Raw genomic sequence first — 57,671 nt, forward strand, 5'->3', positions numbered from 1 at the left:
GCGGACCAATCCCATAGCGCGCTGATAGGGCCCTGTAATGTCTTGCCCAATTGCGTGAGGCTATATTCCACCCGTGGGGGGACTTCAGGATAGATAGTGCGTGTCACCAGCCCGTCGCGCTCCAGATTGCGCAGGGTCAGCGTCAACATGCGCTGCGATACGCCGTTGATCATGCGCTTGAGTTCGTTGAACCGCAGAGTGCCATTACGCCCCAGCATGCCGACGACCATGACGCTCCATTTGTCGCCGATGCGATTGAGCACGTCCGACATGGCAGAGCAATTTGAGTGCAGCGATGTGTCTGTGAGCGACATGGGACACCTATATAAGAACTAAGGCACAGAATATATGCGAGGTTACTACTTGTGACTAGCCCCCGTCGCAGATGCGCGCGGTTGGTCAAACTCTCGCCGTTTCCTTGAGATTGCTGCTCCTGCCTGATAGTAGGTGTGCTTCCTAATATCGTGCCGTCGGAGTGTTCCTGACTTGTCTTTCGCTCAGCGCATAGCTTTGATCTTTTTCATGATTGCAGCCAGTATCTTGCCTGTTCAGGCAACACCGCTGTTGGTTGTCGATCGATCCAATTTGTCAGTGCTGTATGCGCAAGATGCCGGTCAGCCTTGGCATCCGGCTTCGCTCACCAAACTCATGACGGCCTACGTGGTTTTCGAAGAGCTGGCGCTTGGAACAATTACTCTTGATACCCCTGTCCGGATATCAAAAGGGGCGGTTGCGCTCGCGCCGAGCAAGTCAGGCCTGGCTGTCGATAGTTCAGTGACGATGCGAGACGCGCTCTACCTGCTGATCGTCCGCTCTGCCAATGACGTTGCCTATTCCATCGCGGAAACAATTGCGGGCACAGAAGCCAATTTCGCGGTCAAAATGAATGACGTTGCACGTCGCATGGGGATGACGGGGACCAATTTCATCAATTCCCACGGTCTGCATGTTGTCGGCCAGGTTTCCACGGCGCGCGACCTAGCAATTCTTTCACTTTACATCGAGCAAGCCTATCCCCAGTACATGCCCATATTCCAGACTGGCACTGTGCGATTGAACAAGGCAGTGTATGAGGCCAACAACGCGCTTCTGAAGGGGTTTTCCGGCACCAACGGCATGAAGACAGGGTACACCTGTGCTGCGGGACTGAACGTCGTTGCGACGGTCGATCGTAATGGTCGCCGCCTCTTAGCTGTTGTTCTCGGTGGTTCTTCAGCACGCGAACGCAATGAGCGGGCAGCCGAGCTCTTCACCAATGCCCTGTCGGGTCGTTATCAAGGGAGTGGCCAGTCGCTGCTCAGCCTCGTAAACTCTGGTGGAGCAGCCCAAGACATGCGGCCATTGGTGTGCGGCGCTGGGGCGCCAGAGTATATCAAGGCGCGCGAAGCTGAGTTCCCTATGGGCCTTAAAGGCCAGCCAAGCTATCTCAACGATGAGATTCCATTGCGCGAATATACGGTTGTGGATTTGGGCCGCACACGGGCCGTCGCGTTTCCGCGTCCACGCCCGGCGCATGTTTCTCGGTTCGCGGCGCCAGCAGTTGCCGCAACCTCTACGGCTCCGATTGTAGCGGAACGAGCAGTATCCCTGCCAATACCGCGTCCCGCGGACCTCTAGCCCGCCGAGCCAATCCGGACGGTGAGAGAGATAACCTCTCCGTTCGTTTGCACGTCGCAATGATGTCCATTCTGACGGCAGAACAGCGGGATATCGATTTTCGCCATCGCGTCTGTCGTGAGGATGAGGAGCTGATCGCCCGCATTCGCAGTGGCAGCGGCCTTTTCCAGTTTCAAGACGGGAAGGGGGCATTTCAGCCCCCTTGCATCAATGGTCAGGACGTTAGTTTCCAAGAACAAGCACCCAGTGAATGCCATAGGCGGAGTTCGGGTTGAACGCGACGCCGATACCAGCCTTTGAGGCGTTTGCGGCGAGGGCGACGGCATCCGCAGGGTTGTTGCGCCAGCCTGAGAAGGTCTCAGCGAATGTCGCATAGCCTGCGCTCAGCTTCATTTGGACAAGTCCGCCCGGCATGCTCGGCGCGACGCCGGTCTGAGCGTACTGATTGGCAAGCGCCTGTGCGGAGCCATTGAGGCCAGCATCAGCGACCAGTGGAGGCATGTTTTGGTTGGCGCGATAGGCGTTTACCAGCGCAATGGCCTGCTGTGAGTCGAGGCGTGCATTGGGCACGTCCATCCGTGCGGTCAGAGCAGGTTGGAGGCCTGCGGGAGAAGATCCGCCGCCGCCGCCAAATGAAACGCACCCGGCTACGAGCAACGTCATCGACCCCATGAGTGCAAAGCGGGCCAAACTTCTGTTATTCGACATATCTTTCCTTCTGGCGCGCCGCGGTCCATAAGAGGAGCGAGACTTCGTCCATATATCTATATTAGCTCAGTTGGTTGGCCGTTAAAAACCGGCACTATGACGATTTTCATTAGATATTGGCCACCTTGGTGTTCCTTGTGCACTGAGAGCTGGCAAACAAGGCAGCATTGTGGGGGAGGTTGCACTGACTGTGAGTCTGTCTAAATCCGTACAAGAAGTGCGTGCCACGTCAGTGTCCGTGATTTTCCTCGTGTTGTGCCTCGCCGCTTTCGTTGGGGTCTTCACCTATTTTCTCGCAAATGTCGCTGCGCAAACCAAAATTCAGCTCGAAGATGACGCTGCTTCTACAACGCAAGTGGTCGCGACCAATGGGCTTTGGATGAACCAGCTGGCAATTCAAACTTTGCGCCGGATGGATTCACTCATCGAGGATAGTCCTCTGTCTGTAGATGCCGAGGCATTTGGTAAGATTATGGAGGACCGTCCGCCGGAACTCATCGTTAGCCTTATCGATGCCGATGCCAACCTCTTGTTCAGTAGCGCGCGATTTATGCCCGGCGTAAATCTGCGTGAGCGTGACTATTTTCAGTCGATACGCAGCGGAGCAGCGTTTGCGACTTCAGCCAAGGTCGTGACGCAACCTAGGGGGCGCGAAGGCTTTGTATTTGCTAAGAGATTAACGCGCAACAATGTCTTTGTTGGTGCGGTTGCAGTCGCTTACCCGAACAGTGTGCTTGAATCTTTCGTGCGCGACGTTGAGCTGGAGGCTGGGGCGTCCATCAGCCTCTTTCGGCGCGACGGGCGGCTTATGGCGCGCTATCCACACACCAATGTGCCCGATCTCGTGGGCGACGTTCTGTTCACCGAACACCTTGAACGAGGTGACAGCGGGACATTTTTTGCCGATCGCTCACCCTCGGACGGCCAGCCAAAGATTCTCGGTTATCGCGCGATACAGGGAACCGACATGGTCGCCGTGGTCGCAATACCGACGGAAGGCGCGTGGGGACGATACCGGGCGGAATTAATGTCCATCTTGGTCATCGTAGCCCCCATCTGCGTTGCGCTGATCATAGTCGGTCTGTGGATATGGCGGCTATTGAGACGTGACGCTGCCCATGCTGAAGAGCTCGAGACGGCGAATGAAACCAACATGATGTTGTTTCGCGAAATCCATCACCGCGTGAAAAATAACCTCCAGTCTGTTCAGTCCCTTATCCGGCTTCAGGATATCCCTGAAGCGGCCAAGCTCGATTTGCAAAGTCGCTTGGGCGCGATGGCGGCCATGCATGAACATATCTACCGCCGTGATGAATATGAGGACATTGACGCTCACGACATTGTCCCGGTGGTCATCAATGAAGTGGTTCGCGCCTACGGCAAGCCGGTGGAAATCATCTACGAACTGGATCGGTGTTATGTCGATCGCGACCACATCACGCCCCTGTCACTACTGCTCAGTGAAGTTGTGACCAATGCTCTGAAATACGCTTTCCCTGATGGGCGGGAAGGGCGTATCCGCATCATTATGAACGACTTCTACAATGGGCGATGCCAGCTCATCGTCGCCGATAATGGGGTCGGCATGCCGAAAAATGGCGTGCCCAGCACCAGCATGGGGCTCCGCCTCATTCGCGGCGTGGTGGCGCAGATGGGCGGCACTTATGAGTATTTGCCCAGTGCCGGTACGCGATTTGAAGCGAATATCGCCCTGAGCGCAGTCGGCCACCACGCAGAGCATCGTTAAACTGGCAAATTCGCACTTGCGCCACCGGCCGAGGTCCGGCAAAGCGTAAGTGGAATAGATTGGTCAGGTTATGCTGAAGCGCTTCTTTGCTTACTACGCTCCCTATAAGGGATTGTTTATATTAGACTTTGGATGCGCCGTGCTCGCTGGATTGCTTGAGCTGGCTTTCCCTGTCGCTGTCTCCAAATTTGTCGACGAGTTATTGCCGCAGGGAGATTACAACCTCATCCTCCTTGCGGGGATAACTTTGCTCGTCATCTACTGCTTTGGCGCTGTTCTTAAAGCCGTCGTGAACTATTTTGGTCACGTGCTGGGTGTCTCTATCGAGACCGATATGCGCAGGCAGGTGTTCGATCATTTGCAGAAGTTGAGCTTCCGCTTCTTCGATAATCATAAGACCGGCCATCTAATTACGCACGTTACCAAGGACTTGGAAGACGTGGGTGAGGTTGCGCACCACGGCCCCGAAGATGTGTTCATCGCCATCATGACCTTCATTGGCGCGTTCATTTTGATGTTCCTGACCAATTGGAAATTGGCAGTGATCACCGTGGTGCTCGTGCCGGTGCTGAGCTGGTTGGTCGCGACCCAAGGCAAGAAAATGACCCGCAACTGGCGTGAGCTGTTCCGCCAAGTGGGGGACTTCAATACCCGTGTCGAAGACGCCATTGGCGGCGTTCGAGTGGTCAAGGCCTTCGCCAATGAGGAGCACGAGGCAAAGCTCTTCGCCGGCAACAATCAGGCCTATAGGTCTACCAAACTGCGCGCCTATGCGATTATGACCACCAGTCAGGTCGTAACCTATCTCTCGACCCGAGTGGTCCAGCTGATGGTCATGTTGGTGGGTGCTTGGCTCGTTACGCTGGGTGAGTTGAGCTATGGCGGCTTTGTTAGCTTCTTGCTTTTGGTAACGGTCTTTATGCGCCCAATCGACCAGATCGCAGGCGTTTTGGAGAGCTATCCCAAAGGCATAGCGGGCTTCACGCGATTTACCAAGCTGATCGATACAGCACCAGATATTGCCGATAAGCCCGATGCCGTAACCGTATCGCATCTGCGTGGCGACATTCGTTTTAACGATGTGAGCTTTGCGTATGAAAGCGGCCGAACGATTTTGGCCAATATCAATCTTGACATCAAAGCGGGCGAAACGCTCGCTATTGTTGGACCGTCGGGCGCTGGGAAAACAACTCTTTGCGCGCTCTTGCCGCGCTTCTACGAGATCAATTCGGGTTCAATCTCCGTGGATGGGATCGATATTCGCGATATGACGCAAACCAGTCTGCGCGAGCAAATCGGCATCGTGCAGCAGGACGTCTTCCTCTTCGGTGGCACCTTGCGCGATAATATCGCTTATGGCCGCCTCGGCGCGACGGATGAGGAGATCATGGAAGCGGCGCGCCGGGCGCGGCTTGAAGCAGTGATCGCCCGTATGCCCAATGGGCTCGATACCATGGTTGGCGAACGCGGCGTAAAACTCTCCGGGGGCCAAAAGCAACGTGTAGCTATTGCTCGTATCTTCTTGAAAAACCCACCGATTTTGGTTCTCGATGAGGCGACGTCGGCACTCGATACGGCTACCGAATTGGCGATCCAACGCTCGCTGGCGGAGCTCGCAGTTGGCCGCACTTCACTGATCATCGCGCATCGCCTTGCCACTATTCAGCACGCGGACCGGATTGTCGTCGTCGACGAAACCGGCATTGTGGAGCAGGGGCCGCACGCAGAACTCTTGAACTTGGGTGGGGCCTATGCGCGGTTGCACCGGGCCCAGTTTGGCGAGTTGAATTAGCATGCTTGGAACAAAGGGCTTCTAATGGCGTCGCTATCGATGACAAGCCAAAAATTGGCGCAAGGGGAAGCGAAACGCCCCGGTGTTGTCGATAGCAATCGCTCGCGTTTTTTGGGGTTAATTGTCTGTTTCTGCGTGCTTATTTTCGCGGTGACACTCAGTCTTGGTATTGGCGCGCGCTATATCCCTGTTGCCACTGTTGTAGATGCCCTCTTCGCCTACAACGATAGCGACGATCACGCCATTATCGCCGGGCTGCGCGCACCGAAGACAATTATGGGCGTGCTGGTGGGGACAGCGCTTGGCCTGTCTGGTGCATTGATCCAAGCGTTGACGCGTAACCCACTGGCCGATCCTGGTATTTTGGGCATCAACGCAGGAGCGGCATTCTTCGTCGTTATCGGCATCGGCTTCTTCGGGGTCAGCGGCATTGGCGGCTATGTCTGGTTCGCACTGGCAGGGGCCATTAGCGCGACAGTGATCGTTTATGTCATCGGCTCGGCTGGTCGGGGCGGGGCAACGCCCTTGCGATTGACCTTATCAGGCGTGGCCTTGGGCGCCGTGCTGGGGGGCGTCACGTCGGGGATATCGCTGCTCGATCCAAGCACCTTTGACCGCATGCGCCAGTGGAGCGCGGGCTCCCTCGTGACGACGGGTTACGAAGCATTATCAACAGTTTGGCCGTTCTTTCTGGTGGGCTTTGGGCTTGCGCTGTTTGTGGCGCGCCCGCTCAATGCTGTGGCATTGGGCAATGATTTGGCGGCCGCTTTAGGCGCGAATTTGTGGCGCACGAGAACCTTGGTGGTTATCGCAACGACGCTTCTTGCCGGCGCTTCAACGGCCGCGGTTGGACCCATCGGCTTTGTGGGATTGATGGTTCCGCATGTGGCACGCTGGTACGTAGGTCCTGACCAGCGTTGGATTTTTTCGTACACGGCGGTATTGGCGCCGATCCTGCTTTTGGTATCCGATATTGTCGGGCGCGTGGTGTTGGCGCCGGGTGAGCTCCAAGTTGGCATAGTGCTGGCATTTATGGGCGCCCCAGTGGTCATTTTCTTGGCCCGAAGGGGCAAGGTGAGCGGATTATGAAAACGCTCGCGAGTGGTCGGCGGACTGTGGTTTTGCGATCGCGGCGCTGGCCGTTCTCTCAGCGCATAGATGTGCAGTCGTGGCTGGTCATTGGCGGGCTTTTCGCCGTTGCTGGGTTCCTCACAATCGTCTCGCTGGCTTCCGGCGATTTTGCGGTGAGCTTTCCCGATGTGATTGGCGCACTCCTCGGTCAGGCAGACGGTCGGACCCATATGGTTGTGGTCGAATGGCGTCTGCCGAGGGTCCTGCTGGCGCTGATCCTCGGCGCGGCATTGGGCATGGCGGGAGCCATCTTTCAGTCGCTGACGCGAAACCCGCTCGGCAGTCCAGACATCATTGGGTTTGACGCGGGAAGCTATACGGGCGCGCTTATCGTCATCACGCTGCTTGGCGGGGGCTATATGGCGGTCGCCGGTGGAGCGCTCGTTGGAGGGCTCGTGACGGCGCTGCTGGTTTATCTCCTCGCGTATCGTCGCGGCGTGCAGGGGTTTAGACTGATCATCGTCGGTATCGGCGTTTCGGCCATGCTGAACTCGCTCAACACCTGGATGCTACTGCGGGCTAAGGTTGAAGTGGCAATGATGGCGTCGGTGTGGGGGGCAGGGAGCCTCAATGGCATGACGCTCGAGCGTCTGAGCTATGCTGGCGTGATCCTGCTTGTTCTCATTCCGGCTGCACTGCTGCTCAGTCGCCCTTTGGCGCAGCTGGAGTTGGGCGATGATGCGGCGCGCGGTCTCGGTGTCAATGCCGAGAAAAGCAGGGTTCTCTTATTGGTGGTGGGCGTTGGCCTTACGGCTGTGGTCACAGCGACGGCTGGGCCGATTGGGTTTGTGGCTCTGGTCGCGCCGCAATTGGCGCGGCGGCTGACGGGAGACGCTGGCGTTGCCTTGCTGCCGGCGGCGGCAATGGGTGGGGTATTGCTATTGGCAGCGGATTTCATCGCCCAACGCGCCTTTGCGCCGACGCAACTGCCTGTGGGCATAGTTACAGTGAGCTTGGGCGGCATCTATTTCGCCTGGCTCCTTATTCGTGAGGCGCGGCGCTGATGACGGACGAGAAAAGCTACCCGGTGCGGCTCGCCGCTAAGAGCGCCACTTTTGGCTATGAGCAGCGGATCATCTCGCGCGAGTTGTCCGTCGCAATTCCGGACAAGTCTTTTACGGTGATTGTCGGAGCGAATGCGTGCGGGAAATCGACCCTCTTGCGGGCGCTTTCGAGATTGATCAAGCCTAGGGAAGGGCAGGTGATCCTCGATGGTCAGTCGATCCACTCTCTGCCCGCCAAGGAAGTGGCACGGCGCTTGGGCCTTCTGCCGCAAAGCTCGATTGCACCCGATGGCATTCGGGCGGCCGATCTGATCGCGCGGGGACGATACCCGCATCAAAAGCTGTTCCAGCAATGGTCAGAGGCTGATGAGGCGGCCGTATTGGAGGCCATGGACGCGACCAAGGTGACCGAGCTTTCCGATCGCCTGGTGGACGAGCTGTCCGGTGGTCAGCGCCAACGCGTGTGGGTGGCCATGGTTCTAGCTCAACAGACGCCAATTCTGTTGCTTGATGAGCCGACCACTTTCCTCGATATCACGCATCAGATCGAGCTGATGGAGCTGATGAGTGACCTCAATTCAAAGAATGGTCAGACCGTGGTCGCGGTCTTGCACGACCTCAATCATGCCTGCCGCTATGCCAGCCACATCATTGCGATGCGAGACGGGCAAGTGGTGGCCGAAGGCAGGCCATCTGACATCATCACGGCGGAATTGGTTGAGGCCGTGTTCGGCCTGCCGTGCCTGATTATAGACGATCCGGTGTCCCACACGCCGCTGGTTATTCCTAAAGGCTTTTCAGGGCGCTACGCTGAATAACGAAAAAGCCGCCAGAGGATTCTGGCGACTTCTTGATTCAAAACTTTAATTGCGATCAGCCCTGTTCAAGCCACTTCACCTGTTCTGGCGAAAGCTTGATGTCAAAGGCTTGCAGGCTATCGTCGAGTTCGAGCACGCGACGTGGTCCGATGAGCGGTATGCTCGGGAACTCTTGGGTGAGCACATAGGCGAGTGCAACGTGGATCGGGGACTTTCCGAGTTCCTTTGCCAGTTGCAGGGCGCGGTCACGGCGACCAAAATTCTGGTCATTGTACCAAACGCGGACCAGCTCCTCGTTGTCGGTCTTGTCGCGACCTGCGAGGTCGGTAAAGAAGCCGCGCGCTTGGCTTGACCATGAGAAGTTGGCGACCTGACGGTCAGTCAACCACTGCTTATAAGCGGGTGTCGACGAGGTGACGCAACCGTCCCAGATCGGATCGAGCATTTCTGCAAGGGCAAAATTGTTCGACAGCGCCTGTGGCTTGGTCTTGCCGGTGCGTTCGGCATAAGCAATCGCTTCGTCCATACGCTCCTTGGTCCAGTTTGAGCCGCCGAACGGACCACGAATGCGACCGGCCTTCACCTCAGCGTCCATAGCGTCGACGAATTCGCCCACTGGGACATCGAGATTGTCGCGGTGCATGAAGTAGATATCGACATAGTCGGTCTGGAGGCGATCCAGCGACTGGGTCAGCTGCTTGCCGATCACGTCCGGATAGCAGAGCGGGGAGTGCGCACCCTTGCCGATGAGCACAGCCTGTTCGCGGGTGCCGCGGCTGGGGTGCCATTCGCCAAAGAGCTTTTCGGTGTAGCCGCCGCCGTAGACGAAGGCGGTGTCAAAGAGATTGCCGCCACGCTCCCAAAACGCATCAAGCAGAATGGCGCCAGATGCGAAGGTTTTAAAATCTTCAAAGCCGAGCGCAACCGCGGAAGCCTGCTTGGAGAGACCCGGAATGGAGCGCTTGGGAATGATGCCGGTGTTGGCACCAAGTTTGCGGTTGTCGAGTGTGGTGAGGCGCGTTTTGGATTTTTCAATCGAGAACTCAATGCCCGCGTCTGCACGCCACTTATCGAGAACGCGCAGATTGCCCAAGGTGTCGTTCCAGCTCATGCCGGGTTCGGTAAATTCCTGACGACCTTCGAGGATCGCCTTGGAGGCAGCGTCAGCTTCAAAGGAATAGACGTGCCGGGTTTCATTGACCGAAACGCTCTCGGTCTTGCCGCCCTTCACGATCTCGATCTTGCCAAGGCCCTGGTCGCGATTGCCGCCAGCGAACCAGAAGTCTGGCACGTCGATGCGGCCTTGCGAGCCGTGGATATGCAGGACGTTGTCGAGATTGGCCATAACGGCGCAAGAAACCTGCGCGACGATGCCATTGCCGAAGGTGAGGATTGCTGCGGCGGTATCGTCGGTGCCTTCAGCGTTGAGCGCAGCCGTGCCAGCGACCTTTACCGGATCGGCGAACGGCTTGCCGTCCACTGCGCCAGCGAGCAAGCGGGCCATGGAAATGGGATAGCAGCCCACGTCCATAATGCCGCCACCGGCCAGCTTGGACGCAAACAGGCGGTGTTCGGGCTGGAAGGAACCCATGTTGAAGCCGAAGCTCGACTGGATCATGCGGACTTCGCCGATGGTGCCGGACTTCACCAGTTCAATGATTTTCGCTGTCTGTGGATGCAGGCGATACATGAACGCTTCGCCAGCAAAAGTGCCAGCCTTGCGGTGAGCGTGGAAGACCGCATCGGCCTCATGCGCGCTCAGCGCAAATGGCTTTTCGACCAGCACATGCTTGCCCGCCTTGGCAGCCTTGATGGCCCATTCGGCGTGGCCGGTGTGCGGCACGGCGATATAGACCGCGTCAATATCCGCATCAGCCAGCAGAGCGTCGTAGCCATGCACAACGCGGATGCCGGGGAAGTCGGTGGCGAGGGAGGCGCGGCTTGGATCGCGGGTTGCGATAGCCGCGAGTTCTCCATGCTCGCTATCGAGCAGGCCGCCGCGGAAGGCCTTGGCAATGCTGCCTGGCCCGATGATACCCCAGCGGATTTTCGTCTTCGTCATAGTCTAAGGTCCTTGGTATGGGACGACACAGCACCGGTCGTCCAAATTTATGTGGCGACTTGGGTCAGCGGATACGCTGGCCGTTGGCGGCAAAAAGGTAAGCCTTGCTCGGATCGATCCCGACGGTGATGCTGGTCGCGCCAACGTCGCTGCGGGCTTCTTCGCGTTCAATGATGATGGGTTCGCCATGCGAATGCGCGTAGACAAAGCTGGTCGAGCCCAGATGTTCGGCAACGTCGATGGCGAAGGTCAGCGATGGTCCCTCTGCCGGGGCCGTGATGAAATGCTCGGGGCGCACGCCGAGCGTGACTTTTTCGCCCTTCTTCGCATTCTGGACCGGCAGGGTGACAGCAACGCCACCATGATCGGCAAGGCGTACGGTAGCTGATTGAGCGCTGGCTTCGATAACTTCAGCGGCGAAAAAGTTCATCTTCGGGGAGCCGATAAAGCCGGCGACGAACTGATTGTCTGGATCATCGTAAAGATCGAGCGGACGCCCGACCTGCTCAATCCGACCGTCACGCAACACCACGATCTTATCTGCCAAGGTCATGGCCTCCACCTGATCGTGGGTGACGTAAATAATGGTGGTCTGGAGCTCTTTGTGCAGGCGCGCAATCTCGATGCGCATATGCACGCGCAGCTCGGCGTCGAGGTTGGAAAGCGGCTCGTCAAAGAGGAACACTTCCGGCTGACGCACGATGGCGCGACCGATAGCCACGCGCTGACGCTGACCACCGGAGAGTTCCTTGGGGAGACGGTCCATCAGGGGATCGAGCGCAAGGATTTTAGCGGCAGCATCAACCTGCCGCCGGATTTCGTCCTTGGGGACTTTAGCGAAGCGCAGGGCAAAACCCATATTCTCGCGCACCGTCATGTGCGGGTAGAGAGCATAGGTCTGGAACACCATGGCGATGCCGCGCTTGGACGGATCAACATCGTTCATCCGCTTGCCGCCGATGGTGAGATCACCAGAGGAGATGTGTTCTAATCCGGCGATCATCCGAAGCAGGGTCGATTTTCCGCAACCCGAGGGGCCGACGAAAACGACGAACTCTTTGGACGTGATGTCCAGATTAACGCCCTTGATGACCTCTAAGGCGCCGTAGGATTTGCGGAGTTCTCTGAGATTGAGGCTGCTCATTTGATGTTCCTCACTTTACGGCGCCGAGCATGCCCTGAACGAACTGGCGTTGCAGGACAAAGAAGATGACGAGGGTTGGCAGCGTGGCCAAAACGGTTGTCAGGAGGATCACCCCATAGTCGGGCGTGTACGCTGCGGTGAGCGTCGACAGGACGAGGGTGATGGTTTTGTTCTCATTGGTCTGCAGCACGATCAGCGGCCACAGATAGTTGTTCCAAGCGCCCATGAAGACGATGATGGTGGCTGCCGCATAGGTGGAGCGCATGGTCGGCAAGTAGACGAAAAGGAAGATTTGCCATTCCTTGAGGCCGTCCACCCGGGCCGCATCACGCAACTCGCTGGGGAACGCCTTCGTCGCCTGACGGAAGTAGAAGATGATGAAAATCGAAGCGATGCTGGGCAGGATCACAGCGGTAAAGCTGTTGCTCAGCTGCGCCCGCGAGATCATCACGAACAGCGGAACCATCAACGCCGCAAAGGGGATCGACAGAAACAGCAGGAGCAGCTGGAAAATGCGCTCGCGAACACGGGAGCGGAAGATCTCAAAGCCGTAACCCGCCATGGACGAAACGGCTAAGGTCAGAACGGTGGAGACTATGGCAATGTAGAAGGAATTGCCAAAGACCCGCACGAGATCGACCTGAGCCATCAGATTGGCGAAGTTCTCGAACAGGCTGGTGCCAACGCTGAGCCTACCGGTGACGATATCGCTCGACTTGTTGGTGGCACCTACCACCATCCAGAAGAAGGGGAAGACCGATAGGAAGGCGGCAAAGGCAAGCAGAGCATAGGTCGCCGTGCGCTTGATCAGATAGCTGCTCATGATGCCCTCCGGCGATCGCGTGCAATGAAGAACTGCATGATGCTGAGAACTGCCACAATCAGAACGATCACCCACGAAACCAAGGCCGAATAGCCAAAGCTTGGCATCATGCGGAAGGTGAGGTTGTAGATGTAGAGTGAGAGGGTCATCGTGCCATTGCCCGGGCCGCCCTGGGTAATGTTGTTGACCTCGTCAAACAGCTGCAGCGTGCCGATGGTGGACAGAATGGTGGTGAACAGGATCACCGGCTTGAGCATCGGAACAGTGATCCTCCAGAAGCGCGCCCACGCGGGCACGCCATCAATGCGCGCAGCTTCATAAATCGACTTGTCGATGTTCTGGAGCGCAGCGAGATAGAAGATCATGTTGTAGCCGGTCCACCGCCAGGTGATGGCGGAGATGATGACGATCTTGGCCCAGAATGGGTCGGTCAGCCACGGGATTGGCGCGCCGATAATATGCAAGCCCATGAGCGCCTGATTGATGACGCCATCAGTCGAGAACATCGATTTGAAAAGGCTCGAATAGGCGATCAGCGAGGTGACGCAAGGCAGGAACAGAAGAGTTCTGAAGAGCCCGCGGAAGCGCAGCGATGGATCGTTCAGCGCCACTGCAGACAGCAGGGCCAAAACGATCATGATCGGCACTTGGATGATGAAGAAGATGATGGTGTTGGTCAGCGCCTGAACGAGCAGGGCGTCATTGGCCAAACGCTGGATATTGGCGAAGCCGCCAAATGAGAAGCTGTTGCCACGCCCCACCTGAAAGCTCATCCAGAGCGACCAGATGATGGGGTAGATCATAAACAGGCCAAGCAGGACCATTGCGGGCATGATGAATGCCCAGCCATTGAACTGCTCATTACGGTCCAAACGCGCTTGCGCCATGTCCGCTCCAATCAAATGCTGGAATTTCTCGGAAGGGGGCAGGCCGGAACCCGCCCCCCGTCGGGGAGGAATTATTGCATCTGCTGGCGCAGCTGAGCGTCCATAGCCTTCAGCGCTTCGTCGATATTGCCACCGTTCGCGATGTTCGGGAGCTGGGCACGAACAGCGAGGCGAGCTTCTGGCGTGAAGGTGCCGTAGTCGACCGATGGAACCTGAGCGAGCCAATCGGAGAAGTTCTGCCAAACGGGTTCGCCGCTGAAGAATTCGTCGCTGGCCTTGTAGGCATCGCCTTCACGCGCCGCGAGGAGGGAGCCAACAGCGCCCTGATTGATCAGAATGCCCTGGTAGAAGTCGACGTCTTCAGCCCAGATGGTCTTGAGGAAGTCGATGGCTTCTTCCTGGTTCTGCGAGGAGGACAGGACGTACCAGCTCGAGCCACCATTGTTGGAATAGTTGGTTGCGCCTGCAACGTCATTGAGCTTTGGCATTGGAGCTACGCGCCACTTGCCAGCCTGATCTGCTGCCGACTTAACGGTACCGGTGATCCAAACACCCTGCGGAACCATGGCGATTTCGCCCGAGGTGAACGCGCCGGTGTAGCCGGTCCAATCCGACACTGGCTTGATCAGTCCGGCCTGAGCCATTTCCTGGAAGACTTCCAGGGATTCCTTGAGCGCAGGGTTGTCGAGAATGTTCGGCTCGTTCCCTTCCTTGAGGTACCACTGACCAGCGGACAGCATCATCATGATGATCTGACCATCATCATTATAGTCCATGTCGATCAGCTGCTTGCCGGTCTTGGCGAGAATATCCTTGCCGATCTCGACCAGGCGATCCCAGGTGATGTCCTGAACGTCTTCAGGCTTGTAGCCAGCTTCTTCAAGGTAGTCGGCGCGGTAGAAGAGGCCAGTCACGCCGGAGTCAAACGGCAGGGAGTAGGACTTGCCTTCATATGTAGCCGCCGCGACCTTGTAGTCCGCGAACTTGCTCATATCGATATGGTCCGACAGCGGCACGAACGCGCCAGGGAAGGACTGCAGGAAGCGCTGAATATTGTCGTCCTGAATCAAGACGATGTCAGGCAGGCCATCAGAAACGCCAGCGAGCAGCTGGGTCTGTAGCTTCTGGTTGATTTCGTCTTGGGTGACATTGGTCACAACGAATGTGGTGTCGGCATTATTGGCTTGGTAGCGCGCGGTGGCGTCGGCCATGGCGGCGATGTTGAAGTTCGGGTCCCAGGCCCAAACATTCACTTCGCCTGCGGTGGCTGCCGCAAAACCGAGCATGCTCACGCCAGCCATAGCGGTGGCGAGAGTACGTGCAAAACGCGTGCTCACTTTAGTCATAACTATCCTCCCGTTTTCAGTTGCTCTTCCTCTGAGCGGTTCTTAAGCTAGTTGAAGGGAGGAATTGGTCGCTTTGAAACGGTATCCAAAGTTGGCGGATAGTAAGATTGCTCACCAAGCATTCTATGTCGCCTTGCCTAATGGTGTTGAGCGTACGCCAACATCGCTGCATACTTTCCACGCACACCCCTTGATTATGACCTCTGCGCACTGGCATGCGCAGGTTGAAATCAATTATATTGTAAGAGGTTGGGCCCACTACAAAATGGCGGGCCATGAAGTAACATTCGCGGCGGGCGATCTTGCGATGTTCTGGGGCGGGCAGCCACACTGGATGTCGGCCGGTTCAGACGATCTTGTTTATGCTGGCGCTCATCTTCCGCTGGTGCACTTTTTCAGGCTACGCCTGTCCTCCGAGCTGCAATCGCGCCTGATGCAGGGCAATATCCTCATCACCCAAGATACCGATGAGTCAGACCCCATCAATTTTGCGCGCTGGGACGCCTATGCGCGCTCGGGCGATCCGATGAAGGCGAGCATCGCCGTTGACGAACTGCTGCTGCGCATCGAACGCGTCCGCTTCTCGCCGTTCCGAATGTTACCGGATGATAAGCCCATTGGCACATTAGCCAATGATCAGCACACCTCGCCTCTCGTGGTGCGCATTTGTGAGTTCATCTCGCAGAACTTCCGTGAGGAAATTGATTCTGTAGACATAGCTGTAGCGGCAGATGTTCATCCAAAATATGCGATGACGGTGTTCAAAAAATCGACCGGCATGACGCTGAATGACTACACCAATCTGATGCGGCTCTCTTATGCGCAGGCGCTGTTGATGCGTGACGAGGAGAGCGTTCTCACCATTGCGATGGACAGCGGCTTCGGCTCGCTCAGCGCCTTCAATAAGTCATTCCGCAAAGTTGCAGGCATGTCGCCGAGCGACTTCCGCCGCGAAGTGCGAACACGCCCACCGGTGACACCGGCAGGCGTTGATCATGTTGTCTATGCCTAGCGAAAAATTCGGCTAGCGCTCAGCGCTGGTCGATAAGCTTTTTGAAAAGCGATTTCTTTTTGATGCCGTCGGTCGAATGACCTTTGGTCTTGCTCAGATTGATGACCACGACCACATCGCCATCCTGCATATTGGCGCCGGCCATAATGTCTTCTTTCAGGCCAAGCGAATTGCGGGTTGAAGGCACGAGGAAAAAGCTCGAGGTTTCGCCCCAGATGTCACCATCGGCATTGGTCTCGATGGATTTGATCAGCGCATTATAGCGTTCCTGATAATCGCCACCGTCTTCAAGCTTAAAACTGACCGCAAACAACGCCACTGGGAATACTCCTAAATCCTGACCCTCAGCTTAGCGGAGATGGGCGAGGGGGGATAGGGTAGGGTGTGCCCAACTGATGGAAGGCGCCCATCGTAGGGGCTCTCCAATGAAGTAGGGCCGAAGCTTGGTGCTCCGGCCCTTGAACGCTATCGTCGTTGCAGGGTTAGCCCCTTGCTGGTTCCAACCTCAAAACTCGTCCCAATCCGAGTTTACAGCGGTATTGCCGCGACTGAGATAGGTTTGAGCGGCAGATGGCTGATTGCGGCGCTGGGGGCGGGCAGCAGGCGCTGCAGGAGCCGCCGGAGCGGCTGCGGAGGTGCGAGCACGGGCGTCGGTACGGAAAACCGCGACAACGCGATCCAGCTCATTCGCCTGCGCTTCGGTCTGTTCGATCGCAGCATTGGTTTCTTCAACAAGCGCCGCATTGTGCTGGGTCATCTCATCCATCTGGCGGACGGCGATGGTCACCTCTTCAATGGCCGAGGCCTGTTCGCGGCTGTCGCGCGCAATGCTGTCCATGAGGCGCGAGTTGGACTTGGCGGCTTCAACCATAGAGGCAAGCTTGCCAGCGGCTTCATCGACAAGGCGCGTGCCCACGGTGACTTCATTGGCCGACGCTTCGATCAGGGCCTTGACGTCGGAAGACGCCTGGGCAGCAGACTGAGCCAAACGGCGGACTTCGACAGCCACGACAGCAAAGCCCTTGCCCGCATCGCCAGCACGTGCCGCTTCAACCGAAGCGTTCAGCGCCAGCAGATTGGTCTGGAAGGCGATATCGTCGATGAGCCCGATGATGTTGGAAATCTTGGCCGAAGAGGTCGAGATCTGGGTCATGGCCAAGGTTGCCTTGGTCATCACTTCACCGCCTTCTTCGGCAGTGCGTGTGACCAGCTGCGCGTCTTGGTTGGCATCGCGGGCGCGATCAGCACTCTGAACGACCGTATGCGCGAGCTGTTCCATCGCCGCAGAGGTTTGCTCAATGGTTGCAGCCTGCTTGGTGGTCCGTTCGGAGAGATCGTTTGCGCCAGAGAGAAGCTCGCCAGTCGCCGTCTTGATCGACTGCGAGGTGTGCTTGAGCTGGCTAACAACGTCGCTCAGTGTTTCGGCGACGGCGTTCGCGTCTTCTTTGAGCTTGGCGAAGGCACCGCGGTAGTCGCCCGACATGCGAACTGTCAGATCGGTACGGGCCAGAGCGCCGAGCACGACACCGGTTTCGCCAATGCCACGATCCACGGTTTCGACCAGCGAATTGATGCTGCCTGCCAGGCCGTTCAATTCAGGATCTGGGAACTGGGAATGAACGCGCTTGGAGAAGTCGCCGGCGATAGCGGCATCCACCACTTCGCCGAAGGCCGCCTGCAGATCGGTCATCATATCGCGACGGCTCTGCTCGTCGGCAATGATGCGCGCGGCTTCTGCTTCGGTCATCTGGCTAATTTTGAGGCCGTTTTCGCGGAAGACTTCTACCGCACGCGCCATGCCGCCAATTTCGTCCCCACCGTCGCGATAGGGAACTTCGATGTCATACTTGCCTTCGGTGAGCTCACGCATAACCCCAGTCATGCGGACAATCGGCTTGGCAATCATACCGGCACCCAGGCGCACGAGTGCCAAGGTTATGATCAGCAGGACGACCGATGCGATCAGCGCCAGATTACGCGTTTCGTTGATCGAGGCGTAAATAGTTTCCGTCGGGATCTCCATGATTAGCGTCCACTCTTCGGACACTCCCGGAAACTTGACGCGGCTCGCAATGGCAAAGAGCTCGGTGCCGGTCGGGTCGATATAGCTTTGGCCAGTGGTGACCATGGCTTCGCCCAACATGCCGGCAGCAAATGCCGGCGGCATCATCTGGCCGACTTGCGCGGGGTCCCAGTGGGCCACCCACTGCGTGTCATGGCTGACCAGCATAATGCGGCCGGTGCCGAAAGGCTTCATATCGCCGATCAGGTGACCAATCGTATCGAGCGATAGATCCGCCGTGAGAATACCGATTGGTTTCTCGTTCTTCCGAATGATTTCAGTGAAGGTGCTGAGCAGAATGGACTGCCCATTGACTGGATAGGCGTAGGGTGGGGTCACCAGATCGCGGTTTTCCCGCAGTGGCATATCATACCAGCTCTCCGTGCCGTTCTCCGGCGACATGTCGAGCAGTTCGGTCTGCAAGCCGTTTTCGCTGTTCGTGAAATACGGAACGAAACGGCCGGTCGCATCAGAATAGGGATGGCCGATATGCTGGGCGTCATTGCCGTCGAGCGCATTGGGCTCGAAGGCGAGCGTCATGCCGGTGAGGGCAGGGTTCGACGAGACAACGGATTTGACCATTTCTCCGAGCTGGTCGCGGCTAAACTGAGCGTGCTCAATCGTTCCTTCAACTGCAGCGCTCAACCCGCGGGCTGTGCCGATGAGCGAGCTGAACTCGCCTTCGACCATCTCTGTATACGAGCTCATGAGGGCGCGTGCCTGCGCCTCTGCTTCGCTCCGTGCGGCGTTGGACATCAGGGAAGTGCCCCCGATCACGATAACTGCCAAACTGGAAGCGATGATAACACCTGCACCTGCCATCAGCTTGGTGCGTATAGTTAAATTGGAGAACTTCATCTCTCATGCATGCCCTGACGTCTCGTTCAAAGACTGAACTTGACGGGCCCTATTGGCCGTTCTTGACCCGATTACGGCCCAAGGTCTTCAGGGGTTAGTCTTTTAGGCTAGTGATGCCGCCTGAAGCACTTGCGTGCTCTGATCTGTCAACTTGCTTCCATGAATCGCGTTAATAGGTGGTAAATTACTGTGGCTCGTCATCTTCTTTGGATGTGATTTTTGTTTTCCGTCTACTTGCGACGAACTGTGTGGCTCAGCCCCGCATAGGCGGCACTGAACGCAGCGCGGTCGGCGAGGCCTCGGTATGTTTTCAATCGAACACGACGCCCACGAGAAACGCCAGGTGGGCTGGAATTCCGGGGGCTACCCAGGCCTCAGTGTTGATTGTGCCAACTGCACCTTACAAGGGGAGAGGAGCGGGGAAGCGCATGTGCCAGCGATGGGCCGGTTCGTGCGTTTCCGAGCTCATTTTACTTGGTGGTTGATTTCGCGGCCTCGTCGGCACGCTCCCCTGGTTCAGTCGGCTCAGCTGGTGGCGCGGCAATGGTACTGACAAACTTGGCGCAGCCACGGGCGGCTTGGACATGGGTGATCGGCGTCGTTCCGCCATTCATCGACCAATTCTGGCCGTTGTCGCAGGTCACCCAGTTTTTGCCGTTGACGCTGTGGATGACATAGGCTTGGGCGGCGGTTACGGGAATGATCAGTAAAGTGGAAACAAGAGCGATTTTGGCGATAAAGGTCTTCGTCACTTGAGGTCTCCTCCTCGTTGTCTGGAGGCAATGTGAGCCCAAGCTTATGAACGGAAGCTGAAGGGGCAGTTCAGTTGTGATCGACCAAACTCTCCCTCAATGCCTCGCGTTGTATTGAAAGGAGGAGCCCAATTCTTACCTGCGGCGCAACTGTGGGCACATCTTTTCACGCGCAACAGTTGACTAGGACACTGAAATCACAGCGCTTCCTGAGACGTAGACCGAACACAACTTTGGAGATACGGCGCAGGGTCACTCAAACCTGAACTGGCTGAAATGCTAACCTACATGTCATTGAAGCTTTGGTGATCCCGGCGGGATTCGAACCCACGACCCCAGGATTAGGAATCCTGTGCTCTATCCTGCTGAGCTACGGGACCAGCCATATGTCGACCTAGCAGCGTCGGAAACAAGTTTCAAGCTATGCGGTCGAGACGGTTTCGATTAGCAGAGATTTATGACCAAACCTGCGCAAATTCTATTTTATCCAGACCCTCGTTTCGCACAACGCGCGGCGCCGCGCCCTGTCGACACCGCGTTGATCGCGATCGGCGAAACGTTGAAGGCCACAGCTGCCGAGCATCGGGCCTATGGATTGGCCGCCGTGCATATTGGCGATGTGGCTCCGGTGGTTGTGGTGAGCTTTGGCTCGGTTGAGGGCAGGGACTATCGGCTTCTCTACAATCCGGAGGTGCTGAGCGCTTCTGATGAGGCGGAGCTCGGTACCGAGGGTTCGGTGTCGCTGCCGGGTATTGAGGTGGAGGTGGTGCGCCCCATCTCATGCGTCATTGGCTATGACAATGCGGCCGGTGTGCGCCACGAAACGGCGCTCTCAGGCTTTGAAGCCCGCGTTGCCATGCATGAGATTGATCAAATGAACGGCATTTTCTTCCTCGATAAGGTCTCGCGGCTCAAGCGGGATGCGGCTTTGCGGCGATTTAAGAAGCTGCAACGCTGAGGGAAACACCCTCACAAGGTTGATCGATTGGTGCGTGTCCGCTAAACGGAGCGCACGTAATAAAGGAATATCCATGCGCGCGGAAATCGAAAAGACCGTCGCCGAAATCAAGCAGGTCCTAAGCCTGCTGAGGAGGCATCTTTGACTGGGATACAGCAGAACTCCGTCTCGATGCGCTAACAGCGCAAACTGAATCACCAGATTTTTGGAACGACCCCGCCAAGGCGCGCGTCACCATGCGCGAGCGCGATGAGCTCGATGTCGCGGTGAAGGGTGTCAAGGAACTCGAAGCCGGCATTCGCGACAATGTCGAGCTGATCGAAATGGGCGAAATGGAAGGCGATGCGGATATTATCCGTGACGCTGAAAACGCCCTGCTCGAGCTTAAGGTTTCTGCTCGCCGGACGCAGATTGAAACCCTGCTGTCAGGCGAAGTCGACGCCAACGATTGCTATGTGGAAATCCACTCCGGCGCTGGCGGCACTGAAAGCCAGGACTGGGCGAACATCCTGTTGCGCATGTACACGCGCTGGGCTGAACGTCGTAAGTTCAAGGTTGAAGTCATCGAAATGCACGATGGCGAAGAAGCTGGGATCAAATCGGCAACGATTATGATCAAGGGCCACAACGCCTATGGGTGGATGAAGACGGAGTCTGGCGTTCATCGTCTGGTCCGCATCAGCCCTTATGACTCCGCTGCGCGTCGCCATACGAGCTTTTCGAGCTGCTGGGTTTACCCAGTGGTCGACGACAATATCGATATTGAAATTCGTGAAAGCGACCTCAAGGTCGATACCTATCGTGCATCGGGCGCCGGCGGTCAGCACGTTAACACCACGGACTCGGCAATCCGTATTACCCACGTGCCATCCGGCATCATTGTGGCGTGTCAGCAAGAACGGAGCCAGCACAAGAACCGTGCGACGGCGATGAACATGCTCAAGGCGCGTCTTTATGAGCAGGAATTGCAGAAGCGCGAAGAAGCGGCGAACGCTCAGGCGGCCAGCAAGACCGATATCGGTTGGGGGCACCAGATCCGCTCTTACGTCATGCAGCCCTATCAGATGGTCAAGGATCTGCGCACCGGCGTCGAAAGCGGCCAGCCGGATGTGGTTCTGGACGGCGACGTTGACAAGTTCATGGAAGCCGCCTTGGCGCAGCGCGTTGGCGTTGCGACTGACGTGACCGCTGACTAAACAAGATGATGAGAAAGGCCCGGGAGACCGGGCCTTTTTTCTATCCTAATTGTGCGCGTAGCCGGTTGCCGACGTCTAAAAAGCGTTTCGGATTTAAGGCTTGGTCGCCTTTCCTCACCTCAAAATGCAAGTGCGGACCAGTGGAGCGACCGGTAGAGCCAACTTTGGCAATAGGGAGCCCTGTGCTGACATCCTGGCCGATTTCGACCAGATAGGCCGAGAGGTGGGAATAGCGGCTCAATAGGCCCGAGGGATGTTCTATCTCCACCGTTTTGCCATAGCCGGACTTGCTGCCGACAAAAATCACGCGACCCTCTCCCGCAGCGAGCACGGTGGTGCCGGTTGGCGCTGCAAAGTCCAACCCCGAATGGAAGGCCGGTGCGCGCGTAAACGGATCGGAGCGATTGCCGAAGCCCGAACTCTGTCGATAGGAATTTTCGGCGAGAGGCAGGTGAACCGGGGCCTGTTCGAGGCTGGTGCGCGCCGTGTTGTAGCGCAGCAATGCCGACATCACATGATTGGCCGTAATCAACATATCGCGGGATTCAGGCCCTGAAGCCGCCGGAAGGAGCGGTCCGCCAATCGAGAGATCTGAGGAGAGTTGGCCGGGATAAATACCCAATGAATTCAACTCACTCGCGATGGTCTCTGTCCTGCTACTGGCGGTGTCGGCGATTGAGGTCATCACCGCGTCGGTTTCCGTGAGCATGAGATTGAGCGCGTCGGTGGTGGCGAGCAGATCTGTGGGATCGCCAAGCGTTGGCAGGCTTGGCACCGGCAGCGAGGCAATGCCCATCTGCCCGGCCTTATCGACGAGTGCTCGCACCAATTGCTGCTGTTCCAGCAGCACATCTTGCTGCTGCACGACTTCCTGCAATTGCATGTTGATGTCGCCCGCCTGGGCGTAGACGCGAGAGTGCAGGCGGTCGATTTCGACCCGCATCTGGCTCAGTCGGTCCTCGTAAGCAGAGATGACGCTGGTGTTTTGCTCGCCCAAGATGCGGGTGAGATCGCCCGACATGTAGAAGGCAAGGCCAGTTGCGGCATTGGTCGCAAAGAGCACGGCAAACATGCCGTAGAACAGTTTTGACGACACGCCCGCTCGGGGGGTGGGTCGTGCGCGCAACTCTCGGTGCTTTCCTGCCGTGCTCACGCAAATGCCTCAAGTAAAACGGGTTTTACTCAAGATGAACGATTGTCGTTAAAAAATACTAACCTATGTTAGTGGGGCTTTATTGGGCCAGTACGGCGTCGAGTTCGGCAAGAACCTTTTCGGCGTGGCCCGCGACTTTTGTGGCGCGAATGATGCGTGCAATTTTTCCATTGCCATCAATAATAAAACTCGTTCTGACGAGCCCCATAAACTCTTTGCCATAGAGTTTTTTGAGCTGCCACACGCCAAATGCCTCGATCATCTTGCGTTCGGGATCAGCCCCTAAAGGCAGAGCGAGTTCGTGCTTGGCGCGAAACTTTTGGTGGGTCGCGACGGTGTCTGGCGAAACGCCGAGCAGCACCGCGCCGCGCTGGGCAAACGCATCGGCCATGACGCAGAAGTCTTTGTTCTCGGTGGTGCAGCCGGGGGTGTTGTCCTTTGGGTAGAAGTAGACCACCACTAGCTGCCCTTTGAAATCGGCGAGGGAGACGGTGGTGCCGTCATCGCGCTCCACGGCAAAATCTGGTGCCGCGTCTCCGATTTTCAATTCAGTCATAAGGCACTCCTAAGATGTAGCGATTGAGAGGGTGTCGAGGCCACATTGCAGCCGGTATCATCTCCCAATGAAACGCCTTTAGGGCATTGATTCTCCGGGCACGCCAAGGCTGTTCGGGACAATAGTGAGTGACGCGATCATTTCTGCAGAAGCGCCGAAACCATCGCCATCCTCGCCGCCACGAGCCTGGGCTCGACAGGCGACCAAGAGTCTCGTCTGGCTTCTGGGTATTCCCTGCGCGCTATCCCTGATCCTTTATCTGGTGCTGTTGGCGACGCCGATCAGCCTGCCATTATCCGGACCCGCCGTGCGCTTGTTTGTGCAGAACGCCATGGGCCCCGATACCGATATCGAAATCGGCGACATGGCACTGGGGTTGGAGAACGGAGTTTGGCCCGTCATTCGGTTCGCGCCGGTCCGGCTGACAGACAGGAAATCGGGCACCCATATCGCCGTTGATGCTATTGAAGTGGGGTTCTCACCCGCCCGAGCGCTGTTTGGGCAGCCCGGCGCGTCCATTGGCATCGTCGGGCCAGATATCGAGATGGTGCAGGACCTGCACGGGCCGCGTCTGGTGGAACTCGAATTTCACGGCCTTTCAGAAGACAGCCTGCCGACCATCAGCGTGATGGAGGGCGCCGACCGGTTTCCGGCCATCGAGATCGATGCTGAGGGCGTGCAGACCGAGAAAAGCTCTGCCCCGCCCATGCGTTCGGACAATGATTGGCTGATTTACAATCTGGAAGCGGCGGAAGCCGCGATTTCAGACCTTGTCGAGCAGACGGCGCAAGGCCGCTTTTCGCGTCTCTATATTCGGGGTGGCGAGGTCGCGATGTTGGACCCCGTCAACGGCCTATTCCGCAGATTAGAAAATGTTGAAGTCGATATCGCGCCGGTCCCTGGCAATGCACAGCGCACTGAGGGCAAGATTTCCGCGACCATCGCCGGACGGAAGGTGCATGTGGCGCTGACAAGGATGTTGGCAGAAGACGGCACCAGGCATTTGCAGGCCGATGTGACCAACATCGACTACGCCAATATCCTACCTGTCCTTGACGGACAGGACGCTCTGGTGGCCTTGCGGGGAACTGGGGCGCTGTCGCTCGATGTGACCTTCACGCCCGATGTTGGGGAGCTAATCGGGGGCGAATTCAAGCTCGACCTCACCGGCTTGGACCTCAAGATCGGCACTGACAGCTATCCGATCGTCAGTTCGATTTTCGATGTGGTTTGGAAACCTAGCGAAGGGCGCTTTGTGCTGCAGGAAGGCACAATTCAGGTCGGGGACACCACGGCCAGTGTTTATGGCGTTATCGCGCTGGGGCTCGATAAGCAGTTCGGTTCGACCACGGGGATCGCGCTTTCAGCGCGCAATGTGTTCATCAACCCCAGTGATCTGCCCAAAATGGAGCAGCCGTTTGATCGCATCGATTTCTACGGCTGGTCCGCGGGGCTCTATGGCGCTGTTGGTATCGATCAACTGACGGTGTCCAAGGGCGACGGGCAACTCTCCCTCTCGGGTCGCGCTGACATGCTGCAGAGCGGCACGGGCATTGATCTGTCGCTGACTGGGCACGATTTCAGTGTTGAGGACATGACGCGGCTGTGGCCCTACATCACGGCCCCTGAGGCGAGGGATTGGGTTTTGCAGAACGTGTCGGCGGGTCAGGTTCTCGACACGCAGATGCGCTTCAACTTCCCCGTCGGCACGATTGGCGCGCCGGGCGGCAATGCACCACTGCCTGAGGACAGCATTTCGGTCATGCTCAGCGGCACCGGCATGGTCGCCCGACCGCTGCCGAGCATGGAGCCGATCCACATATCTGGCACGTCTCGCATCTCTATTGATGATGCTGTGGTGTCCTATTCGGGGGGCCTCGTCAGCGTCGCCACTGATGTGGGCAGCATCGAAGTAATCAACCCCGGCTTTGTGCTCGATAACTCGTCGCCCGACCAGACGGTGATGGAACTTTCCGGCGACGTGCTCGGCGCTATTCCCTCCGTTGTGGCTTTTGCCAAGGCGCATCGACCCCAGATTTTGGAGCAGCTGCAACTGCCGCTCGACATTGAAACCCTGTCTGGTGAAGTTGATGTCAACGTAGTGACGACGTTGATCACGGCGCCAGATAAGCCCGAACAGGTCGACTACGTAATCAATGGCGGGTTGAGCCGCTTTGGCAGCAGCCGTCCCGTCGAAGGGCGCGTCATTCGGGATGCCGAACTCCAGATCGCGGCGACCCAACACGCCTATCGGTTTAACGGCTCCGCCAATATCGATGGCATGCCGGCCGATATTCTGGTCGAAGGCACGCCCACCTCAGAGCCCACGCTGCAAGTGGCCTCGACGGTCTCGATAGACGACATTGGCAAGCTGGGCATTGATCTATCAGCCTTCTTGGAAGGGACAGTGCGGTTCATCGCCAGCCCACTCTCGGATGGCGCGATTGACCTCACGGTCGATCTTGAAGGGGCGGGGGTGAATGTCCGCGATCTGGGGATTTATAAGTCCATCGGTCGCGCGGGCACGTTGAGCGCCATTGTTCGGCTGGGCTCGCAAGGCACAAGGCTCGAAAACATCGTGCTGGCCTTTGACGATGTGCGGCTCGCCGGGACGCTGGAGCTTGACGCACAACAAGCGCTCAAATCGGCCGAGTTCGGCACCTTCCAGCTCAGCAAGGGCGATAGCGCCAGTGTCCGTCTGACGCCGCTTGAGGATGGGTTTGCCGTCCGCGTACGCGGTGAACAGCTTGATCTGAAACCTGTTCTTGGACGGTTCTTCAGCCTTGAACAGGGCTCGGGCGGCGTGGAAGCGACACAGGTGAGCGCGCCCATTTCGATGGATATCGAGCTCGATCGCGCCATTGGCTATTATGCCGTGACGGCGTTCAATCTCGATGTGGACATGCTCTTGCGTGGTTCCGATCTGCGCGGGGCAACGCTGGCAGCGCAGTTCTCTGAAGGCAATGCCATTTCCATCACGACCAATCCCGCTCCGAACGGGCGCACGTTGACAGTGGCCTTCAACGACGCCGGGACGATATTGCGATTGCTCGGCATCTACTCCCAGCTCGCCGGGGGCTCGGGTAGCTTGGTGATGACCACTGATCGGCAGCTTGATCAAGAAGTCGGGCAGCTGATCATGCGCAATTTCGCCATCGTCGATGAAGACAAGGTTGTGCAGGTGCTGGGCAATCACTCAGACTCGCGCAGTGCTATTGCCACGCAGAACCGTCTCGACTTTACCGCATCGCAGGTCGACTTCGTTCGTAAGCGCGACCGTGTCGAAGTGGGCAATGCGGTCCTGGCGGGCGCGACTGTCGGCGGCACTATGCGGGGCTTTATCTACACCGACCGCCGCCAGTGGGATCTCACAGGCACTTACGTCCCGCTCTTTGGCCTAAACAACGTATTCCAGCAGTTGCCGATCATCGGCGAGTTCCTCGGTGGCCGCGAAGGCGAAGGGCTCGTGGGCGTCACTTTTGCGGTCAATGGCGCGCTCGATAGCCCGAACTTTGTTATCAACCCGCTGAGCGTTCTGGCACCGGGGTTCTTGCGCGAGTTCTTCGAGTTCCGCTCACGCGAACTGCCACCAGCAAACTGAGCCCAAAAAGAAAGGGCGTCCCGAGAGACGCCCTTCAAACTCGTTGTAAAAGACCGACTTAAACCGGCTTGATCAGTGCGTGCTTTTTCTTGCCGACGGAAAGCTTGATCACGCCTTCTTCAAGCAGGGCATCGTCACCCAGCATCAGCTTTTCGTCGCTGATAACGGCATCGTTGACGCGCACTGCACCAGAGGTGATGTGACGGCGGGCTTCGCCATTGGACGCTGCGAGGCCAGCTTTAACCAGTGCGTTGAGCACGCCGATACCCGCAGCCAATTCAGCCGCTGCCACTTCAGCAGTCGGCAGCGAGAGGTCGAGCTTACCGGTTTCAAATGTCGCGCGAGCGGTTTCGGCAGCTTCGTCAGCCGCAGCCTTGCCGCGCAGCATGGCGGTGACTTCGGAAGCAAGACGCTTCTTGGCTTCGTTGATGTCGCCAGCAACAATGCCTGCAATCTCGTCGAGCGGCAGGGTGGTGTAGAGCTTGAGGAAGCGTTCTACGTCAGCGTCCTCAGTGTTGCGCCAGTACTGCCAGAAATCATAGGCCGAGAGCATGTCTGGGTTGAGCCAGATCGCGCCATTCATCGACTTGCCCATCTTCTGACCCGAAGAGGTCGTCAGCAGAGGCGAGGTCAGCGCGTAAAGCTGTGGCGTACCCATACGGTGACCGAGGTCGATCCCGTTGATGATGTTGCCCCACTGATCCGAACCGCCCATCTGCAGGCGAACGTTGTAGCGCTGGTTGAGCTCCACAAAGTCATAGGCCTGCAGGATCATGTAGTTGAATTCTAGAAACGAAAGCGACTGCTCGCGATCCAAACGCTGCTTGACCGAGTCAAAACTGAGCATGCGATTGACCGAGAAATGCTGGCCAACGTCGCGCAGGAATTCGAGGTAGTTGAGCGGTAAGAGCCATTCGCCGTTGTTCACCATCAGCGACTTTTCAGAGAAGTCGAGATAGTTGGAGAACACCTGCTTGATCCCGTCGATGTTCGACTGGATCATATCCGTGCCCATCAGCTTGCGCGCTTCGTCCTTGAACGATGGGTCGCCGACCATGCCGGTGCCGCCGCCCATCAGGGCAACAGCGCGGTGACCGGTCTTTTCCAGCCAGTGCAGCATCATGATCTGGATCAGGCTGCCGACGTGCAGCGACGACGCGGTTGGGTCAAAGCCGATGTAGGCGGTGACCTGTTCGGTGGCGAAGAGCTTATCAAGGCCCTCAGCGTCGGAAATCTGGTGGATGAAGCCGCGCTCATCAAGGGTGCGCAGGAAATCGGAAGTGTACTTGCTCATTTTGCGATCCAAGTGCCGCCAGTGCGGAGTTGTATGATCTGGCGTCTGGGAATGATGACGGCGTGCCCACTCAGGGCACACCGTGGTGAGGCGATCGCCTCTTTGCGCTACTGAGTTTAGCGCCCGCCGCCGTCCGCGATCTCCTGACGACGACGGTCGAGATACTCGGCGCACCGTTCGGTCAGTTCATCGATCTTGCCTTCGTAGAAGTGGTTAGCCCCTTCCACGATCTGCTGTTCAATGGTGATGCCCTTCTGGGTCTTGAGCTTGTCCACCAGCTTCTGCACCGAAGCAGGTGGGGCCACACGGTCCTTATCACCATGGATGATCAGACCCGAAGACGGGCAGGGGGCGAGGAACGAGAAGTCATAGAGGTTTTCCGGTGGGGACACCGAGATAAAGCCTTCAACTTCTGGGCGACGCATCAGCAACTGCATGCCGATCCACGCACCAAAGGAGAAACCGGCGATCCAGCAACCGCGTGATTCTCTGTTGATGGTCTGCAGCCAGTCGAGAGCGGCCGCCGCATCGCTCAATTCGCCGATACCGTGGTCGAATGCGCCCTGCGACCGACCGACGCCGCGCGAATTGAAGCGGAGCACCGCAAAACCACGCTCTACGAACATGTAGAACAGGTTGTAGATGATCTGGTTGTTCATCGTGCCGCCGAACTGCGGATGCGGATGAAGCAGGATGGCGATTGGAGCGTTTGGCTCCTTACCTGGCTGGTAACGGCCTTCCAAGCGGCCCTCTGGGCCGTTAAAGATCACTTCTGGCATAGGATTAATCCGGCCTTTCCGGCTCTGTCACAGTGACGTTTCGGACGTTTCAAAAGGAGTTCACGCAGCTTGACTAAGCGCGGTGCTCTCCCTAAAACATGGGTCGAAAAATCAGTTTAGAATGGTTCGAAACTCGATTGTGCGCCGCAGAACGGCGCGCTTGAGCGCCCCTTGTAATGAAGTTGGGCCTTCAATTTCAAGACGTGTTTGGCCGCATATGCGTTCTATGCTGCGGTTTGGCTCTATATAAAGGTGTCGGACACTGTGTCCGGTAGGCGTAATGACGAGACCTTCGGTCTATCTTGATCACAATGCAGCTGCGCCGCTTCGCCCCGAAGCGCGAGACGCTTTGTTGTCTGCGCTTGCGCTCACCGGCAATGCCTCATCGGTCCACACCCATGGTCGCGCGCTGCGCGATGTGATGGAGACTGGTCGTCAACAAGTGGCTGCGCGGGCCGGTGCAGAGCGCCGTCAAGTCGTCTTCACAAGTTCCGCTACCGAAGCCATTACGCAGGCTATCATGGCCGGAACAAAGGTTTTTTCGGCAGGCGCCATAGTCACCAGCATGGGGGAGCACGCTGCTGTCCTCAAGGCAGTTGAGGCCACGGGCCTGCCTGTGTGGACCGTAGGGCTAAAAGAAGACGGCAACATTGATCTCGATCAACTGCAGTCGTTTTTGTCTCGTGCGGATGCAGAAAACATCACGCTCTTTGCAGCGTTTCATTGGGTGAACAATGAAACCGGCGTAGTTCAGCCAATTGGCCGGCTTAGTGCTCTGGTGGGGCCAACCCGTCACACGCTTTTTATTGATGCGGTTCAGGCCTACGGCAAGATTGATCTGGATTTTGCCGCATCGGCTCCCGATATGGTTGCTATAAGCGGCCATAAGATTGGCGCACCTGTCGGTATTGGTGCGTTGTTGGTCAAAGGCCACGCCGACACCGTGCGGTTGATTCCGGGTGGTGGTCAGGAGCAGGGGCGTCGTGGTGGTACTGAGCCAACGGCGCTGATCGCAGCTTTTGGCGCGGCAGCGGCCGCAAGTGAATATGATGCGCAGAGCATGTTGGCGCTCGTCGACCAGCTTGAGGCCGGACTGAAGGCGCTTGCGCCAGAGGTCGTAATCTTCGGGCAAACTGCTCAGCGCGTCGGTAATACGGTCAACTTTGCTGTACCCGGTCTCGGCAATGCCACAGCGATGATGTCCTTGGACCTTATGGGTCTATCAATTTCGTCCGGCTCGGCCTGCTCGTCAGGCAAAGTCGGCGCTAGCCATGTTCTAGCAGCAATGGGCGTGCCTAAGGCTTTGGCCGAATGTGCCCTGCGCGTCAGCTTTGGCTGGACTTCCACAAGCGAGGACGTGACTGCGTTTCTTGCCGGTTTTGAAAAACTTCTTGCACGCCACAAGCGTTCAGGAACAGCGGCCTAGGTCGCTGAAAGAATAGTTCGTTCGCGGCGGCCTTGACCCGTCGATGGACATAAAGGAGAGCCTAATGGCGGATTTCGATATTCCGACCCTCAAGGAAGAGATCGATCGGGAAACCGTCGAGCAGGTGCTTGCGCTTGACGTCGACAAGTACAAGTACGGCTTCGAAACGGACATTGAATCCGACACGATTGCTGTCGGCCTGAACGAAGACACCGTTCGCTTCATCTCGGCTAAGAAGGAAGAGCCGGAATGGATGCTGGAATGGCGTCTGGAAGCGTTCCGCCGCTGGCAGACCATGGAAGAACCAGCTTGGGGTAAGTTGCACTACCCAAAGATCGACTTCCAGGACATCAGCTATTACTCCGCGCCGAAGAACTTCAAGGGCCCCAAGAGCCTTGATGAAGTCGATCCGGAACTGCTGGCGACTTATGCCAAGCTGGGTATCCCGCTCAAGGAGCAGGCGATCTTGGCTGGCGTTGAAGGCGCAGCGGAATCCGTTGGCACGCCATTCGGCGCCAATGTTGCGGTCGACGCGGTGTTTGACTCGGTCTCCGTTGTCACCACCTTCCGCGAAGAACTGGCCAAGCAGGGCATCATCTTCTGCTCGATCTCTGAAGCCGTGCGCGAGCACCCAGAGCTCGTGAAGAAGTACCTCGGCTCGGTGGTTCCCGTTTCGGACAACTACTACGCGACGCTGAACTCGGCCGTCTTCACCGACGGTTCCTTCGTCTACATTCCAAAGGGTGTCCGTTGCCCGATGGAGCTCTCGACCTACTTCCGTATCAACGAGAAGAAGACCGGTCAGTTCGAACGCACCCTCATCATCGCTGATGATGACAGCTACGTCAGCTACCTCGAAGGCTGTACCGCTCCGATGCGCGACGAAAACCAGCTGCACGCTGCAGTGGTTGAACTCGTTGCGCTTGAAAACGCCGAAATCAAGTACTCGACGGTCCAGAACTGGTACCCGGGCGACAAGGACGGCAAGGGCGGCATCTATAACTTCGTGACCAAGCGCGGCGATTGCCGTGGCAACCACTCGAAGATTTCTTGGACGCAGGTTGAAACCGGCTCGGCGATCACTTGGAAGTACCCAAGCTGCATCCTGCGCGGCGACAATTCGCGCGGTGAATTCTACTCGATCGCGATTTCGAACGGCTACCAGCAGGTCGATAGCGGCACCAAGATGATCCACCTGGGCAAGAACACGTCCAGCCGCATCATCTCCAAGGGTATTGCTGCAGGCTTCTCGGACAACACCTATCGCGGTCAGGTTTCTGCCCACGCTAAGGCCAAGAACGCTCGTAACTTCACCCAGTGTGACTCGCTGCTGATCGGCGACAAGTGTGGCGCACACACTGTTCCTTACATCGAGAGCCGTAACGGCACTGCGGTGTTCGAACACGAAGCAACCACTTCGAAGATCTCCGACGACCAGATGTTCTACTGCATGCAGCGCGGCCTCAACGAGGAAGAAGCTGTGGCGCTTATCGTCAACGGCTTCGTCCGTGACGTGCTTCAGCACCTGCCAATGGAATTCATGGTCGAAACCCAGAAGCTGATCTCGATCAGCCTCGAAGGCAGCGTCGGCTAAACCGCAAACAGTTGGATACCCGGGTGGCGCTAGCGGCGACCCCGGATTTGGAGACAAACAGATGACCACTCCCGTTCTTGAAATTCGCAACCTGCACGCTCGCATCGAAGATCGCGAGATCCTCAAGGGTGTGAACCTTGTGATCCCACAGGGTGAAGTTCACGCCATCATGGGCCGTAACGGCTCGGGAAAGTCGACCCTTTCCTACGTTCTCGCAGGCAAGGAAGACTACGAAATCACCGAAGGTGAAGTGCTGCTCAACGGCGTCGACATCCTTGGCCTCGAGCCAGATGAACGCGCTGCTGCTGGCCTGTTCCTGGCTTTCCAGTACCCAATCGAAATCCCCGGCGTTTCGACCATGACCTTCCTCAAGGCGGCGATGAACGCGCAGCGTAAGGCTCGTGACGAAGCTGAACTCTCGACCCCAGAGTTCATGCGTCTCGTCAAGGAAGCTGGCGCAGCGCTGAACGTTGACTCATCCATGCTGAAGCGTCCGCTCAACGTTGGTTTCTCCGGCGGCGAAAAGAAGCGCGCGGAAATCATGCAGATGGCGCTCCTCAAGCCATCGCTGGCCGTTCTCGACGAAACCGACTCGGGCCTCGACATCGACGCGCTGCAGGTTGTTTCAAACGGCGTGAACTCGCTGCGCGACGGCAAGCGTTCCATGCTCGTCATCACCCACTACCAGCGCCTACTGAACCACATCGTTCCAGACGTTGTGCACGTCTTCTCGGACGGCAAGATCGTGGAAAGCGGCGACAAGTCGCTCGCGCTCAAGCTCGAAGCTGAAGGCTATGCCAACTACGGCGGCGAGGCAGCGTAACAATGGCGACTTTTCCAGTTCGTCTCGGCGCTGCCGAGCATACGCTGATTGAGCAGTTGAAGGCCGCTGGCGCTGATCAGGCTGCGGAGCGCATCGAAACTGCGGGTCTGCCGACCCGTCGCGTCGAAGCCTATCACTATACGGATTTGAAGACTCTGCTGCGCGCCGTACCGGATCTCGCAGCGGCTGCAAACGACGCAGTGACGCCGTCTGTGGCGATTGAGGGCGCTTATGTGATCTCGATCGTCAATGGCGCTGTAAAGGCGTCTAGGGACGCTCCTGCAGGCATTATGATCGGCACCGCACGGGGTGGCGTTCTGTCGACCCGCGATGATGTTGTAACCCACATCAACAACGGCCTGACCAAGACCGCTCTCTCGCTCGACATCGCCGCTGGCGACGAGCAGGTGATCCAGATTGATCACACCATCGTTGGCGAAGCTGCACACGTCTCGGACGCTGTGAAGGTCTTCGTGGCGGATGGCGCTAAGGTCACCATCGTCGAAACCTTCGCCGGTTCGGACGCTGCGCACTTGGGCAACCACGCCGTCTACATCGCCCTGGGCGAAGGCGCTGAAGTTGTGCACGTGTCGATCGACCGTTCGCCAGCGCAGTCCTCGCACTTCGCGACCAATGAGTATCACCTTGCAGCCGGCGCGCAGTTGCGCACGCTGGTGGTCCATGGTGGTGCAAATCTGGCTCGCACACAGGTGCTGCCGCGTCTTGAAGGCGCTGAGGCACATGCGGACGTCACTGGGCTTAATCTCGTGGCCGATGGTCAGCATGCTGACATCACCATGATCACTGAGCACGCTGTGGCGCACACCACCTCGCAGCCGCTGTTCAAGTCGATTGCTCGTGGCCGTTCCAAGTCGGTCATTCAGGGCAAGCTGATTGTGGCGCGCGATGCGCAGAAGACCGATGCCAAGTTCATGCATCAGGGCCTGATGCTGTCGGACGAAGCGGAAATCCTCTCCAAGCCAGAACTCGAAATCTACGCCGACGACGTTGTCTGCGGCCATGGTTCGACGTGCGGCAAACTGGATGAAGATAGCCTCTTCTATCTCCTCAGCCGCGGTATTCCCAAGGCTGAAGCCGAAACCATGATGGTTCGCGGCTTTATCGCAGAACTGGTCGATCCGATCGAAAACGAAGCAGTTGCTGGCGTGCTCAACGACGTCATCGACACTTGGCTTCTCGGCAAGTAAGGGCCTCACACTTCTCCTCTCCCCTCGGGGGAGAGGTCGGCGCAGAGCGCCGGGTGAGGGGGCCTTAACGCAAATAGGGGTAGGGGAATTTCCCCTCACCCACCCAAAATGCTCCGTTCGTGGACCGGGACGCCACAAGGACCAAAACATGACCTTCGATCTAGCTGCCGTTCGTGCTGATTTTCCGATCCTGTCGGAGCAAATTCACGGTCATCGTCTTGTCTACCTCGATAGCGGCGCATCGGCGCAAAAGCCGAATGCAGTGCTTGAGCGTATGGATTATGCGTTCCGCCACGAATACGCCAACGTCCACCGTGGTCTGCACACGCTCGCCAATCGCGCGACAGAAGGCTACGAAGCCGGGCGGGAGAGCGTAAAGCGCTTCATCAATGCGCCGCGCCTCGAAGAAATCATCTTCACCAAATCGGCCACCGAAGCGATCAATCTGGTTGCCTCCTCCTTTGCTGGCCCGCGCATCAAGGAAGGTGATGAGATCATCATCACGACCATGGAGCACCATTCCAATATTGTGCCGTGGCATTTCCTGCGTGAACGTCAGGGCGCGGTTTTGAAATGGGTCGACGTCAAGGACGACGGCTCTTTCGATATGGATGCCTTTGAAGCGGCGCTATCGGACAAGACCCGCATGGTCGCCATGACCCACATGTCCAACGTCTTGGGCACTGTCACTCCAATCAAGGGCGTGATCGAACGCGCCCACGCGCGCGGCATTCCTGTGCTCATCGATGGCTCGCAGGGCGCCGTTCACACCACTGTGGACGTGGCTGACCTCGACGTCGATTTCTACATTATGACCGGCCACAAGCTCTACGGCCCGACCGGCATTGGCGTTCTCTACGGCAAATACGATCTTCTCGCCCAGATGCAGCCCTATCAGGGTGGCGGCGAGATGATCGAAACCGTCACCCTCGAAGGCGTCACCTATAACGAACCGCCGCATCGCTTTGAGGCGGGCACGCCGGCTATCGTTCAGGCCATGGGCCTCGGCGCAGCCCTCGACTACATGCAAAACCTTGGCCGTGAAAACATCATCGCCCATGAGCATGAAGTCGCTGCCTATGCCGCCGAAAAGCTCAAGAGCATCAATTCCCTGCGCATGATCGGCACTGCCGAAGGCAAGGGCGGCATTTTCTCGTTCGAGATTGCCGGTGCGCACGCCCATGACGTCGCCACGGTCCTTGATCGTTACGGCATCGCTGTTCGCGCTGGCACCCATTGTGCCCAGCCGCTGCTGAAACGTTTTGGCGTGACCTCTACCTGCCGTGCCTCTTTGGCCCTATATAACGGCAAAGACGATATTGACGCGCTGGTCGACGGCATTCAGCGCGCCGCGAAATTTTTTGCCTGATTAGGCACGAGAAAGACGACCATGAGCGACGATACCGTAACCGACACGCGCATCACCCCCAGTGTTTCTGCCAGCCTGCCTGAGAATGAAGTCGAGCGGATCACGACCGACCTGATTGGCGCATTGAAAACCGTCTACGACCCGGAAATTCCAGTCGATATTTATGAGCTTGGCCTGATCTACAAGGTTGATCTGGATGAGGATCGTAACCTCACCATCGACATGACCCTGACCGCGCCCGGTTGCCCCGTGGCTGGCGAAATGCCCGGCTGGGTCGAAAACGCTGCCCGCAGCGTTGAAGGCATTCAGGACGTTAAGGTCAACATGGTGTTTGATCCACCTTGGGATGCGACCCGCATGAGCGAAGAAGCTCAGGTTGCGTTGAACTGGTGGTAATGGGACGCGTTTCGTCCTATATATCGTGAATTACCGATAAAGGTTTCGATCCATGCCGTTCAAGATCATGTCGCTGACAGACGCCGCTGTAGAGCGGATCACCGAGATTATCGAAGACTCGGATACGCCTGTGATCGGTCTGCGCGTTGGCATCAAGAATTCCGGCTGTGCGGGTGTTGCCTACACGATGGACTATGTCAGCGAAGCTGTGGCGGGCGATGACCATGTCGAGGACAAGGGCGTCAACGTCTGGGTTGATCCCAAGGCGACCATGTACCTGCTCGGCACGGTGATGGATTTTGAGGCCGGCAAGCTGGGCTCGACCTTCACCTTCAAAAACCCGAACCAGACCGGTGCCTGCGGTTGCGGCGAAAGCATCACGCTCAAGCCTGCGGACCTCAAAGCACTGGTGGAAGCCCGCGCCGAAGCATAATTGGCGACTTGTCTGAAATTTCAAAATGCCCGGAGCGATCCGGGCGTTTTTGTTTTTTGGGGGCAGGGACCATCGTCCGCATCGGGATATGCCCCGTATAAAAATCCCCGCGCCCCGTACGCTTTCGCGTTGAAGCGAGATTGCGCGAGTTGCGGCTTTGTCCTAGAGCGAATGCATGCCAAAAACTCTTCCAGCTGCTTACTCCATCACCCCGCCCGGCAAAGCTCTGAACGGTCGCGTTTCGCCTCCGGGGAGCAAGTCCATCACCAATCGCGCTCTGCTGTTGGCAGCGCTGGCGCATGGCACGAGCCGCCTGACGGGGGCGCTCAAGAGCAAGGACACTGTGCTCATGGCCCGCGCCCTGCGCGAAATGGGCGTCACGGTGGAAGAGCCGGATGCGACTACTTTCCTCGTCACCAGCACAGGCAAGCTGGCCGTCCCCGATGCGCCGCTCTTCCTCGGCAATGCCGGGACCGCAACGCGCTTTCTGACCGCCGCAGTGGCAACGATTAACGGCACAGTGGTCGTCGATGGCGACGAGGAAATGCGCGTTCGCCCGATCAAGCCTCTGGTTGATGCCCTCAATGCGCTCGGCATCGGCGCGTCGAGCCCGACCGGCTGCCCGCCTGTGACTGTTGAAGGCAATGGCACTTTTGGGAAGGGGCGCGTTGAAATCGACGCCTCTCTGTCGAGCCAATATGTTTCCGCGCTGCTTATGGCAGCGCCATTCGGCGATGGCCCAATTGAAATCGCGCTCGCGGGCAAAGACATCGGCGCCCGTGGCTATGTCGATCTCACACTTGCGGCTATGCGCGCCTTTGGCGCTGACGTTGAACAGGCCGACGAAGGCACTTGGATTGTGCAGTCAACCGGCTACACCGCAACCGATTTCCACATCGAACCCGACGCGTCTGCCGCAACTTATCTTTGGGGCATTGAGGCACTGACGGGCGGCAGCATCGATCTTGGTGTCTCAGCCGATGCCTTCACGCAGCCGGACGCTTCGGCGCAAGCCATGATTGCGGCTTACCCGAATATGCCAGCGGTGATTGACGGATCGCAGATGCAAGACGCGGTTCCGACCATGGCCGTCGTCGCTGCCTTTAATAACACGCCTGTGCGATTTGTTGGCATTGCCAATTTGCGCGTCAAAGAAACGGACCGCATTCGGGCCGTCGCCAATGAGCTTAATCGGATCATGCCGGGCCTCGCCACGGAGGAGGGGGACGATCTGCTCATCGCATCCGACCCACAACTCCCTGCCAAGCTTAAGGGGCGCAACTCGCGCGCAAAAATTGAGACCTATCACGATCATCGCATCGCCATGAGCTTTGCTCTGGCGGGCCTACTCGTCGATAACGTGGTTATTCTCGACCCCGCCTGCACAGGCAAGACCTATCCGGAATATTGGGACATGCTGGAAAGCCTCGGCGTTACGCTAACGCCGGCGGCTTGAGTTAGGCGACGGACGAGGCAACCGAGCGCGGGGTTTGCAACTCATCTTCACAGATGACGCGATTACGCCCCGCGCGCTTAGCTGCATACAGACAGGCATCGGCGCGGTCGACGAGGCTGGCGAAACTGTCGGCCTGGCCGAATTTTGCAACCCCGATAGACGCGGTGAGATTGCCCAAGCGCTCGCTCGTGGAAATGCGCAGCAATTGCTTGCTCTGAATGGCTTCGCGAATGATCTCTGCGGTAAGGGACGCTAGGCGCATGTCGGTTTCTGGCAATATTGCCGCGAACTCTTCACCGCCAAACCGGGCAGCAATGCCCTTGCCCTCGAGCGAAGTCTGCAACTGCCCAGCGACGAGGCGCAGCACTTGGTCGCCGGTGAGGTGACCATAGCTGTCGTTAAAGGCTTTGAAATTATCGATATCGACGAGCAGAAGACACAATGGCGTGCCTGCTAGGCGCGCTTCGTGCATGGCGTCTATCAGACAGGTGTCAAAGCGCGCACGATTATAGAGCTTGGTCAGCGGGTCCAGCATCGCTTCGCGGCGGACTTCGTCCAGATCACGCTGCATATTGGCAATTGCATCGCGTGATGCGGCCAGCTGCGCGCTGAGCAAGGAGTTGTCATCCTGCATCCGCTCAGTTTCAACAATGAGCTTCCGCGTGATCTCTTTTACGGAACTTGCATCGCGCGCTGTATCAAGGTCGTACCATGCGCTGGAGAGCGTGGTGCTGAAATCTTGCGCGGTTTCGAGCGCACCTTGAATGGCGCCGTTCACGGCATTGATGCGCTCGGCAACGCGGTCTGAAACAACAGACACCCGTTCTGAGACCGCCACCTCGAAAAACTCCTTGTGGAGCAGTTCGGCAGTGAGCGGAGTGAGCTGCACGCCAGACATGAAGAGCGCGTTGAGGCGATCGTTCAGGCTCTGGTTGGTGCCTTTGACATAGGTGTAAAGCAGCTCGTAAAAGGCCGGTTCGGCCGGTACGCAATTCTGCATCAATTGATTTATGGCGATTTTGGCAAAGCCAAAAGAGCGCTCTAGATCCTGATCCGACACTACCACCAGCCCCCCGGTGTGCTGGCCTAATCCAGCATGGTTAAGTGAGTCGTGCGTAAGGATATTCTCACGCGGATGTGAGAAAGTAACGCTCCAAGATGTAGCAATGCTTAATCTTGGAGCGTTTAATGATTATTGGGCAATGCGCGTCGGGCGCAGCAAGAACGCTGGGATTGGTCCGGCGTCGCCAAATGGCCCATTATTGTTCGGCGCTGCCACTGGTGCAGTGTCGTTATTGCGCTTGCGGCGTGCGTTGTCGGCGCGCGTTCTTTGCGGCTTAAGTGGTTCGTCCACGGTATTCGTTTCTACTTCTGTAGGCGACGGAGCCACAACATCGGACTTTTCAGCCTTAGCGACCTTGCGGGTGCGACCGCCACGACGGCCACGCGATGGCTTGGCTTCAGCGTCTTCAGCAGCATCGGGAGCCGCTTCAGTTGTGATTGCCTGGGCAGTCTTACTTGGCGCGAGCCATTCGATCTGCTTTTGGATCAGCTTTACGATCGCATCGAGGTGCTTTTCGTCTGCGGGGGCGACGAATGTGTAGGCAACACCAGAGCGACCAGCGCGACCCGTACGGCCGATACGGTGAACGTAATCCTCGGCGTGCACAGGCACGTCGAAGTTGTACACGTGGCTTACCGCTGGAATATCGAGACCACGTGCCGCGACGTCACTGGCAACCAGGAGCGTGAGCTTGTTGGTCTTGAAGGCATCCAGAGTTTCCATGCGGCTCTTCTGGTCCATGTCGCCATGCAGCGAACCAGCGGAGAAACCGTGGCGCTGAAGCGAGCGGGCGAGGGTAGCCACATCACGCTTGCGATTGCAGAAGATGATCGCATTGGTGAGGTTCTCCGCCGCGTTGATCTGTTCGCGCAGAGCCGCGCGTTTCTGATCTGGGCGCGAGGATACCTTGACCAGCTTCTGATCAATCGTGTCGGCGGTCGAAGAGGTGCGCGAGACCTGAACGTGGACTGGGTCCTTGAGGAAACGCTTGGTGAGGCGCTCGATCTGTGGGTCCATCGTTGCCGAGAACAGCATGGTCTGGCGACGCGGCGGCAGGCGCGAACAAATCTTTTCGATATCGTCGATAAAGCCCATGTCGAGCATGCGGTCCGCTTCGTCGATGACGAGAACTTCCACGCCGGTCAGCAGGATCTTGCCGCGATCGAATTGGTCGAGCAGACGGCCAGGAGTAGCGATCAGCACGTCAACGCCGCGATCAAGCTTCTTGTTCTGCTCTTCAAACGATACGCCACCGATGATCAGAGCCATCGAAAGACGGTGATTTTTGCCGTACTTCTCAAAGTTCTCGGCAACCTGCGCCGCGAGTTCGCGGGTCGGTTCGAGAATGAGTGTGCGGGGCATACGAGCGCGGGCGCGGCCGTTTTCCAGCAGCGTCAGCATGGGCAATACAAAAGAGGCAGTCTTCCCGGTACCCGTCTGCGCGATACCAATAAGATCCTTCTTATTCAGAAGGTGTGGAATTGCCTGAGCCTGGATCTCGGTAGGCTTCGTGTAACCAGCGTCTGTGACAGCTTCGGTTACCTTGCTCGAAAGCCCAAGTCCGGAAAAGTCGTCGGTCAAGTCGGTCGTCCCAATCAGCGGTGCGGAGCGGCGCTATTCAGCCAGTACATGACCTCAGCGTCACCGATGAGCGCGCGCCTGTACCGCTATTGCGGGCGCGCTGCCCTAAAAGTTTCGAATGGAAACAATGTCGCGTGACCATTCGCGTTCAAAAGCAACACACGGCGGATCCAGAGTGTTGCAGGGTGCTGACGTTAGCATTCCCCGGCGATAGAAATGCCGATGCCTAACGTATAGCTAGCGGCGCGGACCATAGCGCAAACCCCTTGACTGTCAACGGGTTTGCCCGATTCACGCCATATTGCAGTAAATCTTTGCTGATCAAATGTCCAAATCGGTCACAAAAGCAGCGTTCTCCTGAATGAATTCATAGCGCAATTCAGGCTTGTTGCCCATCAATCGATCCACGGCGGTGCGGGTTGCATCGCGATCATCCAGCATTTTCACCTGCAGCAACTGGCGCGATTTCGGCGACATCGTCGTCTCGCGCAGGTGCACATAAGGCATTTCACCCAGACCTTTAAATCGGGTGATGTCGATTTTGCTCTTGCCGGTGAACTCGGTCTTCATCAACTCGTTCTTATGGGCGTCATCACGCGCATAGAGCGTCTTGTTGCCTTGAGTGATGCGGTAGAGCGGCGGCAGGGCAAGATAGAGGTGACCATTCTCAATGAGTTTGGGCATCTCTTGGAAAAAGAAGGTGATGAGGAGCGCGGCAATGTGCGCCCCGTCCACGTCCGCGTCGGTCATGACGATGATTTTGTCATACCGCAACTCATCTTCAGAATAGCGATCGCGGGTACCGCAACCGAGCGCTTGGATGAGATCGGCAATCAGCTGGTTGGCGGCGAGCTTGTCTCGGCTTGCGCCAGCAACGTTGAGGATCTTGCCGCGCAGCGGCATAACGGCCTGCGTAATACGGTTACGCGCCTGCTTGGCAGATCCGCCCGCCGAGTCACCTTCCACGATGAACAGTTCAGCACCCTGCGCCGCATTCTGCGTGCAGTCTGCGAGCTTGCCGGGCAGGCGTAGCTTGCGTGTGGCGCTGGCGCGATCGATCTCTTTTTCCTTGCGGCGACGCAAGCGCTCTTCAGCGCGCTCTACGGCCCAGTCGAGCAGCTTGCCTGCCTGATTGGGTGAGGCCGCCAGCCAATGGTCGAACGCATCGCGCAGCGCTGTTTCAACAATACGCGTGGCTTCTTGCGAGGCGAGCTTGTCTTTGGTCTGGCCGACGAATTCAGGTTCGCGCACGAACACCGACAGCATGGCCGAGCAGGAGGTCAGAATGTCCTCAGCGGTCAGATTGGCCGCGCCCTTGTGTTTGATCAGTTCCGCATAGTTCTTGAGGCCGCGCAGCAGCACCATGCGCAGGCCCGCTTCGTGCGTGCCGCCATCAGGCGTCGGGACGGTATTACAATAAGACTGTACGCCGCCGTCCCCCAGGGTCCAGGCAATCGCCCATTCGACCGAAGCGTGGCTGCCGGGGCGGCCGGTCTTGCCCGCGAAAATTTCGTCGGTAATGCGCGTTTCGCCTTCGATCCGCGCCGTCATGAAGTCCTTGAGGCCGTCCGGATAGTGGAACACAGCCTTGGCCGGAACGTCGTCGCTCGCCAGTTCTTCGTCGCAGCTCCAGCGCAGCTCAACGCCACCAAAGAGGTATGCCTTGGCGCGGGTCATGCGGAAGAGGCGACCGGCATTGAACTTTGCGGTCGGGCCAAAAATTTCCGGGTCGGGATGGAAGCGGGTCGTGGTGCCGCGACGGTTCTGCACGCGGCCAACATTGACCACGTCCTGCACCACCTTACCGCGTGAAAACTGAATGCGATAAAGCTGTTGCTCGCGCGCGACCTCAACGATCAAGTCGTCCGAGAGCGCGTTCACAACCGAAACGCCAACGCCGTGAAGGCCGCCGGATGTTTCATAGGCCTTGCCGTCGAACTTGCCGCCGGCGTGCAAAATCGTGTGCACGATCTCAAGCGTTGAGCGACCTGGGAACTTTGGGTGGATTTCGACCGGAATACCGCGGCCGTTATCCGAGATGGTCAAATAGCCATCGGCGCCCAAATGAACTTCGATGCGGGTCGCGTGACCAGCGATCGCTTCGTCCATCGAGTTGTCGATAACTTCGGCGAAGAGGTGGTGATAGGCGTTAATATCCGTGCCGCCGATATACATGCCCGGACGGCGACGGACAGGCTCAAGGCCTTCCAATACCTCGATGTCGGCAGCACCATAGGCCTCCGGCGAACCGGAGACGCGAGGCGCGACTTCGGCTTTCGGTTTGATCTGTGGTTGGTCTTGCTGAGGAGCGGCTGCTCCGAAGAGATCTGACGACATACATTTTCCATCAGTTCGGCCCGAATCGGGCGAATTGGGTTTTCTACCATATCGCGAGGATTTTTGCCGGTCTGGACCTGCGTTCAATTCCCACAGATGAGCTGTGCTTCATTGCCGTCAAGGTGAACGATATGAGAACTCTGGATGTACCTGATGGGTGCTTGTTCTCATTCCGGGACAGTGAGTGTCCCAGGATAAGTGGATGAATTTACGTTCTGTTTGTTTCTTGGGAGCACTTTTTTAAGTGCGTGCTGATACTCATGTGGACATACGGTTTTTGTATGGAGTTGCCGTATGAGGGCAGATCACTTGAGTATTGCGTATCAAACAAGTGTTCCCCGCCCAACTGTGCCAGGACATTGGCCACACGCCGGAAATAGTATTGCGTACCGGCTGGCCAATCTCCGCACCTCGCGTGTTCTTGCGATGGTGTTGGCGATAGGTCTCTTTTATTTCTGCTGAATATCTTGTGCCGTCCTTCGGGGCGGCATAAACTTATGCATCGTTCAATGTCGAGACGGGAGGGTGACGTGACAATATTTCCGACGCATCGCCAGCGTGGTCCCGTCCATGCCCTGTTGCTTAGGCTGCAGGGCTGACCAGTCGGTCCGGACGATATTTCGCTCCTTCCCACTTGGTTCGCCCTTTATGGCGCTTCGGCTAATGCTGTAGCGCTGAATTGACGGCAAATGGCGCCACACTTGCGCCGATCCAATGAGCGAAATCGATGGGCAGATCGTGTCCCTCGGCGTGGTGTAACTGAGGCAGGGCCTCCACGCATATCCGGCTTGGCCGGGTTGGTCAGCGTGCGGGGACTGCCGGCAGGCTGACGAGGGGATCATCGCTCAACGGGGCGACGGATTCCAGCGTCATGTATCTGGCGCGCTGCACAGCCCACTCATCGTTCTGCTCAAGCAGGATGGCGCCAACGAGCCGGACGATGGCATCCTCGTTGGGGAAGATGCCCACCACCTCGGTCCGCCGCTTCACCTCGCCATTCACCCGTTCTATCGGGTTGTTGCTATGCAGCTTGGCCCGATGCTCCCTGGGGAAGCTCATGTAGGCAAGGACGTCGTGCTCGGCCTCGTCCATGATGGTGGCGAGCTTGGGCACCCGCGGACGGATCTGGTCGGCAACGGCGCGCCATTGGGTGCTGGCGGCCTCCGGCGTCTCCTGAGCGAAGGCCGTGGCGATAAAGGCACTGGCCACGCGGCGACCGCTCTTGCCGGCATGGGCAAGGACGTTGCGCATGAAGTGGACTCGGCAGCGTTGCCATGTGGCACAAAGCACCTTGGTGACGGCCGCCTTGATGCCCTCATGGGCATCGGAGATCACCAGCTTCACGCCTCGCAGGCCGCGGCGGGTCAGCTTGCGCAGGAACTCGGTCCAGATCGCCTCGGCCTCCGAGGTGCCGATCTCCATGCCCAGCACCTCGCGCCGGCCATCCGCATTGACGCCCACCGCCATGATGGCTGCCACCGAGACGATGCGGCCGCCCCTGCGTACCTTGAGGTAAGTGGCGTCGATCCACAGGTAGGGCCAATCGCCCTCGATCGGCCGCTCGAGGAAGGCCTTCACCCGCCCATCGATCTCCTCGCAGAGCCGGCTGACCTGGCTCTTGGAGATGCCACTCATGCCCATGGCTTTGACCAGGTCGTCCACCGAACGGGTTGAGATGCCCTGGATGTACGCCTCCTGGATCACCGCGGTAAGAGCCTTCTCGGCCAGCCGCCGAGGTTCCAGAAAGCCCGGGAAGTAGCTGCCCTTGCGCAGCTTGGGGATGCGCAGCTCGACCGTGCCGGCCCGCGTCTCCCAGTCCCGCTCGCGGTAGCCATTGCGCTGGACCCGCCGCTCGGCGCTCTTTTCGCCATAGCCGGCCCCAGTGGCGGCACCCACTTCCATCTCCATCAGCCGTTCGGCAGCGAAGCCAATCATCTCACGCAGAATATCGGCGTCGGGGGTCTTCTCTACCAGCGTGCGCAGGTTCATCATCGTGTCGGTCATCGGTGGTCCTTCAGGTGCAGGGTTGGGGTAAGCAACCAGACCTTACCGGAAATCCGTCGATGACCACCCAGCCGCTCGCTCGCTACGGCGCTCCTAATGGCGCGCTCGCGAGCGGCTTGACCACCTCAGTTACACCACGTCCCGGGACACGACCGATGGGCACTCTCAGTCTCAAAAATGCCGGCCACCGTGCGGGCGATCTCTTATTCTCCAATCTCACTCTTTCTATCGCTGATGGCGACCGTGTTGGCCTTGTGGCGCCAAACGGGCGTGGCAAGTCTACGCTTTTGCGGGCCCTGGCGGGGGAGCTTGAATTGAGCGAAGGCGCGATCACGCGCTCGCGGGGCTTGAAACTCGGCTATATTCCGCAGGACATTCCATCTGAATTTCTCACGCTCTCCTTGCGTGACTTTGTCGGCACGGGGCTCGATCGCAGCCAGCTCGAAAGCGAAGGCTGGCGTGTTGATGTGGTACTGGAGGAATTCTCCATCCCAGAAGAGTTTCGCGACAAGGCTCTGAACCAGTTGAGTGGTGGCTGGCAGCGCATGGCCCTTTTGGCGCGCTGTTGGGTTGGCGAGCCGGATGGCCTGCTGATGGATGAGCCCACCAACCATCTCGATCTCTCTCGCATCGTCGCGCTTGAGGATTGGCTCGTTTATGCGGCGAAGTCCATGCCGGTGGTTATCGCTAGCCACGATCGGGCCTTTCTCGATCGCGTAACCAATAGGACACTGTTCCTGCGTCCTGACGAGCCCGTCTATCTGCCGCTTGCCTATTCGGCGGCCCGGGCGGAGCTTGATCGCGTCGATGCGGCGGCCCAAGCCCAGCGCGAGCGTGATCTCAAAGAAGCCACTCAGCTGCGCAAGCAAGCTGCGAAGCTGACCAATATCGGTATCAACTCGGGCAGCGATCTGCTGACGGTGAAATCCAAGCAGTTGCGCGAGCGTGCCGAGAAAATTGAAAACAAAGTCCAAGAAATGCATCGCGACCGGACAGGCTTGGTCAAGCTCGGCAATAGCGGTGCCGACGCGCGCGTTATGATGGCGATCAGTAGCCTTGCCGTTACCACTCCGAATGCTATTCCCTTATTCTCAATTGAAAAGCTGCATATTTTTCAGGGAGATCGGGTTGTCCTCTTAGGCGCTAATGGTGCTGGTAAATCGCAATTCATGCGCGTCATCACAGAGGCCCTTGCGGGCGATGTGGTGGATGGTGTTCGGCTCTCGCCCCAGCTTGTGCCCGGATATATGGACCAAGCCCTCGCTTGGCTTCCGATTGACCGGTCACCGCTTGACTACCTTTTGGAGCGGTTTGACGAGGGCGATCGGCGGACGATTGCGCTGTTGGCGGGCGCGGGTTTTGCCACCGAGAAGCAAACCAAGCCAATGGCGACACTGTCCCTTGGTCAGCGGGCGCGTGTCGCGCTCTTGGCGCTAAGATTAGCCAAGCCCAATTTCTATTTGCTGGATGAGCCGACCAATCACCTCGACATCCCCGGGCAAGAACAGCTTGAGGACGATATCTGCGGGCAGGGTGCCACGGCCATTATCGTCAGTCACGACCGCGCTTTTCTGCGGGCGGTGGGGACGCGGTTTTTGCAGATCAAGGGCAGGCGGCTGGTCGAAGTTGACAGTCCGGAAGACTTTTTCGCGGAGATGGCTGCCGCTCTCTAAAAAGAACGGGAGCCCCGCGAGGAGCTCCCGTTCTCACCAACTGACTGGAGGTCAGGTCAGTGTTCAGCGATCAACATGCTCTGGCAGAGCTTTTAGCTGATCTTTGGTAAAGCGCGTGACGCCGTGCACATTGCCGTCCTCGTCACGCATGAAATTGAGGTCTGACACGTTCAGCGCGACCGGCTTTGCGCCGAGGCCGAGAAAGCCACCGACATCAACGACAACCTGCGAAATTGCGCCAAGTCCGTGAACATGGGCGACCTTGCCGACATGGTGGTCATCCGGGCCGTAAATTGTTGCGCCTTCTAAAACGGCAGCGTTCAGCTCGGTAACGGAAAGGGGTGTGTGACGAGTATGGTCCAAAATGAAATCCTTTTTGGTGTTGCTTATTATGGGATGGTCAGTTGGGGCTAAAGCGGACTGCGGGCCTCAAGGGCGGACAGCATTTCACCGATCCGCGCCGCCACTTCTGAATCGAAGCTTTGGCTCTCTTGGGTCAGCTCATATTCATGCAGTTCGCCAGTCGTGATGCCCGCACGGCGCGCGAAGTTCTTCGCATCAAGACCAAGTGCTATGCGTCGATCGCGATCGACTTGCGGCTGGGGGGCAAAGGCGGATGAAATATAGCTCATGATTTCAGACTCCACAGTGCGTAGTGGCAATGTGGCAGACGCCAAAAGGTTCACTCAAAATGGCTGTGATCGGTAACAAAGAATAAAAAAAGCCGCCCCGGAGGGCGGCTTTCGTTTGAGCTATGCTCAGATCTTAGTGGTGGTGCTCTTCTGGCACTTCGTCTTCGTCAGCCTGGATGAGCTTTGCGAGCTCTTCACGGGTCATCTTCTTCTCGGTGATTGCACCGGTATCGATGATCAGGTCGACGACCTTGTTTTCGAAGATTGGAGCACGCAGGCTTGCGAGAGCCTGTGGGTTCTTGCGGTAGTAGTCGTAAATCTGCTGTTCCTGGCCTGGGAAGCGACGGACTTCAGCGATAAGCGCCTGCTGGTGCTCTTCGTCCGAAACCTGAACTTCCTTGGTGTTGCCGATTTCGGCAACGACGAGGCCGAGGCGCACGCGGCGTTCCGCGATACGGCGGTACTGTTCACGAGCTGCTTCTTCGGTGGTGCCTTCGTCTTCGAAGGAACGGCCGTGCGACTGCACTTCGTGCTCAACGCGCTGCCAGATGGTCGCGAATTCAGCTTCAACCAGCTGGGCTGGAACGTCGAACTTGTGGCCGTCATCGAGAGCGTCCAGAACCTGGCGCTTCATGTGCTGGCGACCCATGGAAGCGAGAGCCGATTCCATCTGTTCGCGGATGATCTTGCGCAGTGCTGCAACGTCTTCGAGGCCGAGCTTCTTAGCGAATTCGTCGTCGAGTTCGCCAGCGTTCGGGCCGTCAGCATGCAGGATGGTGACGTCGAAGGTTGCTTCCTTACCGGCCAGATCAGCGTTCTGGTAGTCAGCTGGGAAGGTAACCTTGATGGTCTTGGTTTCACCCTTCTTCTGGCCGACGAGCTGTTCTTCGAAGCCAGGAATGAATTCGCCCGAACCAACGGTCAGGTGAGCGTGCTCGGAAGTGCCGCCATCGAATGGAACGCCATCGATCTTGCCAACGAAGGAAAGGCCGAGACGGTCGCCGTTTTCGACAACTGCGCCATCACCCTTGTCGGTGTAGCCGCGGTTCTGTGCGAAAACGCGGTTCACTTCGACGTCGACTTCTGCGTCGGTCACGTCGATCACTGGCTTGGTGATCTTGACGCCAGCAGTGTCCATCAGTGTTACTGGTGGGAGAACTTCGTATTCAACTTCAAATGCCAGATCGGTCTTGCCGTCGAGCACGTCGTTGATCACTGCCTGATCCTGCGGCAGATCAACCTTTGGCTGAGCAGCTGCGCGTTCCTTGCGGGTGTCGAGCGCGCTAGCAACGGTTTCGTTGATCGCGTCGGTCATGACTTCGGACATAGCCGAACGGCCATAGACCTTCTTCATGTGAGCGGTCGGCACCTTGCCGGGACGGAAGCCCTTGATGTTAGCCTGGCCCTTGAGCTCTTCGAGCTTGGTGTCGAGGCGCGCGTTAAGGTCAGCGGCCGAAATGGTGACGCTGAGCTTGCGCTTCAGGCCTTCGTTGAGGGTCTCAGTTACCTGCATGGGGGTCTATTCCCGTCTTGTTTGATCTCGTTAGGCCAACGGCATGACGCATTGATTCAGGAGGCGAGGCCACGCGAAAATTTCGCGCCAGATGAGCCGTTTGCTTTTCTTACCCCGCGTTAAATACAGGGCTTGAAAGCACAAAACCCATCTGTTGGGTCGACACTTTCACCAATCCATCATTTGGACGCGCCAAAACAAAGCGCGGCCTCAGGCCGGGTTGATGGAGGCGTATAGAGGCTATTCGGGCTTGGTGCAAGCATTGCTATGCCTGTCTAAACGCCGGATACCCTAGCAAACCTGCGATTTTTCATGTGGTTGCATCTTGGCGCGGTAATCAAGTGGTGAGGGAGCGGGTTCACTGCGCAGTTTTCCACATGATTGAACGCGCCAGAGTCGGCTGTTTCACAAGATTCTGTGCCTTGAGCTGAGGAGAATGAGGGCAGGGCATTGACCCCGTTATGACAATATCATAGCAAGCCGACAGCGCGCTCGTGGCGGAATTGGTAGACGCACTGGATTTAGGTTCCAGCGCTTCACGGCGTGGGGGTTCAAGTCCCTCCGGGCGCACCATCACTCACCTGTTGAGTGGTTTCAGATTTAATCTGATTGAAAAAGCGGCAGCCGTGATGCCGCTTTTTTCGCATCTAGCGTTTGGCGTCGTGAGTACGGGCGATCACCACCCTTGTGTGATGTGCTGATCGCATATTTCTCATGTTATGCACCGCTCTAGAGCGTGCTGCAGCTCTGAGCTGAGCAGCGCACAATGCCGGTGGCGAATAGAAGTCACTGCCACCCCCTTCTGACATTGTACAAGGGCGCAGCTTAAAACTGCGGCACCAAATCCCTGTCCTGTGGTGACTGGGCTGTAAATCTGTGCGCGCCGCCTAAACTTTGTGCATATACCTCACTTTGCCCGTGCTACACTGTTTTTCGCTTATTGACTAAGGCTATGGAAAATATGGTTTTCTTGAAGCTTGTGTGAGTTGGCACACCCTATGCATATGTATTGGCGGTAATTGCCGAAAGTGGCCATGGAGGCATGAGTTGAAAAAGATCGAGGCTATCGTAAAGCCGTTCAAACTCGACGAAGTAAAAGAGGCACTGCAGGAAGTAGGTCTGCAGGGCATCACTGTGACCGAAGCCAAAGGCTTTGGGCGCCAAAAAGGCCACACGGAGCTCTATCGTGGCGCTGAATATGTGGTGGACTTCCTGCCAAAGGTGAAGGTCGAGGTGGTTTGCACCGACGACGTCGCCGAAAAGGCAATCGAAGCTATCCGTGCAGCAGCCCAGACAGGGCGCATCGGCGACGGCAAGATCTTTGTTTACTCGATCGAACAAGCGATCCGCATCCGTACCGGCGAATTTGGTGACGACGCGCTCTAAGTCCCCTTAGACCGAGCGCATCGCACCCGACTGAATACAACCGTTTCCGCAAGACAGGGGAAAGACCCAAATGACGACCGCAGCCGACATCATCCAGCGCATGAAAGACGAGGACATCAAGTACCTGGACGTGCGCTTTACCGACCTGCGCGGTAAGCTTCAGCACGTTACTATGGACGTGTCTGTTGTCGACGCCGACATGTTCGAAGACGGCGTGATGTTTGACGGTTCCTCGATTGCTGGCTGGAAGGCCATCAACGAGTCCGACATGGTGCTCATGCCAGATCCGGCGTCCGCTTACATCGACCCGTTCTTTGCTGCCAAGACCCTCGCAATTAACTGCGACATTCTCGAGCCCGCAACCTACCAGCCATACAACCGCGACCCACGTTCGATCGCGAAGAAGGCTGAAGGTCTCGTCAAGTCGTCGGGTGTTGGTGACACCGTCGTTTTCGGTCCAGAACCAGAATTCTTCATCTTCGACGACGTGAAGTACTCGACCTCCACCTATAAGGTTGGCTTCCAGGTTGACGCGGCAGAACTGCCAACCAACAACGATGCAGACTTCGAAGGCGGCAACAACGGCCACCACATCGGCATCAAGAAGGGCTACTTCCCAGTTCCTCCGTTGGACAACGCGCAGGACATGCGTGGTGAAATGCTCGAAGCCCTCGGCGAAATGGGCGTCATCATTGAAAAGCACCACCACGAAGTGGCATCGGCTCAGCACGAACTTGGTCTGAAGTACAAGACCATGATCGCATCGGCTGACGACGTGCTGATCTACAAGTATGGGGTTCAGCAGGTTGCTAACTCCTACGGCAAGACTGCAACCTTCCTGCCAAAGCCAGTCTTTGGCGACAATGGTTCGGGCATGCACTGCCACATGTCGATCTGGAAGGATGGCAAGCCACTCTTCGCTGGCGACCAGTACGCTGGTCTCTCGATGGACTGCCTCTACTACATCGGCGGCGTCATCAAGCACGCGAAGGCAATCAACGCTTTCACCAACCCGACCACCAACTCCTACAAGCGTCTGGTTCCAGGCTTTGAAGCTCCAGTTCTGCTCGCTTACTCGGCTCGTAACCGTTCGGCTTCGTGCCGTATTCCATTCGGCCAGTCGCCGAAGGCAAAGCGCGTTGAAGTTCGCTTCCCAGATCCATTGGCGAACCCATACCTTGCCTACACCGCACTGCTGATGGCTGGTCTTGATGGTATCAAGAACAAGATCCATCCAGGCGAGCCAATGGACAAGGATCTGTACGAACTGCCAAAGGACGAACTCAAGGAAATCCCGACCGTCGCCGGTTCGCTCCGCGAAGCTCTGGAAAGCCTCGACAAGAACCGTGAGTTCCTCAAGGTCGGCGGCGTGATGGATGACGATTTCATCGACGCTTACATCGAGCTCAAGATGGCTGAAGTGCTGCGTGTCGAAATGACCCCGCACCCAGTCGAATACGAAATGTACTACTCGGCCTAATTGGCAGGGTTTGGGGAAGGGGCCTTCGGGCCCCTTTTTCTTTTATAGGCTGGGAAATGCGCGGCGCATGGCGTGACGCCAATCCTTGGGCGCCTCAAGCGCCAATTGCGCGTCGCGTGTGGAATAGTGCTCTGTAAACTGCACAGCAAAGCCGATGTCGAAGAGGCGCACGACCGCCCCCTCAAGCTGACCGATGGTGACGAGTTCCCCGATTGCCGGTTGGAACGGAGCCGATACCGCTGCCCCGCGACCGGAATAGTCGATGACGAGGCATGGCTGTGGCCACTCATCCTGTCCGCGGCAAATGATGGTGCGCGGGTTTTTCGGTAGCAGACGTTCGCTACTGCGGCGGTTGTTGGTTTCCGTCCACAGGGTTTCAGTGAAATTGTTGATGCGTTCGTTATGCTCCAATGTGCGCGCGCTGCTCATGAGCAAAGCCATCTCAAACCCATCTTCGAGGCGCCGTGTCACCGGGCCCTGCAGGGCACCAAAAGCGGCAAAGCGTGCCGTAACCATTTCACCCAATTGCGGAATAATCGGTGCGGCCACGCCCAGACTGGTCGTTGCGATCATACGTAACCGGCAAGCAAACAGGTTGAGGCCAGCGTGAGCAGGTCTCGCGCCAAGTGAATAGCGGCCTGAAACAGTGGTAATGCCGTGTACGACGATAGACGCCTGCGGGGATAGCTCGGTCACGTGGAACCCTCCAGTGTGTAGAATCTACAGCAAAACTGGCAAGCTGACCTTTAAACTCACCGCTGAATTTTATGACCTGCCTTAGCTATTTAGAAAGCATAGGGGCGTGCCATATAAACATGACAATGAAGTTCAGGAATCTCTTGACCTGACCTTAACATGAGTTTAGCAGTCCGGTTAAGGGTGCTTGTAGCCCAGTTTACAAAACCGGATCTTCCAAATGCGTCGTTCACTCCTTCGGGGTGCGAGTGCTGTTGCGCTCGCCCTATGCCTTGCCGCGCCTAGCTCTGCTCACGATGCGAGGCTCCATGCTAATCCTGAAGCTGGCAATGGCAGCCCTCACACGGCTGCGGGCATCCTCAGCACGGTCAACAATCAGGGTCCAAAGACTGCTGATAGCCTGACCATCGGCATTTGGAACACCGCCGCCAACATCACCACCTATACGATCGGCAACAGCTGGAACGATTGGGTGCTGTATCTGGCCCTCGATAAACTGCTCGAGCCATCGCCCTATATGTCCAAGGGCCGCTCGTGGCTGGCGACTGAAGTTGTGCAGGTGTCGGAAGACGCGCGCATCTGGGAAGCGGAAATCCGTCAAGGCGTAAAGTGGCACGACGGCACTGACATGACCGCCGAAGACGTCGTCTTCACCTACAATCTTTACCTCAACGGCCCGGCAAACCGCTGGACTCACCACGTCTCTGACGTGCCACGCATCGAAACCATTGAGCTGGTTTCGCCCACCCGCGTCCGCTTTACCGCGCCGCGCCCCATGCCAAACTTCGATCTCGTGACCGCGCCCGAGCTGCCGATCATGCAGAAGAAGCAGTGGGAAGGCATCGAAGACCCGCGCACCATGACCGATCCGGTCATTGGCACCGGCCCCTACAAGCTGGTCGAATACAAGGCCGACGAATTCTACCGCTTTGAAGCGCACGAAGAATTCTGGGGCGGCGCGCCAACGGTCAAGGAATTGACGCTGGTCATGATCAAGGACCCGCAGACGATATTTGCGGCCCTGAAGTCTGGCGAAATCGACGGTGCTGCCCGCGCTCTGCCGCCTGAAATGGTCGCGCAGTGGAAGGACGATCCCAATATCGAGATCGCGCAGGCGCCAACCCTTTGGGGCACCTGGATGCAGATGAACCTCAATGATCCGGTGTTCAACAACCGCGATCTGCGCAATACCCTCTCGCTCGCGATCAATCCTGAAGAAATGGTCGAGCGCGTCATGCTCGGTCGCGCGCAGTCCGGCAAGCACGGTTGGCCGCACCTCGATAGCACCTGGACCAAGCCAGGTCTTGAAGTGCCATTCGATGCCGAAGCGGCCAAGGCTGGCTTTGAAACCCTTGGCTTTGTCGACGCCAATGGTGATGGCTATCGCGATCTGCCCGATGGCACGCCGTTCGATTGGCGCATCGTCGTCTCGACCAATCAGCCGCTCTATGTGCGTGCGGCCGAAGTCATGGTCGAGCAATTCGATGCCGTGGGCATCAAGACCCATGTTGAGGCCGTGGACGCTGCCACCTTCAACAGCCTGACCACCGATGGCAATTACGAGTTCTCCATCTCCGAAATTACCCCGCACGGTCTGGCCGATCAGGACCAGTACATGCAGTTCTATTCGAGCCCGCAGATGAAGACGCTGCTCGACAGCGAACCAGAACGTCTGGCCCTCTACAATGAGTGGTGGGAAGCGGACAGCCGCGAAACACGTCAGGACGCCCATTTCAAGCTGCAGGAATATGAACTGAAATACCCGAGCCGTTTCATGCTCTGGTACCCAGATGGTCTGTTTGCCTACAATTGGAAAGCCTACGACAACTACGCCTCTTCGTTCGGCTACGGCATCTTCCACAAATACTCCTTCTTGCCTGAAGCTGGCCGTATCGGCACCTCCGACTCCATCGATCAACTGATCGCGGAATAAGTCTGGCTCGCCCGCGCGGCTTCGGTCGCGCGGGCTTTTTGGCGTTTCGGTCCATGTATTATCTGCGCACGACACTGCAGTATCTGCTGACTTTGCTCGCGGCTCTCGCGGCGAACTTCTTCTTGCCCCGTTTGGCGCCCGGCGATCCCATCAACGCTCTGCTCGGCGCAGACGTCGTTGAGACCATGACCGAAGAGCAGGTGGCGCAGGTCGCGAGGGAACTTGGCATCCATGATGCCCTCCACGTGCAGTTCTGGAACTATCTCACCGGCATTTTCACCGGCGATTTCGGCATGTCGATCAAGCTGGGCATGCCCGTCTGGGATGCCCTCATCCAGAAGCTCCCGTGGACGCTACTGCTGATGGGTTTTGCGCTGGTCATCTCGACTGTGCTCGGCACGGTTCTAGGCGTCATGTCCGCCTGGAAGCGCGGTGAAATTGCCGACATTGCAACCATGGGCGGCGTGCTTTTCGTCGGTTCACTGCCGCCGTTCTGGCTGGCGATGATGCTCATCATTCTCTTCTCGACGACCCTTGGTTGGCTGCCATCCTACGGTGCTTACAAAGTGGGCACGTCCTTCCCGAGCCTGAATTGGTTCCAAGGGGTGGGGCTGCGGTTGATTATGCCTGTGCTGGCTCTCGCCATTGTCCAAACCACCTCCGTCCTCCTGATTGCCCGCTCCTCCATGCAGATGGCGCTTGATCAGGATTACATCATGTTCGCCCGCGCCAAGGGCGTGTCCGAGGGCAAGATCTTCTTCAAGCACGCGTTCCGCAATGCGCTGCTGCCACTCTACACCCACACCATGATGGGTCTTGGCGCCCTCATTGGCGGCTCGCTCATCATCGAGACCGTGTTCTCCTATCCCGGTCTCGGCGGTCTCATCGTTCAAGGCGTCAACTCGCGCGACTATCCGCTTTTGCAGGGCCTGTTCGTCATCACCACGATTTCGATCATCGCCGCGAACTTTGTCACCGACCTTCTCTATCCCCTGATTGACCCGCGCACGCGGCGGGCGGGTTAAGTCCATGTCGACAGCACACTATTCCAATACCAGACGCGTCATCGCGCCGTTCTCGACGGCCACCGGCAAGGTGCAATGGCTGGGCATCACCATGCTGGGCATCATTGTCCTGCTCGCGGTCATGGCGCCGCTTTTTGCGGGCTATCTGCCGCGCGCCCTAAGCTGCGCGCCATTCGAAACGCCGAGCGCCGCCCATATTCTGGGCTGTGACGACGCTGGCTACGACATCTGGTCCCAGCTGCTCTATGGCGCGCGCGTCTCTCTCATTGTCGGGCTCTCGGTTGCCACGGTCTCGACCGTGATTGCCACCGCCGTTGCCATTCTCGTTGGCTATCATGGCGGCTGGGTTGATCGCCTCGTCATGCGGTTCATCGACGTGGTGCAAGCCATGCCGTTCATGCCGCTGGTCATCGTTCTGGGCGTCTATTTCGGGGCCTCCATCCAGACACAGATCATCGTGATCGCGCTGGTCATGTGGGCGAGCCCGGTGCGTGAGCTGCGCGCGCAAATTTTGTCTATCCGTTCAGCCGGTTACGTCGAAGCGTCCATTGCTATGGGGGCAGGGGGCTGGTTCGTCGGTCTCAAGCATATCCTGCCAGAGATTGCGCCTGTCATTGTGCCGCAGTTTGTGCGCATCGCCCTTGCGGCGATCATGGTCGAAACCTCGCTGAGCTTTTTGGGCTTGGGCGATCCCCTGCAAAACTCTTGGGGGTCGATCCTCTTCCACGCCAATGCGCGCGCCGCTTTCCTCACCGGAACTTGGATCTATTGGATCTTGCCGCCCGGCATAGCCGTCTCGCTCACCGTTTTGGCTCTGGCCTTTATCGGCTTTGGCTATGACGCCTCGCTCGCGCCGCGCATCAAGGTCAAAAAGCAGGCCCTGCCTCTAGCGCCAGCTCATGCTGCGCCGCAGTCTGGCGCGGCCCTGTCTGCTCAGGGATTGACCATTGTTTACGACACTGAGTTTGGCACCAACACCGCCGTAAAAGCCTGTGATCTGACCCTTCATAAGGGTGAGCTTTTGGGCCTTGTCGGCGAGTCCGGTTCCGGCAAAACCACACTCTCGCTCGCCATCCTGCGTCTCCTGCGCCATCCGGCCCGTGTCACGCACGGCGCGGTCTGGCTTGGTGACGATGATCTGCTGGCAAAAGACGCCGAAGAGCTTCGTGCGCTGCGGGGGCGCAAGATCGCCCTTATCCCTCAGAGTGCCATGAACGCACTCAATCCCGTGCTCACCATTGGTGCGCAGATCGAGGAAGCTCTTGAGCGTGGCGATAAGCTGCCCAGCGACCAAAAATCCGCCAAGGTGAACGAGTGGCTGGGCAAGGTTGGCCTCCAAACCAAGCACGCCAACAGCTACGCCCATGCCCTCTCTGGCGGTATGCGTCAGCGTGCCGTCATCGCTATTGCCCTGTGCAACACGCCCGAGGTGGTGATCGCCGATGAGCCGACCACTGGCCTTGATGTGCTGGTGCAGGAAGAGATCATGCAACTTCTGCTAAATCTCCGCCAAAGCCTTGATTTATCTATTCTTTTCGTCACTCATAATCTCCCCTTGATCGCGCGCCATGCCGATCGTTTGGCGGTTATGTATCAGGGCGAATTGGTCGATCTCGGCGCGCCAGAAAGCCTGCGCACGGCGGCTCTTCATGCTCATACGCGGGCGCTTTTTGACAACCTCCCAGAGATCGACGACCCAAAACTTTGGCCGCAGGGCGTGCCGAATGGCGATCCCGTCATTGCCTTTACCGGCGTGACGAAAACCTATTACCCAAATTCGGTTTTGGGCCTCAATCTCGGCGCACCGCACAAAGCGCTAAACGATGTGTCCTTCACCCTGCGTACCGGCGAAAAGCTTGGGCTGGTTGGGGGCAGTGGGGCGGGTAAATCGACCCTTGCCCGTTTGGTCATGGGCATGATCAAGCCCGATAGCGGCGCGATTGCCTATAACGGTGCTCCGCTTGGTGCTGGTCGTACCGCCCGTAAAACCATGGCGCGCGCCGTCCATATGGTGTTCCAGGACCCGTACCAGTCCATCCGCAATCGCATGTCCATTCGCGACATTATCGCCGAACCGCTGCGCATCCACGGGGAACGCGACGATGGCGTTATCGCGCGCAAGGTTGCGGCAGCACTAGCGGCAGTACGTCTACCGTCCGATGGGCATTTCATGTCCCGTCGCCCGGTTCAGCTCTCTGGCGGACAACGCCAGCGTGTCGCCTTCGCCCGAGCATTGGTTTGTGACCCCAAGGTGATCATCGCCGACGAGCCAACCTCAATGCTTGATCAATCCGTGCGCATGGAAATCGTGCAGTTGATGGAAGACCTTCGCCGCGAATACGG

47 protein-coding genes and 2 tRNA genes (2 of these 49 cut by a window edge) are annotated in these 57,671 nt (G+C 57.7%); 25 read left to right on the forward strand and 24 right to left on the reverse strand.

What is annotated here, in order from left to right:
- A protein-coding gene (locus H4N61_RS06915) for a helix-turn-helix domain-containing protein (RefSeq protein WP_182395538.1) crosses the window boundary here: on the reverse strand, positions 1-314 show its 5' portion. 103 nt of this gene lie to the left of the window's left edge; the window shows 314 of its 417 coding nt (coding positions 1-314); the start codon lies at positions 312-314; the stop codon falls past the left edge of the window.
- Positions 315-522: 208 nt separating this feature from the next.
- Here H4N61_RS06915 and H4N61_RS06920 point away from each other — a divergent pair, with 208 nt between their 5' ends.
- A complete protein-coding gene (locus H4N61_RS06920) occupies positions 523-1,617 on the forward strand; it encodes a D-alanyl-D-alanine carboxypeptidase family protein (protein ID WP_182395540.1) in 1,095 nt (364 codons plus the stop codon).
- Here the strand turns inward: H4N61_RS06920 and H4N61_RS06925 are convergent.
- Together H4N61_RS06925 and H4N61_RS06930 are read right to left on the reverse strand one after the other, a co-directional pair.
- Positions 1,614-1,850 (reverse strand): sulfurtransferase TusA family protein, encoded by a 237-nt coding sequence (locus tag H4N61_RS06925; RefSeq protein ID WP_248306577.1) that lies wholly within the window; start codon positions 1,848-1,850, stop codon positions 1,614-1,616. The genes H4N61_RS06920 and H4N61_RS06925 overlap by 4 nt on opposite strands.
- Complete coding sequence (locus tag H4N61_RS06930; protein WP_182395544.1) at positions 1,840-2,325, reverse strand: CAP domain-containing protein; 486 nt, start codon at positions 2,323-2,325, stop codon at positions 1,840-1,842. The genes H4N61_RS06925 and H4N61_RS06930 overlap by 11 nt, the downstream gene beginning before the upstream one ends.
- A 190-nt stretch (positions 2,326-2,515) precedes the next feature.
- On the opposite strand from H4N61_RS06930, the gene H4N61_RS06935 reads away from it, so the two are divergent.
- From H4N61_RS06935 to H4N61_RS06955, 5 genes are all read left to right on the forward strand, one after another.
- On the forward strand, positions 2,516-4,072 hold the full coding sequence (locus tag H4N61_RS06935) for a histidine kinase dimerization/phosphoacceptor domain -containing protein (protein WP_182395546.1): 1,557 nt from the start codon (positions 2,516-2,518) through the stop codon (positions 4,070-4,072).
- Between the two features lie 70 nt (positions 4,073-4,142).
- Positions 4,143-5,864 (forward strand): ABC transporter ATP-binding protein, encoded by a 1,722-nt coding sequence (locus H4N61_RS06940; protein WP_182395547.1) that lies wholly within the window; start codon positions 4,143-4,145, stop codon positions 5,862-5,864.
- A 24-nt stretch (positions 5,865-5,888) separates the two neighbouring features.
- On the forward strand, positions 5,889-6,953 hold the full coding sequence (locus tag H4N61_RS06945) for an iron chelate uptake ABC transporter family permease subunit (protein WP_182395549.1): 1,065 nt from the start codon (positions 5,889-5,891) through the stop codon (positions 6,951-6,953).
- Positions 6,950-7,999: an iron chelate uptake ABC transporter family permease subunit gene (locus H4N61_RS06950; RefSeq protein ID WP_169194092.1), complete on the forward strand. Its 1,050-nt coding sequence runs from the start codon at positions 6,950-6,952 to the stop codon at positions 7,997-7,999. Before H4N61_RS06945 ends, H4N61_RS06950 begins: the two co-directional genes overlap by 4 nt.
- Positions 7,999-8,817 (forward strand): ABC transporter ATP-binding protein, encoded by an 819-nt coding sequence (locus tag H4N61_RS06955; protein ID WP_182395551.1) that lies wholly within the window; start codon positions 7,999-8,001, stop codon positions 8,815-8,817. The genes H4N61_RS06950 and H4N61_RS06955 overlap by 1 nt, the downstream gene beginning before the upstream one ends.
- Positions 8,818-8,872: 55 nt before the next feature.
- Here H4N61_RS06955 and H4N61_RS06960 read toward each other — a convergent pair whose 3' ends face one another.
- The 5 genes from H4N61_RS06960 to H4N61_RS06980 all read right to left on the reverse strand — a co-directional run bounded on the left by H4N61_RS06960 (position 8,873) and on the right by H4N61_RS06980 (position 15,079).
- The gene (locus tag H4N61_RS06960) at positions 8,873-10,879 is read right to left on the reverse strand and encodes an aldo/keto reductase (protein WP_182395552.1); all 2,007 of its coding nucleotides are present in this window, start codon (positions 10,877-10,879) and stop codon (positions 8,873-8,875) included.
- A gap of 64 nt (positions 10,880-10,943) precedes the next feature.
- On the reverse strand, positions 10,944-12,023 hold the full coding sequence (gene ugpC, locus H4N61_RS06965) for a sn-glycerol-3-phosphate ABC transporter ATP-binding protein UgpC (RefSeq protein WP_169194089.1): 1,080 nt from the start codon (positions 12,021-12,023) through the stop codon (positions 10,944-10,946).
- Positions 12,024-12,033: 10 nt separating this feature from the next.
- Positions 12,034-12,846, reverse strand: coding sequence for a carbohydrate ABC transporter permease (locus tag H4N61_RS06970; RefSeq protein ID WP_169194088.1), 813 nt, complete (start codon positions 12,844-12,846; stop codon positions 12,034-12,036).
- Positions 12,843-13,733: a sugar ABC transporter permease gene (locus tag H4N61_RS06975; RefSeq protein ID WP_182395554.1), complete on the reverse strand. Its 891-nt coding sequence runs from the start codon at positions 13,731-13,733 to the stop codon at positions 12,843-12,845. The genes H4N61_RS06970 and H4N61_RS06975 overlap by 4 nt, the downstream gene beginning before the upstream one ends.
- Positions 13,734-13,804: 71 nt before the next feature.
- Positions 13,805-15,079, reverse strand: a complete 1,275-nt coding sequence (locus tag H4N61_RS06980) for a sugar ABC transporter substrate-binding protein (protein WP_182395555.1) — start codon at positions 15,077-15,079, stop codon at positions 13,805-13,807.
- 133 nt (positions 15,080-15,212) lie between these two features.
- Here H4N61_RS06980 and H4N61_RS06985 point away from each other — a divergent pair, with 133 nt between their 5' ends.
- Positions 15,213-16,091, forward strand: a complete 879-nt coding sequence (locus tag H4N61_RS06985) for a helix-turn-helix domain-containing protein (protein ID WP_248306598.1) — start codon at positions 15,213-15,215, stop codon at positions 16,089-16,091.
- Between the two features lie 19 nt (positions 16,092-16,110).
- On the opposite strand, the gene H4N61_RS06990 is transcribed toward H4N61_RS06985, so the two are convergent.
- The 4 genes from H4N61_RS06990 to H4N61_RS07005 form a co-directional block, all read right to left on the reverse strand.
- Positions 16,111-16,410 carry a hypothetical protein gene (locus H4N61_RS06990; protein ID WP_169194085.1) on the reverse strand — a complete coding sequence of 100 codons (300 nt, stop codon included), beginning with the start codon at positions 16,408-16,410 and terminating at the stop codon, positions 16,111-16,113.
- Between the two features lie 186 nt (positions 16,411-16,596).
- Positions 16,597-19,011, reverse strand: coding sequence for a methyl-accepting chemotaxis protein (locus tag H4N61_RS06995; protein ID WP_248306578.1), 2,415 nt, complete (start codon positions 19,009-19,011; stop codon positions 16,597-16,599).
- 470 nt (positions 19,012-19,481) lie between these two features.
- Positions 19,482-19,763 (reverse strand): hypothetical protein, encoded by a 282-nt coding sequence (locus tag H4N61_RS07000; RefSeq protein ID WP_169194084.1) that lies wholly within the window; start codon positions 19,761-19,763, stop codon positions 19,482-19,484.
- 303 nt (positions 19,764-20,066) lie between these two features.
- A tRNA-Arg gene (locus H4N61_RS07005) sits at positions 20,067-20,143 on the reverse strand.
- 77 nt (positions 20,144-20,220) lie between these two features.
- Here H4N61_RS07005 and H4N61_RS07010 point away from each other — a divergent pair.
- Together H4N61_RS07010 and prfB are read left to right on the forward strand one after the other, a co-directional pair.
- A complete protein-coding gene (locus H4N61_RS07010) occupies positions 20,221-20,721 on the forward strand; it encodes a peptide deformylase (RefSeq protein ID WP_182395557.1) in 501 nt (166 codons plus the stop codon).
- A gap of 73 nt (positions 20,722-20,794) precedes the next feature.
- Positions 20,795-21,917, forward strand: a protein-coding gene (prfB, locus tag H4N61_RS07015) for a peptide chain release factor 2 (protein WP_169194082.1) whose coding sequence is annotated in 2 segments (ribosomal slippage) — positions 20,795-20,863 and positions 20,865-21,917 — 1,122 coding nt in all. Because the reading frame shifts where the segments join, the coding sequence is not laid out codon by codon here.
- 40 nt (positions 21,918-21,957) lie between these two features.
- Here prfB and H4N61_RS07020 read toward each other — a convergent pair.
- The gene (locus tag H4N61_RS07020; RefSeq protein WP_169194081.1) at positions 21,958-23,013 is read right to left on the reverse strand and encodes a M23 family metallopeptidase; all 1,056 of its coding nucleotides are present in this window, start codon (positions 23,011-23,013) and stop codon (positions 21,958-21,960) included.
- Positions 23,014-23,149: 136 nt separating this feature from the next.
- Entirely contained in the window at positions 23,150-23,626 is a 477-nt protein-coding gene (locus H4N61_RS07025; protein ID WP_182395559.1) for a peroxiredoxin, read from the reverse strand.
- Positions 23,627-23,750: 124 nt separating this feature from the next.
- Here H4N61_RS07025 and H4N61_RS07030 point away from each other — a divergent pair, with 124 nt between their 5' ends.
- The gene (locus H4N61_RS07030; protein WP_182395561.1) at positions 23,751-27,227 is read left to right on the forward strand and encodes a hypothetical protein; all 3,477 of its coding nucleotides are present in this window, start codon (positions 23,751-23,753) and stop codon (positions 27,225-27,227) included.
- Between the two features lie 58 nt (positions 27,228-27,285).
- On the opposite strand, the gene tyrS is transcribed toward H4N61_RS07030, so the two are convergent.
- Positions 27,286-28,521, reverse strand: coding sequence for a tyrosine--tRNA ligase (gene tyrS, locus H4N61_RS07035; RefSeq protein WP_169194078.1), 1,236 nt, complete (start codon positions 28,519-28,521; stop codon positions 27,286-27,288).
- A 116-nt stretch (positions 28,522-28,637) separates the two neighbouring features.
- On the reverse strand, positions 28,638-29,300 hold the full coding sequence (locus H4N61_RS07040) for an alpha/beta hydrolase (RefSeq protein ID WP_169194077.1): 663 nt from the start codon (positions 29,298-29,300) through the stop codon (positions 28,638-28,640).
- Positions 29,301-29,580: 280 nt separating this feature from the next.
- On the opposite strand from H4N61_RS07040, the gene H4N61_RS07045 reads away from it, so the two are divergent.
- From H4N61_RS07045 to aroA, 8 genes are all read left to right on the forward strand, one after another.
- On the forward strand, positions 29,581-30,726 hold the full coding sequence (locus H4N61_RS07045; RefSeq protein WP_169194076.1) for an aminotransferase class V-fold PLP-dependent enzyme: 1,146 nt from the start codon (positions 29,581-29,583) through the stop codon (positions 30,724-30,726).
- Between the two features lie 64 nt (positions 30,727-30,790).
- A complete protein-coding gene (gene sufB, locus H4N61_RS07050) occupies positions 30,791-32,320 on the forward strand; it encodes a Fe-S cluster assembly protein SufB (protein ID WP_169194075.1) in 1,530 nt (509 codons plus the stop codon).
- A 61-nt stretch (positions 32,321-32,381) separates the two neighbouring features.
- The gene (gene sufC / locus H4N61_RS07055; RefSeq protein ID WP_169194074.1) at positions 32,382-33,143 is read left to right on the forward strand and encodes a Fe-S cluster assembly ATPase SufC; all 762 of its coding nucleotides are present in this window, start codon (positions 32,382-32,384) and stop codon (positions 33,141-33,143) included.
- Between the two features lie 2 nt (positions 33,144-33,145).
- Positions 33,146-34,351: a Fe-S cluster assembly protein SufD gene (gene sufD, locus H4N61_RS07060; RefSeq protein ID WP_182395563.1), complete on the forward strand. Its 1,206-nt coding sequence runs from the start codon at positions 33,146-33,148 to the stop codon at positions 34,349-34,351.
- Positions 34,352-34,499: 148 nt separating this feature from the next.
- On the forward strand, positions 34,500-35,720 hold the full coding sequence (locus tag H4N61_RS07065; protein ID WP_169194072.1) for a cysteine desulfurase: 1,221 nt from the start codon (positions 34,500-34,502) through the stop codon (positions 35,718-35,720).
- Positions 35,721-35,741: 21 nt separating this feature from the next.
- Positions 35,742-36,116, forward strand: coding sequence for an SUF system Fe-S cluster assembly protein (locus H4N61_RS07070; RefSeq protein WP_169194071.1), 375 nt, complete (start codon positions 35,742-35,744; stop codon positions 36,114-36,116).
- A 52-nt stretch (positions 36,117-36,168) separates the two neighbouring features.
- Positions 36,169-36,549 (forward strand): iron-sulfur cluster assembly accessory protein, encoded by a 381-nt coding sequence (locus H4N61_RS07075; RefSeq protein WP_169194070.1) that lies wholly within the window; start codon positions 36,169-36,171, stop codon positions 36,547-36,549.
- Positions 36,550-36,724: 175 nt separating this feature from the next.
- The gene (aroA, locus tag H4N61_RS07080) at positions 36,725-38,005 is read left to right on the forward strand and encodes a 3-phosphoshikimate 1-carboxyvinyltransferase (RefSeq protein WP_169194069.1); all 1,281 of its coding nucleotides are present in this window, start codon (positions 36,725-36,727) and stop codon (positions 38,003-38,005) included.
- Between the two features lies 1 nt (position 38,006).
- Here the strand turns inward: aroA and H4N61_RS07085 are convergent, their stop codons facing one another.
- The 4 genes from H4N61_RS07085 to H4N61_RS07100 all read right to left on the reverse strand — a co-directional run bounded on the left by H4N61_RS07085 (position 38,007) and on the right by H4N61_RS07100 (position 44,990).
- On the reverse strand, positions 38,007-39,065 hold the full coding sequence (locus H4N61_RS07085; RefSeq protein ID WP_182395565.1) for a GGDEF domain-containing protein: 1,059 nt from the start codon (positions 39,063-39,065) through the stop codon (positions 38,007-38,009).
- 132 nt (positions 39,066-39,197) lie between these two features.
- On the reverse strand, positions 39,198-40,649 hold the full coding sequence (locus H4N61_RS07090) for a DEAD/DEAH box helicase (protein WP_169194067.1): 1,452 nt from the start codon (positions 40,647-40,649) through the stop codon (positions 39,198-39,200).
- Positions 40,650-40,970: 321 nt separating this feature from the next.
- Complete coding sequence (gene parE, locus H4N61_RS07095) at positions 40,971-42,986, reverse strand: DNA topoisomerase IV subunit B (RefSeq protein WP_169194066.1); 2,016 nt, start codon at positions 42,984-42,986, stop codon at positions 40,971-40,973.
- An 801-nt stretch (positions 42,987-43,787) separates the two neighbouring features.
- Complete coding sequence (locus H4N61_RS07100) at positions 43,788-44,990, reverse strand: IS256 family transposase (protein WP_182394280.1); 1,203 nt, start codon at positions 44,988-44,990, stop codon at positions 43,788-43,790.
- A 155-nt stretch (positions 44,991-45,145) separates the two neighbouring features.
- Between H4N61_RS07100 and H4N61_RS07105 the strand changes: the two genes are divergently transcribed.
- A complete protein-coding gene (locus H4N61_RS07105; protein ID WP_182395566.1) occupies positions 45,146-46,663 on the forward strand; it encodes an ABC-F family ATP-binding cassette domain-containing protein in 1,518 nt (505 codons plus the stop codon).
- Between the two features lie 63 nt (positions 46,664-46,726).
- On the opposite strand, the gene H4N61_RS07110 is transcribed toward H4N61_RS07105, so the two are convergent.
- From H4N61_RS07110 to tig, 3 genes are all read right to left on the reverse strand, one after another.
- The gene (locus H4N61_RS07110) at positions 46,727-47,026 is read right to left on the reverse strand and encodes a PRC-barrel domain-containing protein (RefSeq protein ID WP_169194064.1); all 300 of its coding nucleotides are present in this window, start codon (positions 47,024-47,026) and stop codon (positions 46,727-46,729) included.
- A 47-nt stretch (positions 47,027-47,073) separates the two neighbouring features.
- On the reverse strand, positions 47,074-47,295 hold the full coding sequence (locus tag H4N61_RS07115) for a hypothetical protein (RefSeq protein WP_182395568.1): 222 nt from the start codon (positions 47,293-47,295) through the stop codon (positions 47,074-47,076).
- Positions 47,296-47,428: 133 nt separating this feature from the next.
- Positions 47,429-48,808: a trigger factor gene (tig, locus tag H4N61_RS07120; RefSeq protein ID WP_182395570.1), complete on the reverse strand. Its 1,380-nt coding sequence runs from the start codon at positions 48,806-48,808 to the stop codon at positions 47,429-47,431.
- Between the two features lie 488 nt (positions 48,809-49,296).
- Between tig and H4N61_RS07125 the strand changes: the two genes are divergently transcribed.
- From H4N61_RS07125 to glnA, 3 genes are all read left to right on the forward strand, one after another.
- Positions 49,297-49,381, forward strand: a tRNA-Leu gene (locus tag H4N61_RS07125).
- 474 nt (positions 49,382-49,855) lie between these two features.
- Positions 49,856-50,194 (forward strand): P-II family nitrogen regulator, encoded by a 339-nt coding sequence (locus H4N61_RS07130; RefSeq protein ID WP_169194061.1) that lies wholly within the window; start codon positions 49,856-49,858, stop codon positions 50,192-50,194.
- A gap of 70 nt (positions 50,195-50,264) precedes the next feature.
- Positions 50,265-51,674, forward strand: a complete 1,410-nt coding sequence (glnA, locus tag H4N61_RS07135; protein WP_182395571.1) for a type I glutamate--ammonia ligase — start codon at positions 50,265-50,267, stop codon at positions 51,672-51,674.
- A gap of 42 nt (positions 51,675-51,716) precedes the next feature.
- Here the strand turns inward: glnA and H4N61_RS07140 are convergent, their stop codons facing one another.
- The gene (locus H4N61_RS07140; protein ID WP_169194059.1) at positions 51,717-52,370 is read right to left on the reverse strand and encodes a hypothetical protein; all 654 of its coding nucleotides are present in this window, start codon (positions 52,368-52,370) and stop codon (positions 51,717-51,719) included.
- A gap of 220 nt (positions 52,371-52,590) precedes the next feature.
- Between H4N61_RS07140 and H4N61_RS07145 the strand changes: the two genes are divergently transcribed.
- The 3 genes in view from H4N61_RS07145 to nikE are tightly spaced (at most 53 nt apart) and all read left to right on the forward strand, a layout consistent with a single transcriptional unit that may run on beyond the window.
- A complete protein-coding gene (locus H4N61_RS07145; RefSeq protein WP_182395573.1) occupies positions 52,591-54,303 on the forward strand; it encodes an ABC transporter substrate-binding protein in 1,713 nt (570 codons plus the stop codon).
- 53 nt (positions 54,304-54,356) lie between these two features.
- Positions 54,357-55,328, forward strand: coding sequence for an ABC transporter permease (locus tag H4N61_RS07150; protein WP_182395575.1), 972 nt, complete (start codon positions 54,357-54,359; stop codon positions 55,326-55,328).
- A 4-nt stretch (positions 55,329-55,332) separates the two neighbouring features.
- Positions 55,333-57,671, forward strand: the 5' portion of a protein-coding gene (nikE, locus tag H4N61_RS07155; RefSeq protein WP_182395576.1) for a nickel ABC transporter ATP-binding protein NikE. The gene runs 163 nt beyond the window's last position; 2,339 of the gene's 2,502 nt are visible here — the first part of the coding sequence; the start codon lies at positions 55,333-55,335; the stop codon falls past the right edge of the window.

Origin of the sequence: Devosia sp. MC521 (assembly GCF_014127105.1) — a bacterium.
GTDB lineage: Bacteria > Pseudomonadota > Alphaproteobacteria > Rhizobiales > Devosiaceae > Devosia.

Bases quoted from the DNA above. Each gene is read 5' to 3' on its own strand.
- H4N61_RS06920 (WP_182395540.1), top strand. From the start codon at position 523: ATGATTGCAGCCAGTATCTTGCCTGTTCAGGCAACACCGCTGTTGGTT.
- H4N61_RS06930 (WP_182395544.1), bottom strand. From the start codon at position 2,325: ATGTCGAATAACAGAAGTTTGGCCCGCTTTGCACTCATGGGGTCGATG.
- H4N61_RS06940 (WP_182395547.1), top strand. From the start codon at position 4,143: ATGCTGAAGCGCTTCTTTGCTTACTACGCTCCCTATAAGGGATTGTTT.
- H4N61_RS06945 (WP_182395549.1), top strand. From the start codon at position 5,889: ATGGCGTCGCTATCGATGACAAGCCAAAAATTGGCGCAAGGGGAAGCG.
- H4N61_RS06950 (WP_169194092.1), top strand. From the start codon at position 6,950: ATGAAAACGCTCGCGAGTGGTCGGCGGACTGTGGTTTTGCGATCGCGG.
- H4N61_RS06955 (WP_182395551.1), top strand. From the start codon at position 7,999: ATGACGGACGAGAAAAGCTACCCGGTGCGGCTCGCCGCTAAGAGCGCC.
- H4N61_RS06960 (WP_182395552.1), bottom strand. From the start codon at position 10,879: ATGACGAAGACGAAAATCCGCTGGGGTATCATCGGGCCAGGCAGCATT.
- ugpC (WP_169194089.1), bottom strand. From the start codon at position 12,023: ATGAGCAGCCTCAATCTCAGAGAACTCCGCAAATCCTACGGCGCCTTA.
- H4N61_RS06970 (WP_169194088.1), bottom strand. From the start codon at position 12,846: ATGAGCAGCTATCTGATCAAGCGCACGGCGACCTATGCTCTGCTTGCC.
- H4N61_RS06975 (WP_182395554.1), bottom strand. From the start codon at position 13,733: ATGGCGCAAGCGCGTTTGGACCGTAATGAGCAGTTCAATGGCTGGGCA.
- H4N61_RS06980 (WP_182395555.1), bottom strand. From the start codon at position 15,079: ATGACTAAAGTGAGCACGCGTTTTGCACGTACTCTCGCCACCGCTATG.
- H4N61_RS06995 (WP_248306578.1), bottom strand. From the start codon at position 19,011: ATGAAGTTCTCCAATTTAACTATACGCACCAAGCTGATGGCAGGTGCA.
- H4N61_RS07010 (WP_182395557.1), top strand. From the start codon at position 20,221: ATGACCAAACCTGCGCAAATTCTATTTTATCCAGACCCTCGTTTCGCA.
- H4N61_RS07025 (WP_182395559.1), bottom strand. From the start codon at position 23,626: ATGACTGAATTGAAAATCGGAGACGCGGCACCAGATTTTGCCGTGGAG.
- tyrS (WP_169194078.1), bottom strand. From the start codon at position 28,521: ATGAGCAAGTACACTTCCGATTTCCTGCGCACCCTTGATGAGCGCGGC.
- H4N61_RS07040 (WP_169194077.1), bottom strand. From the start codon at position 29,300: ATGCCAGAAGTGATCTTTAACGGCCCAGAGGGCCGCTTGGAAGGCCGT.
- H4N61_RS07045 (WP_169194076.1), top strand. From the start codon at position 29,581: ATGACGAGACCTTCGGTCTATCTTGATCACAATGCAGCTGCGCCGCTT.
- sufB (WP_169194075.1), top strand. From the start codon at position 30,791: ATGGCGGATTTCGATATTCCGACCCTCAAGGAAGAGATCGATCGGGAA.
- sufC (WP_169194074.1), top strand. From the start codon at position 32,382: ATGACCACTCCCGTTCTTGAAATTCGCAACCTGCACGCTCGCATCGAA.
- sufD (WP_182395563.1), top strand. From the start codon at position 33,146: ATGGCGACTTTTCCAGTTCGTCTCGGCGCTGCCGAGCATACGCTGATT.
- H4N61_RS07065 (WP_169194072.1), top strand. From the start codon at position 34,500: ATGACCTTCGATCTAGCTGCCGTTCGTGCTGATTTTCCGATCCTGTCG.
- H4N61_RS07070 (WP_169194071.1), top strand. From the start codon at position 35,742: ATGAGCGACGATACCGTAACCGACACGCGCATCACCCCCAGTGTTTCT.
- H4N61_RS07075 (WP_169194070.1), top strand. From the start codon at position 36,169: ATGCCGTTCAAGATCATGTCGCTGACAGACGCCGCTGTAGAGCGGATC.
- aroA (WP_169194069.1), top strand. From the start codon at position 36,725: ATGCCAAAAACTCTTCCAGCTGCTTACTCCATCACCCCGCCCGGCAAA.
- parE (WP_169194066.1), bottom strand. From the start codon at position 42,986: ATGTCGTCAGATCTCTTCGGAGCAGCCGCTCCTCAGCAAGACCAACCA.
- H4N61_RS07100 (WP_182394280.1), bottom strand. From the start codon at position 44,990: ATGACCGACACGATGATGAACCTGCGCACGCTGGTAGAGAAGACCCCC.
- H4N61_RS07105 (WP_182395566.1), top strand. From the start codon at position 45,146: ATGGGCACTCTCAGTCTCAAAAATGCCGGCCACCGTGCGGGCGATCTC.
- H4N61_RS07115 (WP_182395568.1), bottom strand. From the start codon at position 47,295: ATGAGCTATATTTCATCCGCCTTTGCCCCCCAGCCGCAAGTCGATCGC.
- tig (WP_182395570.1), bottom strand. From the start codon at position 48,808: ATGCAGGTAACTGAGACCCTCAACGAAGGCCTGAAGCGCAAGCTCAGC.
- glnA (WP_182395571.1), top strand. From the start codon at position 50,265: ATGACGACCGCAGCCGACATCATCCAGCGCATGAAAGACGAGGACATC.
- H4N61_RS07145 (WP_182395573.1), top strand. From the start codon at position 52,591: ATGCGTCGTTCACTCCTTCGGGGTGCGAGTGCTGTTGCGCTCGCCCTA.
- H4N61_RS07150 (WP_182395575.1), top strand. From the start codon at position 54,357: ATGTATTATCTGCGCACGACACTGCAGTATCTGCTGACTTTGCTCGCG.